This is a genomic window from Flavihumibacter solisilvae, from assembly GCF_000814475.1.
In the GTDB taxonomy this organism is placed as follows: Bacteria; Bacteroidota; Bacteroidia; order Chitinophagales; family Chitinophagaceae; genus Flavihumibacter; species Flavihumibacter solisilvae.
This window is the reverse complement of record NZ_JSVC01000016.1, coordinates 115,343-173,013: the sequence shown is the minus strand read 5'-3', so window position 1 is coordinate 173,013 and position 57,671 is coordinate 115,343. Positions and strand designations below refer to the sequence as shown.

Below are 57,671 nucleotides of genomic sequence, written 5' to 3'. Positions count from 1 at the left end.
AGTGGCAGGTGATTGACGACCTGGCCACAAAATATGGTATGCCAACTCTGAAGCTCACGACCCGCCAGGCCTTTGAGCTGCACAATATCTATAAACACAACCTGAAGCAGACGATCAAGGAGATAAATGCTTCCCTGTTGAACTCCATTGCGGCCTGTGGCGACGTTAACCGGAACGTGATGAATACGGTGAACCCGCACACATCTGCCGTTCATGACGCTGTCCAGGAAGTGACGCGAAGAGTAAGCGATCACCTGACACCGAAAACTACGGCGTACTATAAAATATGGGTGAATGAAGACCAGGTGGTTGGCCCGGATGAAGAAGCACCGGTGGAAGAGCCGATTTACGGCAAAACCTATCTTCCCCGCAAATTCAAGATCACTTTTGCCATTCCTCCCTACAACGATACGGACGTTTATGCTCACGATGTCGGCCTCATCGCCATTGAAGATAATGGCCAGTTACTCGGTTTCAATGTTACCATTGGTGGTGGAATGGGAATGACTTTCGGTGACGAAAGCACGTATCCCCGCATTGGCAATGTGATCGGTTTTATCCCAACCGAAAATGTGCCCGATGTATGCGAAAAGCTGGTTACCATCCAGCGGGACTACGGTAACAGGGAAAACAGGAAGAACTCAAGATTCAAGTATACTATAGATCGTGTGGGACTGGACTTTGTGAAGGAAGAACTGCACCGCAGGCTTGGTTACGAACTTGAACCGGCAAAGCCATTTGTCTTTACAACGAATGGTGACAGCTATGGCTGGATCCAGGGTGTGAATGGCAGGTGGTACAATACGCTATACATCGAGGGCGGACGCGTGAAAGATACAGAACGCTTCCAGTTACGTAAAGGCTTGAGGGCAATCGCAGACATGCTCGAAGGTGGAGATTTCCGCCTCACGGGGAACCAGAATGTGGTGATCGGGAATGTTTCAGAGGAGCAGAAGCCGCTGGTACAGCAGTTACTGGATGAATACGGACTTACTGCCCACCAGGAAGTGAGCAGCCTGCACCAGCATTCCATTGCCTGCGTGGCATTGAATCTTTGTCCACTTGCAAACAGCGAAGCAGAACGTTATCTTCCTTCCCTGATTGATAAAATCCATGTATTAATGGATAACCATGGTATCGGAGAGCAACCTATCACCATCCGGATGACCGGATGCCCGAACGGTTGCGGTCGCCCTTACCTTGGCGAAATAGGTTTTGTAGGCAGGGCTCCCGGTAAATATAATCTTTACCTTGGCGCATCCTTTAATGGCGACAGGATGAATGTACTATACAGGGAAGCACTAAATGAAGAAGAGATCCTGGAAACGCTTGATCCTATTCTTGGTCAATATGCGAAAGAACGCAATCCCGACGAACATTTCGGGGATTACCTGGTGAGAAAGGAACTGATCAGGCATAATTATTCATCATCTGACTTTCATCATAACTGAGTATGATAGCAGTTGCAGGCATAAGTTATTACAGCGCAGGCTTCGACATGCTGGCAAAATATGCCGGTCTTGCAGAAGAGGCTGCGTCAGGCAATTCGATCTCAGGCGCCTTTACCGGTATAGTTTGGGTGAGTACCTGCAATCGTGTTGAAATATATGCAGATATACCCGTGCATTGCAGGAAGAGGGCGGAAAGGCTGATGCTCCAACAGTTCGGGCTGACCGAAAAGACAGAAGGGTTTTATATATATACTGAAGATGAAGCAATCCTGCACCTGCTGAAAGTAGCTGCCGGTTTGGATTCGGCTGTCACAGGTGAAGACCAGGTTCTTGGTCAGTTGAAACTGGCTTATAAAAATGCGGTAACGGCAAACCTTACCTCACCATGGCTGAACAGGATTTTCCATAAAGCATTTGAAACAGGTAAGAGTATCCGGAACCTGACAGATATAAATAAAGGCCACCAGTCCATTGCATCCATCGCAGTTGCACTTGCCGGATCTTTTGTGACTGAGTATCCTGCTGAAAGCAGCAATGGCGTGCTGATACTGGGCGCCGGGGAAACCGGAGCCTTGGTTGCGGAGATCCTGGTGAACAAAGGTTTCAGTAACATCAGCATCTGGAACAGGAGTACGATAAAAGCAAGGAAGCTGGCCGTGAAACTGGGATTAAACGTAGTTACTACCGACCAGCTTGAACACAGTTACCGGACATCTTCGGTTGTTATGGTGGCAATCCGCAATAAGGAACCGCTTTTGAATTATGGGGCAGAAAGAACTGCACCTTCAGCAAAGCGCCTGGTTGTAGACCTGTCCATGCCTTTCCAGGTTGCAGACACTGCCGAGAATGCAAATAACTATGTGTATAACCTGAGTCATATTGCAGCCATCCGCAAAGAGACACTGGAGAAAAGAAAAGAAGCGATCGATGATGCGATGCAACTGATCTGGTCAGCAATGTCTGAACTTGCCACATGGAAGGAAGACCAGTGGATCGGAAAGACGTTGCAGCAATGGAAATTGCTGATGCAACAACTTAAGGAAAGACAGGTCAGGGATTATGCGGAGAAGCATCCCGAAGTTGACAGTGCGACTCTTTCCCGTTTCGGCGAGGAGTTGTCTGCCAACATTCTGCGCCAGCTTGCCTGGTCCATCCGCCAGCAGCAAAAGGACGGTGCCGATTGGAATAAATGGTCGAAGCTGCTCGCAAATGTTGAACCATACGAACAATTGAACTGAATATATCACAACGCCGGATTAACATGAATGCAGTAAACGGACAATATGGAAAAGTGTATATCACGGGAGCCGGACCGGGTGACGTCAATCTTGTAACCCTCCGGGCAAAAGCCGTTGTGGAACTGGCAGACGTGATCCTTTACGACAATCTCGTGAATCCCGAGATCCTGTCCTGGGCACGCCCCGATGCACTCAGGATCTCTGTGGGAAAAATGCCTTATTGTTCGGTTGTTACCCAGGAAACGATTAACGAGACTATGGTTGAACATGCAAAGCTGGGAAAACAGGTAGTCAGGCTGAAAGGCGGCGATCCACTGATCTTCGGAAGGGGAGCAGAGGAAGCATCTTTCCTTAAAGAAAACGGTATTTCCTTTGAGATCATACCCGGCGTTACCAGCAGCCTTGCAGCAGGTGCATACTCAGGCATTCCGCTTACACATCGGGATGCATCGCAGATGGTCCTGTTTGTAACCGGCCATACCAAAAAGGGTAGCACAAAAGGCTTGAATTTCGACTGGAAAATGCTGGCAGCTTTTGAAGGCACGATTGTGTTTTATATGGGTGTGAAAAACCTTCAGCTGATAACCGAAAACCTCGTTGCAGCAGGCAAATCACCACATACTCCTGTCGCCGTTGTGGAGAACGGCACGCTATTGCATCAACGCGTTATTTCAGGTATTTTGTCTGAAATAAATGACCAGGTCGCAGCTGCCGCCGTCGGTACCCCTGCGTTGATCATAGTTGGAGACGTAGTACGGTATCACCAGGAGCTTGACTGGTTTGCTGATATTCAAAAACAATTCAAACAGCAGATCGCGTGAAAACATTGGATATGACATTGATACACGGCTATATACTGAGTTCTTCGGTTCCGAAGAAAAAGCAGGTGATCGATTTCGCGCAGGACCTGGTCGATTACCTGTTCCCGGTAGTGGAGAATGAAAGGACCTATGAAGCACGTCACAGGAAAAAACTCGACAACCTGAAGAACCAGTTGCTGGAAATTTTGTTTGCATTCAACCAGACATACAAACTGGATAAGGAAAGTGTGAATGACCTGTTTTTTTCTTCGCTCGAGGGCATTAAAGAACACCTGATGGAAGATGCCCGTGCGCTTCAGCAATTCGACCCTGCTGCAAAATCTTTAGAAGAAGTTGTACTGACATACCCGGGGTTTATGGCTGTTACCGCTTATCGCGTAGCACACGTGCTTTACCGGCTTCAGGTACCTCTGGTACCCCGGATCATTTCAGAGTGGGCGCATTCCATAACCGGGATAGACATTCATCCCGGAGCTACCATAGGCGTACCTTTTATGATTGACCATGGAACCGGAGTGGTTATCGGGGAAACTTCCGTACTGGGCAGGAATGTGAAGATCTACCAGGGTGTAACAATAGGGGCGCTGGCGGTAAAGAAAGAAGAAGCGGAAGTGAAAAGACATCCGACAATTGAAGATAACGTTATCGTATACGCGAACAGTACGATTCTTGGTGGCAAGACAGTAATCGGGCGCGACAGCATTATAGGCGGTAACTGCTTTATAGTTGAAAGCGTACCACCACAAAGTGTAGTATATCACCAGCCGATAATCACAGTTAAAAACAAAAAGGATTTTGCTGAACCATTGAACTGGGTCATTTAATTAACCTGAAACCCCTCACCTCAAACAAAACATATGGTTGCTTCAAACATTCTCGAAACAATTGGAAACACACCCCACGTACGGGTGAACCGCATTTTTGGCAATTCCCACAATGTTTATGTAAAACTGGAAAGGAACAATCCGGGTGCCAGTATCAAGGACAGGATCGCCCTGGCCATGATTGAAGACGCTGAACAGAAAGGGATTCTCCATAAAGACAGTGTCATCATCGAGCCCACTTCCGGCAACACCGGTATCGGTCTCGCAATGGTAGCCGCGGTTAAAGGATATAAGCTCATCCTGGTTATGCCTGAAAGCATGAGCATAGAAAGAAGAAGGCTGATGAGCCTCTATGGTGCCAGCTTTGAACTTACTCCCCGCGAGAAAGGCATGAAAGGCGCGATCGAAAAAGCAAAAGAACTTGTTGCCGCTACTCCCCACGGATGGATGCCCCAGCAGTTCGATAACCCTGCTAACACTGAAGTGCATCGCCGCACTACAGCCCAGGAGATCCTGAACGATTTTCCTAACGGTATCGATTACCTGATTACAGGCGTCGGAACCGGCGGTCACATCACAGGTTGCGCTGAAATACTAAAAGAGAAATTCCCTAACCTGAAAGTATTTGCGGTTGAACCGGAACTGTCACCCGTACTCAGTGGCGGCTCTCCCTCACCCCATCCAATCCAGGGAATCGGTGCCGGCTTCGTACCTGGTATTTATAACAAGGATGTAATTGATGGCATCATCGCTGTCGGAAAGGATGAATCTTTCAATTTCGCACAGCGGGCTGCAAAAGAAGAAGGCATCTTCATGGGGATTTCAAGCGGTGCTGCTCTCGCAGCAGTTTCCAAGAAACTGGCTGAAATTCCGGAAGGCAGTACTGTTCTTACTTTCAACTATGATACAGGTGAGAGATACCTGTCCATCGATGGATTGTATTAATCAATATTAAAGCAAAGCGTTTTGGATCTTTTTGAATTGAATACCGCCCTTGCACAGATGACTGCTGCTGAAAGGCTGGCGCACATCAGCAGCCTGTTTCCTGAAGGTGTTGTGTTTTCCAGCTCACTGGGCCAGGAAGACCAGGTGATCACTCACCTGGTCGCGCGACAGCAGCTGCCGGTAAACATTTTTACGCTGGATACCGGTCGGCTTTTCCAGGAATCATATGACCTGCTCGATCGCACTTCGGCCAGGTATAAGGTAGGCATCAGGGTTTTCTTTCCGGATGCGGCCAGGGTTGAAGCAATGGTGGCTGAAAAAGGTGCCAATAGTTTTTACGAGTCTGTTGAAAACAGGAAAGAATGCTGTTTTATCCGCAAGGTTGAACCTCTTAACCGGGCATTGAAGGGCGCAAAAGTGTGGGTGACCGGGCTCAGGGCAGAACAGAGTGAAAACAGGCACAACCTGCCGTTCGCTGAATGGGATGAAGCCCACCAGCTGATCAAGGTTAACCCGTTGCTTGACTGGACCCTGGAACAGATGCTGGCCTTTATAGAAGAACAGAATATACCCTACAATGCGCTGCATGATAAAGGATTTCCGAGTATCGGTTGCGCGCCATGTACCAGGGCGATTGAGCCGGGCGAAGATATCAGGGCCGGAAGGTGGTGGTGGGAAGCATCCCAGAAAGAATGCGGCCTCCACCACGAATCCGCCAAATAAATTTTTATAACAAAGAAGAAAAGTTGAAGTAGTATGTCGATAACAACAACAATACCCGCATTTCCGAGAATGTTAGAAGATGAGAGCATCTATATCATGCGGGAAGTTGCTGCGCAGTTTGAAAAGCCTGCATTATTATTCAGCGGTGGAAAAGACTCTATTACACTGGTCAGACTCGCACAAAAAGCTTTCTGGCCAGGCAAGATCCCGTTCCCTCTGCTGCACGTGGATACAGGTCATAACTTTCCTGAAACAATCGAGTTCCGTGACTGGCTCGTAAGGGAAACAGGAGCAGAACTGATCGTACGCTATGTGCAGGATAGTATTGATGCTGGAAAAGTGAAAGAGGAAACCGGCAAATACGCCAGCAGGAACGTGTTACAGACCGTTACCCTGCTCGATGCTATCGAGGAATTCAAATTCGACGCCTGTATCGGCGGAGCCAGGAGAGATGAAGAGAAGGCCCGCGCCAAGGAAAGGATCTTTTCCGTACGGGATGATTTCGGGCAGTGGAATCCGAAAAAACAAAGGCCCGAACTGTTCGACGTGCTCAATGGAAAGATCAACCTGGGAGAGAATGTCCGCGTTTTCCCGATAAGCAACTGGACCGAACTTGATGTTTGGACCTACATCAAGGAAGAAGGAATAGCCATACCCTCAATTTATTATACGCATAAAAGAAATGTAATTGAAAGGGACGGAATGATCTGGCCTCACAGTGAATTCCTCAACACTACAGAAGAAGAAGTACCGTTTGAAGAAATTGTTCGCTTCCGCACGGTTGGTGATATGACCTGTACTGCTGCTGTTGCTTCCACTGCAAATAATATCGATGATATTATCCGCGAAATCCTTTCAGCAAAGATCTCTGAAAGAGGAGCAAGGATAGACGACAAACGAAGCGAAGCTGCCATGGAACAAAGGAAAAAAGAGGGATACTTCTGATAGTGGGAGTATCCCGGTTCTGATTTTTTTTAATGAAATATTCTAGTAAAAAACTAGAGTAGTAGTGCGATTGAAAAAAAGGAATCATCGAAAAACAAAAAAATGAGGATCAGGCAAATCAAATATGGGTGTCTCCTGGCTATCCTGGTAACAATATCAAAAATTCAGGCAGTTGCCCAGCTCAACGGCTCTTTTGTGATCTCCGGTAAAGTAACGGATGACCAGGGTAACCCCCTGGAAAGGGTTTCCGTCCTGATCCTGGACAGCAAGTTCGGGTCAATGACTGACAGCACCGGCGTATTTAAGATCGTTGGCAACAAGCCATTCCCATTTACCCTCCAGTTCAGCGCCATCGGCTTTGCACCAAAGGAAGTAACACTGCGTTCGATCAACGATAAAGTTTCCATACAACTCTTCAGCCAGAGTATGATTGCCAACGAAGTGGTTGTTACGGCAAGCAGGCAGAACGAACGACTGCTCAGGTCGCCGGTAACCATCGAGAAACTCGATATCCGCGCACTCAAAGAAACTCCGGCGCCTTCTTTTTACGATGCGCTGGGGAACCTGAAGGGAATTCAGCTTACTACGTCGTCACTGACTTTTAAAATCCCGAATGCACGTGGCTTCAATATCCCTAACAACTTCCGTTTCATGCAAATGGTTGATGGGGTCGACATGCAGGCCGCAACGCTTGGCGTTCCGCTTGGCAATGCTATTGGTCCCACCGAGCTCGACATCGCCAGCGTGGAAGTTACACCCGGCGCTGCCTCTGCATTATATGGTATGAACGCCATCAATGGCATGGCAAACCTGATTACAAAAAGTCCTTTTCAGCACCAGGGTTTAAGCTTATACCAGAAAACCGGCGTGAACCATGTTGGTGGTACCGGGCGTGATGCCGGCATACTAACGGAATCGGCTATCCGCTTTGCAAAAGCCTTCAACCAGAAATTCGCGTTCAAAGTGAACTTCAGTTACATGCGCGGAACCGACTGGCTCTCCAGTAGTACGACTGACCAGAACCCGAATGATAAGAACACTGCCAATCCCGCATACCCGGAACTGAATGGCGAAAACAATGCAGCCTATGACGCCTGGAACAGGTATGGTGATGAAAATAATAATGCTGTCACCGTCAGCGGTGTCCGGTACAAAGGCGCACCCGCTACTTTTCTCGTGCGCAGAACGGGTTATTGGGAAAAAGACCTGGTAAATCCCATAGTTGAAAATATCAAGGCCGACGCGGCTTTCCATTACCGCGTAAATCCTTCTCTTGAACTCGCTTATGGATACAGGGTGGGAAAAATGGATGGGGTATTCCAACGGGGGAATAAGATCCAGCTCAACGATGTGATAGTACAGAATCATCATCTTGATATCAAGGGAAAAAATTTCCAGGTTAAATCGTATGTGTCAGTTGAGAATACGGGAGACTCATATAACCTGAAGCCATTGTCTGACAACCTTGACCTGACCAACCTGTCCAACAATGCCTGGCGCGATAAATTCAAATTGAACCTGCAAGAGTCCCTTAATAACGGGGTTGATCTTGCCACGGCAATGAAACTGGCGCGCCAGTTTGCCGACCAGGGTAGGGTGGAAGCCGGAACACCGGAATTCGAACAGTTAAAGAATACCATTATCGGCATCAACAACTGGGATCATAAAAACGCCGGCATCGCCGGAGCGCCTGCCACAGGTGGTGCATGGCTGCTTCAGAAAAGCCGGATGTATCATACAGATGCGCAATGGGATCTGAGCAATAAGGTAAAATGGTTCAACGTGCTGGTAGGTGGTGACGTGCGCATTTATGAAGTGATTCCTGACGGGAATAATTTTGTTGATTTCAGCAGGCCAATTGAAGATCGGAATAAGCCCGTTGAAGTAAACGGTAAAGTGCCCGATTCAAGCGACTTCGGATCAAACGTTTATTATAAGAAATATGGATTCTTCACACAAGTGACAAAATCCTTCTTCAATGATAAACTCAAAATATTTGCATCGCTGAGATTTGATCACAACCTTGAATTCAAGCCAAAATTCAATCCACGTGCGGCTGTGGTGTATAGTCCTAAAGACGAACACAATTTCCGGTTCGCCGTACAAAACGGGTTCCGGTTTCCGGCCCTGTTTGAAGCATTGTCCTTTGTTAATAATGGAAACGTAAGAAGGGTAGGAGGTTTATCTTATATCAACGAAGGACTCGGCTATCTCGACAATTCCTATACTCTCGCTTCGGTGAATACATTTAATGCGGCAGTTAATAAGGATGTCAATAGTGGAATGAATTCCAATGACGCCGCGTTAAAGAACAGGGACCTGCTTGAAGTTACAGCCCTGGATCCGACCCAGCCGGAAAGGATCGTGTCATTTGAGACCGGCTATAAGGGCGTTTACCTGGATGGCAGGATCTTCGTAGACCTGGATTTCTATCACAATACCTATACAGGTTTCCTGGGCCAGGTAGAAGTTTCAGTTCCAAATTCCGGAACTGTTGGTTCGGATGCTGCCGTCCTGGATATGTTGGCCGCCAACCGTTCAAAGCAGACCAGGTACAGGGTATTTACCAATGCAAAAAATACCTACCGTAATTACGGGTCAGCACTGGCGGTTACCTACCGGTTCTACAAAAAGTTTTCTGTTTCAGGGAACGTCAGCTATAATGATATCAAGACCAATAAGGAATCAGATGTATTTGTTACAGCTTTCAATACGCCAAAATGGTCTTTTAATATGGCACTGGGCAACAGGGAAGTCATTAAGAACCTGGGCTTCAATATTGTCTGGAAATGGCAGTCCTCTTTCCTCTGGGAAAGTCCACTTGCAAATGGAACAGTGCCCAGTTTCCATACAACAGACGCACAGATCACTTACCGTATTCCGGCGCTGAAAGCCACGGTTAAAGTAGGCGGAGCAAATGTTTTCAATAAAAAATATATCCAGTATGCTGCTGGTCCGACAATCGGCGGATTATATTACACCACAGTTGTACTTGACGGATTGTTCAGTAAAAACCAACAGGTCGCAAAATAATTTATCACTGTATCTAAATAAACCAGGAACATGTCAACCAAGGCCACAAATAATCTTTATCCTGTTTTCCTGAAGCTGGACCAGCTTCGGGTGCTGGTAGTCGGGGGCGGCTATGTTGGTGAGGAAAAACTGAACTCCTTGCTACGCTCGGCTCCAGGAGCAAAGATTACGCTTGTTGCTATTGAGATCAGCGATGCCATTACTGCAATGGCTACACACCATGAGGGGTTGCTGCTGGTACAGAAAGCCTTTGAGCCTTCAGACCTTGCAGAAAAAGATATGGTGATTGCGGCAACCAATGACAAAGCACTTAATGCCGATGTGAAAGCCGCTGCCGAAGCTTCCGGGGTACTGGCCAATATTGCTGATACACCGGAGCTCTGCGACTTCTACCTCGGTAGTATAGTGAATAAAGGTGACCTCAAGATTGCTATCAGCACCAATGGTAAATCACCTACCGTTGCGAAACGCCTGAAAGAATTACTGAATGAATCAATTCCCCCTGAAATGGACCAGGTGCTCGACAACATGCAGGAACTTCGGTTACGCATGAACGGAAACCTGGCCGACAAAGTCAAAAAACTGAATGAAATAACCGGCGTCCTCGTTGCTAATAACCATCCCCGTGTCGTTAATGCTGAAAAGAAGTGGAAGAAGATCGCTACACGACTTATCTGGCTGTTTACAGCAATGATTGTCGGCCATATCATCTTCTCTTCTGTTCCTTTGCCACCACTTGGCGAACTCTGGGCAACCGGGAAAGAATATATCAACACCCAGTTCCTGTTGTTTATGCTTGCAGGTTTTCTTGCGCAGCTGGTAGACGGACTGCTTGGAATGGGCTACGGAGTTACCTCGGCTACCTGTCTCATTTCCGCAGGTGTGAACCCGGTTTCGGTAAGCGCGGCCATTCATACCTCCGAGATCTTCTCTGCCGGTGTATCAGGTTATAGTCACTATCGTTTTGGCAACGTTAACCGCAAGTTGTTCAGGCACCTGGTGATCCCCGGAATTCTCGGCGCCATATTAGGAGCGGCCCTACTGGTACTTCTTGGTGAACACGCCGGAAACTGGCTCATGCCTATCATTGCATTGTATGCCATGTTCCTGGGGTTCAAGATCTTCAGCCGGGCATTCCAGTTATCAGCCATGAACAACAAGAAGATCAAAAATGTGGGCTGGCTGGCATGGGCAGGTGGATTCCTGGATTCATTCGGCGGCGGAGGCTGGGGGCCGATTGTTACCAGTACACTGATTTCAAAAGGCCGCAGTCCGCGATACACTATCGGTACTGTAAGCCTTACCGAATTTTTTATTACCATGGCAAGTGCTGCAACCTTCTTTTTCACCGCCGGTATTGGCCACTGGCCCGTAGTTATAGGATTACTGATAGGTGGAAGCGCTGCAGCGCCGATTTCGGCTAAGCTCGCCGGTAAGCTGCCCGCCAAAACAATGATGATAGGAGTGGGCATCATTGTAATGATCTGGAGCATCCGCCTCATCGTAAAATCAATTGCTTAAATAATTAATTAATATTGTAAAATGGATATTGTAAGAATTGCAACAGCAGGAAGTGTGGACGATGGAAAAAGTACCCTGATTGGAAGACTGCTTTATGAAACCAACAGTATTACACAGGACAAACTGGAAGCCATTGAAAGGGCCAGTAAACGCAGGGGGGTAGATTATACCGATCTTTCCCTGCTTACCGATGGATTGATTGCAGAAAGGGAACAGGGCATCACTATCGATGTGGCGCACATCTATTTTTCAACTCCTAAAAGGAAATACATCATTGCTGACACGCCGGGTCACTTCGAGTATACCCGCAACATGATCACAGGTGCAAGCAATGCGCAGGTAGCCATTATCCTTATCGATGCACGTAACGGCATTGTTGAACAGACACACCGCCATTTTTATATTACGCAGCTGCTGCGGATCCCTTATGTGATAGTTTGTATCAATAAGATGGACCTGGTAAATTACACGGAACAACAGTTCGAGGTCGTTAAGGAGCAGTTCCAGGAACTTTTCAGCAAAGCGAATTACAAGGATCAGCATATCCAGTTTATCCCTGCATCATCACTATATGGCGACAATATCGCGGTAAGGTCAAAGCAGATGCCCTGGTTCGAAGGACCATCCATTCTCGAGTTCCTTGAAAACATCGAATGGCATTCGCAGGAGAATCAACTGCCAGCACGCTTCCCGGTACAGTATGTGATCCGGCCTAGATCAGAACAGTGGCACGACTTCCGTGGATTTGCCGGCAAACTTTCGAGCGGCGTTTTCAGGAAAGGTGATGTGGTGGTGGCTATGCCTTCATTGCAGGAATCTACCATAGCCGGCATTCATCGCTTCGAAGAAGAAATAGAAGAGGCCGAGTCCGGTGATAGTGTCGTGGTAACACTTTCCAGTGAAATAGACCTGAGCCGGGGCGACATGCTCGTGAAGAAAGAGCAGCAGCCTGAACCGCTGAAAGAAATTTCCGCGCAGGTCTGCTGGCTTGACCATACACCGCTAAAGGCCGGCAAAAATTATCTTCTGCAACACGGCAGCAACAGGGTCAAGGCGAAAGTCACCAACCTTTTCAGCAGCATCAACGTTCTTGACTACCAGACAATAGACGGCGTTGAAGAGATAGGTCTTAATGAGATCGGCTATATTTCAGTGAAGACGGCGCGTCCGGTTATTGCTGATTCATATGCTTCAAACAGGAACAACGGAACTTTTATCCTGATAGACGAAGGTAGCAACAGCACGGTGGGTGTTGGTTTTATAAGTTAACATGAAAAAATTTAAAATTGAAAATATGGCGCCCTCCGAACACGGGGGCGCTTTTTTCGTTTATGCCTGATAGTTATTATGTCTTTACCTTGCTAATCCTCTGCTTCATCATTCAGGTCAAATTGTGGTCCCAGGACTTTAACATGTTTAAGCAGGGCATTAAGATACTTTGGGTTATAAGGCATAGGATTTTCCGGGTCAGATAAAAGGGTGATATTTTCGCCGGTAATGAGGTCGATATTATCAACAGAAACGGCATAGCAACGGTGAACCTGCACAAATCGTCTTTCCTTTAAATCCTCCAGCGCTTGTTTAAAAGTTATACGCACAGAAACGTAGCCATTTGAAGTATACACTTTCGTGTAGTTGTCTGCTGTTTCCAAATAATGAATGTCGTCGTAGTTTATTCTTTTCAGGAATCCTCCGGTCCTGGCTAAAAAGTAGTTTTGGCTCATATAAGTGGGGTTTTAAATTAGTCATTACTGAACCTTGCATTAACCATGTATTAACCATGCTTTATCCATGTATCAAATAGCCTGCTACAGAAGGGATGATACATGATTGATACATGGTTAATACATGGTTTACGGATGTGCCGTCGACTGTTCCTATCCATTTTAGGTCCCCTGCAAACTACATTCACCCCAGACTTATCATACCATCGCCCCAGGGTTACCATGCCGTCGCCACAAGCTTAAAAATCGTGAGATATTGCTGATTAATTTTGGTTTTTAATCGCTTAAGAAGAGTCACACAGGCTGAAGCGGGAAGTGTGACCCCGCCGGGGCTTTCCTTCTGAAGCGATTGGAAAAAGTAATAAAATTTTTAATCATTTTAAAAAAGAATCCAATGTCGAGAATTACCGAAAACCTTCTCGTAAAGGAAGCGAGAGGTAAAATGGGTAACCAATTCGTCTACAAGAAAAGAGGCGAGGATACCTATATAGCAAAATTGCCAAAAGTTGATAAAGATGCAGAACCCACGGAGGGACAGGTAAGAGTCCGTGAGCGGTTTGGAGAAGCCTCAGAATATGCCCAGGGCGCAATTGCTGACCCTGAACTAAGGGCAGAGTATGAAAGGAATCTCCCTTCAGGTAAAACGGCCTATAACGCAGCATTCCGCGATTACCTGAAAGCCCCGGTGGTGAAAAGCATCGATGCCGGTAAATACACCGGTGTTGCCGGAACTCAGATTGTAGTTAAAACCAAAGATGATTTCAGAGTGGCTGAAGTCTTCGTAAGTATTCATACTGCAACAGGGGAACTGGTGGAAGAAGGCTATGCTATTCTTAACCCGATCAACCGGAATAAATGGACCTATACCACAGTAGCGTCCAATCTGGCCCTCGCTGGCAGCAGTATCAGCGTAACGGCTAAGGATATCCCCGGTAATGAAGGGAGGATGATGCACAGCCTTTAATTTGGAAATCCCCCGGACTGCAGCCGGGGGATATTTTCTCTATTGCATTATGACGAGAAGGGTCGGATAATACAGAGTATTACGGAAAATCTTACAGGTGGGTTGGATATTACAACTACGCAATATAGTTGGAGTGGGCAACCGCTTATAACAGTACTCAGGCAGCAACATAAAGGAAGTGCGACACAGGAGACAGTGATCGTGACTAAAATGACCTACGATAATCTCTGGCGGCTGGAAGCCGTTGACAAGAAAGTTCAACACTCCTATGTAAATGGCGGGGCGATGCCTGCATTTAAAAATGTTAGTCGCCATACTTATGATGCCCTCGGACGATTAAAAGGGAAAAAGCTGGGTACTGATCCAAATTCCACCCAAAATGAGTTAGCGAAGTTGGACAATGAATATAATGTCCGGAATTGGCTGCTTTCGATTAACAAAGGGTTTTTAGGAAGTACAAATAACCGGCAGTATTTCGGCATGGAGCTTACTTATGATAAAAGTAGCCAGGGGGCGGCAAATAGCAACTTCAATGGAAATATCAGTGAAGCAACATGGCAAAGCGAAGGTGACCGCCAGTTGCGGCGGTACACTTTTTCCTATGACAATGTAAACAGGCTTACGGGAGCAGTGTTTGGGCAGCAAACAGGCGGTTCATACAATTTGACGGCTGGTATTGACTACAGCGTAGACAACCTGACTTACGACGCCAATGGCAACATTGAAACCATGAGGCAGAAAGGGTTTAAAATTGGCGGCTCGACTATTATTGATAACCTGGTTTATGATTACAAATTGGTTAACAAGAGTAACAGGCTGGATAAAGTGGTTGATCAAAACTCCGATCCAAACACTAAACTTGGTGATTTTAATGATGGGGCAAATGGGGGAAATATCGACTATGATTATGACGCCAATGGAAACCTAAAATATGATCTTAATAAGGGACTTGGCACCATAGGTTACAATCACCTGAACTTACCCAATGCTATTACAGTTACCGGAAAAGGTTCCATAAGTTATACATACGACGCGACCGGAAATAAATTGCGTAAGGTCACAATTGATAATACTGTATCCGGTAAAACCATTACCGTTACAACAACCTACTATGGCGGAGTTATATATGAGACGAAGACAATTTCCATCGCTGACCCTTCGATCCGTACTTACCAGGACGAGCTGCAATTGATTACTCATGAAGAGGGAAGGTTCAGGTATACCCCGCTGACAGCCTCAACAGGAAAACTTGACTTCGATTATTTTCTTAAGGACCACCTTGGAAACGTTCGTGCGGTATTAACTGAGGAGTTGAGTACCGTTCCATATACGGATCTGACGTTTGAAGGAACAGCAGGTACGCAGCAGGTGAATGACCAAAATGCTATCTGGGAAAACAAATCCGGCCAATCCCTAAACGTAACTGCTGTGAGGCAAACCCGGCCTGGCGCATTCGGTACCAGTGGAACAAATGGCTCATATGCAGGCCTTGCCCGGAAAAGTACCGGTTCGATCGGAGCCGCCAAACTCCTAAAAGTTATGTCGGGAGACAAGATACACACACAGGTGGACTATTTCTATACAGTCGTAAATGCGAATAACTCCGGCGCAAATGGCATTGCGAGCCTCGTTGCCCAATTCGGATCTGCCCTGTCGGCCAGTTCAGCGGTATCAGGCATAATTAAAGAAGGTGTTAGTACAGTTACGTCAAACCTTCAAAATACGGGCACTTTAATATCAATTTTAAATACACCAAACAACACCAGCGGATCGAACAATGCTCCCAAAGCGTACCTGAATATTTTATTCTTTGATGACCAGTTTAAATACGATGACACCAATAGTACGGTTGTGCCTGTTGGGTATTCACCAAACGTAAAATCAACTTTAAGTAAAATTGGAGCCAGTGCCATAACGGCAGGTAAAAATGGATATGTTTATATTTACTTTAGCAACGAAAGTGATGAATTGGTTTATTTTGATAACTTTAAACTTACGCATGAAAAGGGGAGGTTACTGGAAGAGACGCATTACTATCCATTCGGGTTGACGATGGCAGGAATCAGTTCTAAGGCGATGGGGAAGCTTGATAATAAGTTTGAATTTGGAGGGAAAGAGAAACAAGAAAAGGAGTTCTCTGATGGCTCTGGGCTTGAGATGTATGACTTCGGAGCACGAAACTACGACCCCCAAATAGGTAGGTGGCATGCAATTGACCCCAAAGCTGATGAAGACAGAAGATGGTCTCCCTACAGATATGCTTATAATAATCCCCTACGGTTCATTGATCCCGATGGAATGATTGAAAGAGATGCCGATGGCAATATTATTTATACCAAGAATAAGGACGCCGAGAATAAAACTTATACATCAACCTTTGAAAGCGGAGGAAAAACGTATACTGTTACGACAACAGCAGAATCCGGCACAATTAAAACAGATAAAGGAAATGCAGTTTCGGTTGAAAAAGTTGTAGGTGCTACCTTATCAATTGATGGGGGGGATGCAATCAACATCATAGATCCGAAAGTGGCAAAGGAATATGGATTCGACCCAATAAGTAATTGTAATGGCTTAACATTTGGCGATGGACAATTTGTAATTAATGGAGAAAATGCGGGATTGATTTTGAATGATGAATATGACAAAGTTGGTTCTGATACTGGTAATGACCCTAAGCAGCAAGAAAAGCATGATGTAGTAACTGTTGGTCCTGCAGAGGGGATTGACAAAGAACCGTATCATTCTGCAACAAACCAGCCTGGCACAGATAAATACACCCATAAAGACGATGTTCTAAGGACGAAAAAGAATCAAAGCATTGATCAAGTAACTAATTACAATGGTACTGGTTCCGTGCATAAAGTAGTAAGCTTGTTCCGCAACGAAAGAAGAAAGGCCGAATAAGCCTCCCCTTCGAGTATAAGTTCATAGAGCTGTTGATGGAAAGCCTGCTAGTTCAATGACAAGAAATTATTACAAGAAAAAAGCCAAATAAGCAATATGAAAATATTTGCAAACATACTATGCCTTTTATATACTTGTTTTATGCTAAGCTGTAACCGAAGCATCTCCCAGACAAAGCAACAACAATCCAATCATTTTTTATACAAAACAGAATTAGATACTTCTAAGGGGAATTATGGAATGCACATTGAAGTAAAACAAGTTCTTCCAGACACTAATGAACTTATACCAATGTCTATCGATGATCGCGATATTATTGGCCGATCTAAATACGTAAGGGAGGAACAAATAAAACTTCTTGGTGAGTATTTAACCTATCGTGGCGATACAAATACAAGCAATAAGCGATACAGATTTAAAGCAGGTTCACATATGGTTTCCCCGGAAGGCATAAAAGGGTTCACAGTTGAGGTGGAGGCTTTATATTCTTTTACGAGAATGCTTACACAGGGGTTGCCGCCAATTAAGCCGGCATTGATAAGCCGGGTTACTGGTGAACAATTAAATACAAATCCGAAAGTAGTGAGTGAGGTGTATGATATTTACACAAGGTGGTATAAGGAGAATGCCAAAACAGATTTTAAAAATATCATTCTTCCTTTGACCGGTTCTTCGTACTGCTGGCTCGGAGAAGACAAGGGTATGGAGCTATTTTTAAAAAAATCATTCTAGGTAGCAACATGTGTTTTGGAGAACAAGAATCATTATCCGTTCGGGTTGACGATGGCAGGAATCAGTTCTAAGGCGATGGGGAAGCTAGAGAATAAGTTCAAGTATAATGGGAAAGAACTTAACATTAAAGAGTTTAGTGATGGCGGCGGGTTAGAGTTATATGACTTCGGTGCAAGAAATTACGATCCCCAAATAGGTAGATGGCATACAATAGATCCCAAAGCGGATCAAATGCGCAGGTTCTCTCCTTACAATTATGCTTTTGATAATCCACTTCGTTTTATTGATCCGGATGGAATGGCACCCACCGATTGGGTGAGGTATACAGATGCGAATGGCGATAAGCATGTTGATTTTGATAAAAGCGTAACCGATCAGAAATCTGCTGAGGCCTATGCGGAGAAAAAAGGTGGTTCCAATGCTTCTTATGCGGGAAAAGAGGGATATCAGGAAAATGGCTACATCAATGAAGGCGACAAGCGGACGACATACAAATTAAATTCCGATGGAACGGCTACGCCTGTTTCGGATTTAAAACCTGCGATCACTAAAGCGGATCCTGCAAATACAGAACCATCTCAAACCTCTTCTGGTGGAGGTATAGATGTGAGTAAAGCAGCTAATCCAGATTTGTTAAACAATATTAATGATATTGCTGGCGCTGTTAGTTTGCAAGCGGGATTAGTGGAAGCAGCTGCTACAAAAGGTGTAAACGCTGTAGATGATTTAGGTAAATTGGCGAATCCGGTAGGAAATGTTTTAAAGGGTGTAGGTGTCGCAGGTGCAGTTGTTGGAGTTGGGACAGCTGGCGTTAAGCTAATTAATGAGCCGACCGCAGGAAATGCTACAAGGCTATTGGTTCAAGGAGCTGCGATTGGGTCCGCCTGGATTCCTGTATTTGGGTGGGGTGTTTCACTAGGAATTGGTGTTGCAGACATGATATGGGGTGATGACTTATATAATTGGATTGATAAGAAATGGTAAAAAAGATCTAAGTAAAATGTTTGATTATTTGTATTACAAGTTGTATCAGGCGACATTAAAGTCCTCTTTAAACGCGATTCCACACTTTATGGCACCTGTTTATTTAGGGGGGCTAATAAGTGTCAACGTTTTAGTGCTGAATGCTTTTTTGGCTAAGATGGATGTTTTTCCTTTTTTGTTTTCAAGTACTGTGACAGGTGGAGTATTTGCTATATTATTGATTATTGCTGCAATGAGTTATTACCGAAAGGATAAACGCGAGCATATACTTGATAAGTATTCTCAAGAAAGCAAAAATGAAAGAATTAAGGGGAATGTGATTGTTGCCATTTATGTTTCGATATCTTTCTTATTAATTTTTGCAGTAGCATTTTTCAAGCCTGGGAAGTTGTAAAAGGGGTGTAGTTATCTGACTGGCTTCTGATAAGTATTAAACACTCGCAGAATTATAATCTGTGTATCCGCGATGGTATAGTGAATCGTGAATGGAAAAGTATCGACCGGCTTCACGCGCACCGGTCGTATCGGATAGCTGAAGCAGAGGGTAGTTGCTGGATCTTGATAAAATAGCGGTCGATGGTATCGGCAAACTCAAAGCCCAGCCCATCGGATAATCTGTTATAATATTCTACGCCCTGATCGATGTCGTTAATAGCATCGACAGAAAGCAACAGTTGAAACGCGCTCATCAGGGCCGATAATTTGCTGGCCTGTTCTTCTTCGCGCTTCGGTATTGATCTCCCCAAATCAGGTAAAAAGGCGTGCCGTTAAGGGCGCTTTGCGCAAGTGCTGCTGTAGGCTTCCCCACTTTCCGGCCACGGGGTTTAGAGTTATCAATTGTTTCCAAAAACAGAAGTCCAGCTCTACGTTGTCCACCTGGTAAGAAACGCACAGAAATACCTTTCTTGGAAAGATGTCAAGCAATTCCTGAAGGATCTGCAAGCTATCTACCGGGCCACTACCAAAGAACAGGCAGAACGTAACCTGGATCTGTTGGAAAAGAATTGGGGCGACCGATATCCCAAAGTGATCGAATCCTGGCGAAGAAACTGGCTGATTTTATCCAACTATTTCCAGTACAACCGGGATATTCGTCGGATCAAGTATACCACCAATATCATTGAAGGATTCCATCGACAACTGCGAACGATTACCAAATCAAAAGGAGCATTCCAGCCTGAAGAGGGTCTCATGAAAACTGTTCCTGGTTCAGGAACATATACTAGAACAAACCTGTATTAACTGGAATAAGACCTTGGCTAAGCTGATGATTATTTTCGGCGACCGGTTAAAATTGAACCTATCGAATTTTGATTACAGACACAATTTATCAAACACATCCGACGTAAATCCGCGAACTTTTTTACTTTTGGCCTTTTTAGTTTAGTTTCATTATTACTTTTCATTTTTGACCTTGAAGTATGTCTGAAAAAATCATAGAGCTCTCCAACGCCAATATATATCAGGGTAACAACCTGATCCTGCAGGATGTAAACATCACCGTTAACAGGGGCGAATTTGTTTACCTGGTGGGTAAGACCGGAACAGGGAAGTCCAGCCTTTTGAAGACCTTGTATGGCGACCTTGACCTGAAGGAAGGCGAAGGCACGGTCGTAGGGTTTAACCTGAAGGAAATGGACTGGAAAAAAGTGCCGTTTCTCCGTCGAAACCTGGGTGTTGTTTTCCAGGATTTCCAGCTGCTGACCGACAGGAATGTGAGCGATAACCTCAAATTTGTTCTTAAAGCCACCGGCTGGAAGGATGAGAAGCTGATGGACGAAAAAATCTCAGACGTGTTGGAAAAGGTGGGACTCAAATCGAAGGGCTTTAAAATGCCGTTTGAAATGAGTGGAGGTGAGCAGCAGAGGGTTGATATCGCCCGTGCACTGCTGAATTCACCAAAACTTATCCTCGCAGACGAACCTACAGGTAACCTTGACCCGGAAACCTCGGATGAGATCATGCAGCTTCTTTTCCATATCAGCCGCGATTTCGGCGCTGCTGTGGTAATGGCTACACATGACTACATCGTCATCAATAAATACCCGGCAAGAACACTAAGGACCGAAAGGGGAAAAGTAGAAGACAACGCTAGTATAAGTATGAGATAAGCGTTTGTGCATTACGCTTATTATCGAAGTGTTCGTGTAAAATCTTTTTTCTTAACCGGATCTCTTCTTCTCCAAACGGAAGGTGATATAACTGTTGAACCACCCGCTGTATGGCATGTGGTGATTCAGCAATATGGCAAAGCGGTGAAAGCGGGGTGCCATCAACGGCCTGGTCATTGACTATGCAATGCCTCCCGTTGAACAACGCGTTCAGCAACTTGAGTTTTACACCCGTTTCATTGAATGATGGTAAAATATTGATCTGTGCTTTGGATATAAGATCGTTCAGTTCCCTGTCTTCAGGATTTGATACCAGGCAGGTATGGCAACCTAGACCCGTAATCCTTTCCAGCCGTGAAGAAGGATTCCTTCCTGCGATCACAAACGGAATCTTCAGCTTTAAAAAAATCTCCTGCAGCAACCAGATAGCTGCCTTTTCATTTTCCGCTACTTCAAGGTTGCCGTGATAAAGACAAAATGAGCCAATGCCTTCATTCGATCTTACCTCTTCGTAAGGCAGGAATGCCTGCACAGTATGAACTGATTTCGCATTAAACTTCTCGCGGTAAATATTGCGATCACGATCTGAAAGGGTCAGTACCGGGATAGTGCCCGCAATACGGGATTCATAATCCTTAAGTAAACGGCTTTCGTTCAGGTAATATGCTTTCTTGATGAGCGATCGTTCGTGCCGGTACAAATGCTGGTAATAACAGCTTTCCACATTAAAGAGACGAAGGGCCATCTTCCGCTTCCTGAACCGCTCATCGTTTAGAAGATATGTACAATGGATTCCTTCAATTAGTATCGGAAAATCATCCTGTAGCAGTCTTTCCAGTAATGCACAGTTTGCACGGGAAGAGACGATATAGGGAAGCTTGAATGAAAAGCCTTTGTGTCCTTCCTGCCGGGTGTAATAGTGTACCTCACTGCAGTACCTGTTGAGTTCTGCCTGTTCACCACGGCCATAATCAAAACAGTGAAGGATCACACTGATCCCGGATTCATGAAGCGCCCTGATTGTGCAAAAGATATCGATAACTCCGCCGTAATCGAGCGGGTATGGAACGTCATGTGAAATGATATGTAATGTCCGGGTCAAGTTTAATTCAATTTCTTATAGATCTGGATCAGTTGCTCCCTTTCCTGCTCCCAGCAATAGTCAGCCGCAGCGGCCGTGCAACCGGAGGTCAGATATCCATATAGAACAGAATCTTTCAGTAAAAGGTTTATGGCGTCTGCAATTGACTGGATTTCCGGCCGGTCGATCAATACAGCAACGGGGTGTCGGGCATTGATGGCTGCATATTCAGGGAAATTCATGGTCACCTGTGGGATTCCGCCCTGGATGTAGTCGAAAAATTTGTTTGCTAATGAGTAATACTGGTTGAGCCCCTCCGCTTCAACAAGATTAATCCCGATAAAGCAGGAAGGGGTAATTTCTTTCAACCGGTCAGGTGACATCATGCCAAAGAACCTGATCCTGGCTGTGAGACCCAGTTCGCGGGTAAGTGCCACACATTGCTCATAATAATTTCCCTTGCCGTAGATGTGCAGTTCCGCGTCAACCTGTTTCATCGCCGGGATCAGGTATTCCAGTCCCCTTGCTTCATTAATGGCGCCCTGGTATAGAATCACTCTTTTTCTTTCATTAATGGGCAAACGAAAGTCACTGCGGAAAGGGAGGTTCCGGATCACTTCATAGCGTACACCAAATTTTTCCTCAAACAACCTGGCCAGTTCATGTCCCACCGTGTAACCTACCGGGAACCTGGGCATCGTAAAGGCCTCAATTCTTTTCCAGACTTTATGGATAACCGGCCTGGTAATTACTTCCTTAAGCTCACTGAAATACTCATGCGCATCCAGGGTGCGTGGTTTTTGCCTGATCACACTTGCCAGGTATACAGGTAGGGCCGTATCAATATCCACCGCGCCGTAAACATCAGTCTTGGCAAAAAGCAGCCGGAAAAACATGCGGATGCTCAGCTCAACATATTGCATGGGACCTTTCCGGAACCAAAATCGCATCCGCTTGACCTTATAGTTGGTTGTCAGCCCCGATGCCTCCTGCATTATCCGTCCAACCAGTGTTACCTGGTAACCGGCTACTGACAGGGTTGAACAGATCCGTTGCATCCGTTGGTCATAGTCCGGGTCGTTGTTTATTACGAATGTTATTTTCTTCATCCCTGATTTACCTGGCGTTTTGAGCAGGAATAAATTTTTTCAATGAGCGATACGGATTGTAATGCTTCGCTTATACCTGGCATACTGTTCTCCTTGTCGTCGAGTGCCCGTTCCAGGTCGAGGTAAACCTGGTCGTGGTGGCTCCTGGGCTGTTCATCAATCAGATCTGCGGACCTGACAAAGTTTTCAGGTGCCTGTGGCTGTTCCAGTGACTCAAACTGTAATTCGTCCATGTATGTGCCGCCAATCTTCACAGAGCCCTTTTCGCCGATCAGTACAAGGCTGATTTCCATGTTTCTGGAAGTGCTGTTAACAGTCCAGTGCAAACTACCTATTGCACCGCCCGAAGATTCCAACAGGGCGGTACCGGTGTCTTCGCCTTCGATGGTAGCTGAATGAATGAAATTTCGTGTATTCACGGCCACCGGGTCAATGTCGCCCAGGCACCAGGTCAATGCATCTATATAATGGCTGAACTGGGTAAACAGGATACCGCCGTCCTTTCCTGCCTGTCCTTTCCAGCTGCTTAAGCGGTAATAATCCGCATTCCGGTTCCAGCTGGCATTGAGCTGGAAACTGAGAACCCGGCCCAGAAGGCCTGCATTAAGCTGGCTTTTGAGTCGCCGGATAACGGGATGGTAGCGGGCCGACAGAACTACAAAAAGCTGTGGTCCACCCGGATTTACCAGTTTCGCAAGACGGTGCCCGTCTGTTTTTGTAAGACAGAGGGGTTTTTCGCAAAGGACGTGCATCCCTTTTTGTAGGGCATGGGCGGAATGTTCGGTATGCAGGTAATTTGGGCTGCAAACCACTGCAACAGATGCAGTAGTCGCGGAAAAAAGGGATTGGACATCAGGGAAGCCCGGAACCTTATATTTTTGTGTAAATAATCGAAGTTTTTCGGGGTCGGGGTCGCAAACCGCAGTAATTTCGCCTCTCTTTAGTATCTGCTCAGCATGCCTGTACGCAATTCTTCCACATCCGATGATCACGAATCGTCGTCTGTTCATTAACGGGTTTTAGGTTGGCAAAATCCAAAAAAAATAGCACTTTGCAAGCTATTTCATGATATTTCCCTTAACTTTGCCGCCAATTTAAGCAGATTTAACCATTGGATGTTTCTTAAAAAAAGAAAAGATGTCTTATTTAACTAAAGAAAAAAAAGCTACCATTTTTGCAGAATTTGGGGGCAATGCTACCAATACAGGTTCCATTGAAGGCCAGATTGCATTGCTTACGGAGCGCATCAGTTCCATTTCAAAGCACCTGCAAGCCAACAAAAAAGATTTCTCTACACACCGTGGCCTGATGCAAATGGTAGGTAAGCGCAAACGCCTGCTGACCTACATGAGCAAACATGATCTTACTGGTTATCGCCAGCTGATCGAGAAACTAGGCATCAGAAAATAAATGAATCGATGATTTTGTAAACTATTCCCAACTATGTACGGTTGGGAATAGTTTTTTTGCGTTGAAATTATTACAGATAAAAACCATAGGAATCTCTATGTTATCACAACCTATTAATGTAACCTTCGAAGTAGGTAGCGGCCGCCAGGTCACTATTGAAACAGGTAAACTTGCCCGCCAGGCTGATGGTTCCGTTACCGTTCGCCAGGGCAATTGTATCATTCTTGCCACAGCTGTTGCCAATAAAGAACCTAAAGAAGGTCAGAGCTTTTTCCCTTTGACTGTTGACTACCAGGAAAAATTTGCTTCTGCGGGACGGATTCCCGGATCGTTCTTCAAGCGCGAAAGCAAGCTTAATGATTACGAAGTATTGACCAGCCGCCTGATCGACCGTGCACTGCGACCGCTTTTCCCCGAAGACTACTTCTGCGATGTTCAGATCCTGGTTACACTCATGTCCAGCGATCCGGAAGTTATGCCTGATGCGCTCGCATGTCTCGCTGCTTCTGCCGCACTCGCAGTTTCTGATATTCCCATTCAAGAATATATTTCTGAAGTAAGGGTTGCCCGTATTGACGGACAATTCGTTGTTAACCCCTACCGTTCTGAACTTGCAAAAGCTGATATGGATTTTATTATCGGCGCTACGCAAAAGAATATCATGATGGTTGAGGGTGAATCTAAAGAGTGTCTTGAAGAAGACCTCATCAAAGCCATCGAAATTGCTCATGAGGCTGTAAAGATCCAGGTTGAAGCCCAGGAAAAACTCCGCCAGCTTAAAGGTGTAACCGGCAAGCGTGAGTATGCTAAACCCGACGTTGATGAAGCCCTTAAAGCGAAAGTTGAGGGGTTTGCAAAAGATAAGGTTTATGCAGTTGCGAAAGGCGCCCTCGCCAAGCACGACCGCAGCGATAAGTTTGACGAGATCGGTACTGAACTGATGGAATGGCTTAAGCAGGAATATAATGTTGCAGAAGGGGAGAGCCTCGATGAAAAGGTAAAAAAACAAGCTAAAGGTTTTTACAGCGATCTGCAGTATTATGTTGTTCGCGACATGATCCTCAATGACCGGGTTCGTCTTGATGGCCGTGGCCTCGAAGATGTTCGTCCGCTTGCAATGGAAATCGACGTTCTTCCTTCACCGCACGGTGCAGCACTGTTTACCCGTGGCGAAACCCAGTCAATCACTACTGTTACGCTCGGTACTCCGCTCGACGAACTGCTCGTGGAAAGTGCAGCTAATTCTGAGTATACCAAGTTCATCCTCCACTATAATTTCCCGCCGTTCTCAACTGGTGAAGTGAAAATGATGCGTGGCCCCGGCCGTCGCGAAGTTGGTCACGGTAACCTGGCCATGCGCTCCCTGAAGCAGATGATGCCCGGCGATGATTTCCCATATACAGTTCGCGTAGTTAGCGATATCCTCGAATCAAACGGATCATCTTCCATGGCAACAGTCTGCGCTGGTTCACTCGCGCTTATGGATGCCGGTATCCCGATGCCAAAGCACGTATCCGGTGTGGCAATGGGACTTATTACAAAAGATGGCAAATTCGCTGTACTTACCGATATCCTGGGTGATGAAGATCACCTTGGCGATATGGACTTTAAAGTAACAGGAACACGCGAAGGTATTTGCGGCGTTCAGATGGATATCAAAGTGGATGGCCTTAGCATGGATATCATGCGCCAGGCGTTGCAGCAAGCCAACCGCGGTCGTCTGCATATCCTCGATGCCATGTACAACACGATTGATGCTGCCCGCAGTGATGTGAAACCACATGCACCAAGAATGGTGAAACTCTTCATCGATAAGGAATTCATCGGTGCTGTTATCGGACCTGGTGGTAAAGTGATCCAGGAGATGCAGCGTGAAACCGGTACAACCATTAACATCGAAGAAAAGAATAACCAGGGTGAAGTAAGCATCTTCGGTACGAAGAAAGAAAGCGTTGACAAAGCTGTTTCATGGATTAAAGGCATTACAGCTCAGCCTACAGTAGGAGATACATACGAAGCTACCGTTAAGTCTATCCAGCCTTATGGTGCATTCGTTGAGTTCCTTCCTGGCAAGCAGGGCTTGTTGCATATCTCTGAAGTAAGCTGGAAACGCCTGGAAACACTTGAAGGTGTCCTGAAGGAAGGTGATGTGGTGAAAGTAAAACTTACCGGTACAGATCCAAAGTCCGGAAAGTTCAAGCTGAGCCGCAAAATATTACTTCCAAAGCCGGAAGGCCAGCAGACTTCACGTCCGCAGGAATAAAAGAGCTTCTGAATATAATTCAATCCAACCCCGATCCATGGTCGGGGTTTTTATTTACTATGTCGAAACAATCTTATAAACAGGTATCCATCACCGTTAGCAGTGATGAGCAGCGTGAAATCCTGGTGGCGTTACTGGCTGATGCCGGTTATGAAGGCTTTGTCGAAGAGCGTAATGTGCTGAAAGCGTATGTTCCTGCTGACGCTTACTCTGACGAGGCATTAAATGACATTACCGGACCGATGCAACTGGCTTATGAACTTGAAGAGATCGAACAGCAAAACTGGAACGCACAATGGGAGGCAGGATTCGAGCCGGTTGTTGTGGGTGATTTCTGTTCCATCAGGGCTGATTTTCACCAACCGGTTGTGGGTACACGATATGAAATCATCATAACACCGAAAATGAGTTTTGGAACCGGGCATCATGCCACTACGTTCATGATGGTTGACTCCATGCAGGAGATCAGGTTTGAAAACAGACGTGTACTCGACTTCGGAACCGGCACTGGAGTACTGGCTATTCTCGCAGAAAAAATGGGTGCCAAAGAAATTTTGGCTATTGATAACGATCCGTGGAGTATAGATAATGCGGGGGAAAATATTTCCCGCAATGCCACAGGAAAAATTATATTGCAGCTGGCTGAGAGTATTCCGCAGGTAGGCAAATTTGATGTTATCCTTGCGAATATCAATAAGCATGTGATCCTTCAGCAACTTGCAACTATGAAAGATCACCTGGCACCACTTGGTGAAATACTGATCAGCGGACTGTTACAATCGGATGCGGAAGATCTTTCCCGCGCAATAGCGGAGCACGGTCTAACGTTATCCGGCCATAAAGAAAAGCAAAGTTGGCTGTGCTGGCGGGTGAGTGTTAAAGAAAAAAGCTAATGTGATTTTGATTGATGCTTTTCATTATTTTTGAAATCCAACTTAACCAGTGAAATGAAAGAGGCTCTGCTGATATTACTTGCTTATTGTATCGGCTCTATCCCTACGGCAGTCTGGGTAAGCCGCCATTATTTCGGAATAGATATCCGGGATTATGGCAGTGGTAATGCCGGTGCCACCAATACCTTCCGGGTACTGGGTTCCCGGTGGGGAACCTTTGTAATGGTAATTGATGTGCTCAAAGGACTTGCAGCTGTTAAGTTATCTCTTCTGCTTCCACAATATTTTGATAGTGAAATTGCTTTTACCAATCTCCAGCTCGGCCTGGGCATGGCCGCAGTTCTCGGTCATATCTTCCCGATATGGGCGGACTTTAAAGGCGGTAAAGGTGTTGCAACATTATTCGGGCTTGTAATTGGAATCTCACCATGGACAGCTCTTTGCTGCTCAGGGGTTTTCCTGCTTGTCCTGTACCTGACCAGGTTCGTTTCCCTGAGTTCCATCCTGGCCAGTATTGCTTTCCCCATTTTTATCCTGGTGATTTTTAATGTCGATAACCATGCCTACCGGGTATTTGCCATTGTCGTAGCCCTCCTGGTTATCCTTACCCACCAAAAGAATATCAGCCGGCTTTTACGGGGAAGTGAGGGTAAAGTGCCTATCCTGAAGTACCGCGACCGGCGCCGGAAACGCCATCTTTAACGCCTTCTTGCCCTTTTATACCCGGGTTGGTATAACTATTGAATTATTTATCGCAGAAAAGTTTCAGATTATGAAAAAAATACTGATGGTGGCACTGGTTGCCGCCGGACTGGTTTCCTGTAGCAAAAATCCGATCACAGGAAGAAACCAGCTTACCCTGTTTTCTGAATCAGAGATCCAGACTATGGCATCCCAGGAGTACCAGCAATTCCTGGCACAGAATAAAGTAGTCAACACTTCTGCAAACAAAGACGCTGAAATGGTAAGGCGGATCGGTCAACGGATTGCATCGGCCGTTACGAGCTTCTACAATTCGAAGGGCCTCTCCAATGAGCTGGCTGGTTATCAATGGGAATATAACCTGGTTGATTCCAAGGAAGCCAACGCATGGTGTATGCCTGGTGGTAAGATCGTGGTGTATACAGGGCTTCTGCCAATTACCCAGAACGAAGCTGCTTTGGCAGTGGTAATGGGACACGAAGTCGCTCACGCACTTGCGAAGCACGGTAATGAGCGGATGAGCCAGGGCATGGTTCAGCAACTTGGTGGTGCTGCTTTGTCTGTCGCGCTGGCAAACAAACCCTCAGAAACCCAGAGCATCTTCCAGTCAGCATATGGACTTGGAACCACTTACGGCGCAATGCTTCCTTTCTCCCGCAGCAACGAGCTGGAGGCAGATAAGTATGGACTGTACTTCTGTGCAATGGCAGGGTACAATCCACAGGAAGCAATTCCCTTGTGGGAGCGTATGGCTGCTGCAAGCGGTGGTAACCGTCCACCCGAATTCGCAAGCACCCACCCGGCAGAAGAAACTCGGATTAAGAAGCTGAAGGAAATGATGCCTGAAGCCCTTAAATACTATAAACCCGTCGGTTCAAAATAACGTTTGGCGGGTAGGTTTTAGAACCTGAATGAGCAGTGTTTTCCGGGGCAATTTTGTTGATCCCGCTGCATTGTATTAAATTTGCATCCCGTTATAATTATCCATTTCAGTAAAATTATACCAGGTATGTCGCAGAATTTATTCGAGAAATTGCAATACAATGAAGAAAAAAATCTGCTCATTCAGGGACTGCCATCTTCCATCGAAAAGCAGTTCAGTAAACTGACTTTTGCAAAGAATGTCACGCCATTGCTGAAAACAAGGCGCATTGATTTTGCGCTTGTGTTTGCAATTAATGAAAATCAATTGAATGGCATCCTGCAGGATGTACTGCCTGCATTGCATGAAGATTCAAAACTCTGGATCGCCTATCCGAAATCAAGTTCAAAGATCGCTACAAACCTCAACCGTGACTGCAGTTGGGATATGGTGGTAAATGCCGGTTATGAAGGCGTTCGCCAGGTGGCACTGGATTCGGTATGGAGTGCACTCCGGTTCAAAAGGGCCGAACAGATCAAGAATATGGCCCGGGCGGCTGCGAATGGTGGCACCCCAGCTGAAGTTGAAGGGGTAAATTTCGAGGAAAGAACCGTTGAGGCCCCGGAAGACCTGCAAAAATTATTTCAGCTTAAGAAAAACAAAAAGGCACTTGATTTTTTTACCATGCTGTCTTTTACCAATAAGAAGGAATACGTACAATGGATCACTTCTGCGAAAAGGGAAGAAACCCGTCAAAGCAGGGTAGCTGCCACCCTCGAGAAGCTTCTCGCCGGTAAAAAGAATCCTTCAGAAAAGTAATCGGTTATTTTACAATCACAGTACCGAGGTTTTGCAACAGTTCACGTTCCATCTGCTTCAAAGCCTGGTGAGTCTGCAACAAAGTCATCTGCTCCTCAATAGTGTGAGGGCGTGACAAGTCTTGCTGATTTTCGTCTATCAGCCTTTTGATCTTACGGAGTTTGAGGTAACCGAGCGTGGAAATCACTTCTTCACGGTAAGTGTCGTCTCTTTGTGAGACCGCCATCTGGAATTTATCCTTCCATTTTTCACTCAGTTCATAGGGAAACTCCATCAATGAAACCACAACGGCACTCAGTTCCTGGTTTTCATGGTAATAAAAGTTCTTGGCGGTAGGTTCAATGCCGGCCTCATACCAGGCCTTATATGTTTTAATAACATCCAGCAGTTGCTGGTTGTCAAAGAGGTCTTCATCAACCAGTTCTTCAAAAATGTGGTCCGCTACTTTCTGCGAATCGTTCCAGGCTTTCAGCCCGAATTCAACCAATGCCCTTACAACGGCCCTTTCCTGCAGCTCGTCTTTCAGCAGCAGCTGGAACCCGTCGTCGGAACCGGCATCAAAATCGGGCAGGGGAGGCATACCATCGTCGGGGGACGACTGGTCCACGGGCCATTTGCTTTCCAGCTTATTGACCTTTTCCCTGATAAACTTGTTTACAAGATTGTTGAATCCGCTCTCCTCAATTTTTAATAACTGGGCGCATTGACGGATATAATCCTGCTGTTTCGTAAAATCTTCCGCCTTATTGATCCGCGATAAAGTTTCCGCAATCTGGTTCACCACAGCGGCTTTTTTCTGGCTGTCGTTCCCAGCATCCTTCAATGCTACTTCAACCTGGAAAATGATGAAATCCTTCTTGTTCGAAGCGACAAATTCCCTGAAGGCATCAGGACCGACCTTATTTACATAACTGTCAGGGTCTTCCTTATCCGGGATCAGCACAAGTTTCACGTTAAGCCCTTCCTCAAGGGCCATATCAAGCCCTCTCAGGGCAGCTTTCACGCCAGCAGCATCGCCATCATACACGATTGTCAGGTTTTGCGTGTATTTGCGTACAAGCCTGATCTGTTCCGTGGTAAGGGAAGTTCCCCCGCTGGCAACAACGTTCTCTATGCCTGCCTGGTGTAAAGAGATCACATCTGTGTAACCTTCTACGAGCAGGCACTCATCAAATTTGTCGATGACCTGCCGCGCGAAATACATGCCGTATAGGATCCGGCTTTTGATATAGATTTCGTTCTCCGGCGTGTTGATATATTTCGGAGCCCTGTCATTCTTCTTGATTATCCTGGCCCCAAACCCGATCACCTTTCCGGTGGTATTGTGGACCGGGAAAATGATCCTGCCCCGGTAGTTGTCAACCAGTTCATCGTTTCTCATCGCAGCGAGACCGGACTTCACCAGCAATTCACTGTTATATTGTTTGGCAATAGCTTCAGTAACAAATGCGTTCCTCGCTTCCTTGCAAAAACCAAGCTGGAACTTTCGGATGACGGTATCCGTGAACCCCCGTTCCTTAAGGTAACTCAGGCCAATGTCCTGCCCCTCTTCCTCTTCGAGGAGAACTTTTGAAAAGTATTGTTGAGCAAAGCCGTTTACGATATATAAACTGTCTGCCAGTTGCTGCTGTGCCCTTACTTCAGCGCTTACTTCCGTTTCTTCAACTTCAACGTTGTACCGGTTAGCCAGCCATTTCAGGGCTTCGACATACGAATACTTCTCATGTTCCATGATGAAGCTGATCGTATTGCCACTTTTTCCGCAGCCGAAACATTTATAGATTTCCTTGTTCGGGGAAACAGTAAAGCTGGGAGTTTTTTCATTGTGGAAGGGGCAGAGTCCGAGATAGTTGGTGCCTCTTTTTTTCAGCTTTACAAAGCTGCCAACCACATCGATGATATCGATGCGGTTCTGTATCTGCTGTATGGTTGCCTGGGTAATCAAAATAAGGGGAGGGCAAATTAAGTCAATTTTATTTACGGGTCGGACCCACGATGTCAGCCAGGACAGCCTGAAATTCTTCAAGGCTTACCAGTCCTTGTTTCTCCCAGACTTTTTTACCATTACGGTACATGAAGAAGTGCGGCAGTGAGGATACATTCATCGACTTCATCAGGTTCACATGTATACCACCGTCGATTTTGACAAGCCTGACTGTGCTGGCGGATTGCTGCAGGAATTTGTCCAGCACGGGTTCCATCTTACGGCAGGGTGGGCACCATTCCGCGCCGAAATCGACAAGTACCACCTCGTTGCTTTTTATCATTGCCTGGAATTCCGCATCAGTAAGCTGTTTGATATCTGCGGCACCTTTTACCGGATGGCCTTCTTTTTTCCATCGGTTGAGGCCTCCCGCAAGTTCAACCACCTGGAATCCCGCAGTTCGCAAGGCAGCAGCTGCTTCTGAGCTCCGGCCTCCGCTTGCGCAGTATACCATTACTGGTTTTGACTTGTCCAGGTACGCAGTTCTTTCCCCGAACTCTTTTGCATTCAGCCAGTCGGCCTGTAATGCATGTTGAATATATCCTGACCGGAATTCTTTAGCGGTACGGACGTCCAGCAACTGGCTGCCCGATGGCTCAAGCTTCGATGCAAATACAGCTGGTTCCAGTTTATCCGCATTCTGTATTTCCTGCGCAGCGACAGGCAAGCCACAGAGCACGTAAAAAGAAAAGAGACAATGGGTAATCAGTCGGCTTAACATATTTATGGTACGGAGGTTAATGTGAACTGTGTGGCTGTTTTCAGGCGTTCGATCACGTTATAAATGATGGGGCAACTGCCATAATGCATCAGGAGAAAAGGCAGCCTCCTGGAAAAGCCTTCCTTATGAAGATATGGGAAATCCCGGCATGTCTGAAACCGGTCTTCGTAAATCGTGCAACTGTTCCCGGTTAGAAAATGACAAGGGATCCGGCTTATGATGATGGTGCCACCTGCACTTTCTTCAAAATATTTTTCCTTGATGGCAGCCTCGCTGCACCCTTCACGCGCTGCAATCACCGATACTTCTTCCGGTTCGACAGTGACCATGAGGCTCCGGCAGCAGTTGCCGCAATGCGTACAATCTACTTCCGATTCAACCTCAGTGCTTATTTCCCACACCAGGGAATCAATATCAGGATGCTGTGCACTGATAAATGAGCGGAACCTGTCGTTTTCCTCTGCCTTCTCCTGGTCCCTGGCGGAAATTAAGGCAAGGTCTGTTTCAACTGACACCTGCTTATTCTTCTTCATCTTCCCACTCTTCTTCTTCTTCTTCCTCCTCTTCATAGAGCGAAAGGATGGCAGCAGCACTGTCGTAATCCATTTCTTCAATCACGGAATGGATCGTATCCGTCCGTAATTTCCAGAAATCATCCTCCACCTGTCCAAAGCTGCGCAACAGGATACATTTTTCAGTCATCGCCAGTACCGAGATCATTTCAATGTCGCTTGTGGCTTCTCCTTTCAGGAGGTAAAAATTGCCCGGTTGCAGATCAGCATAGGTGACCATAGAAAGAAATTTAATGGTTAATAATTTTGTTCTTTTCCGGCCGCTTTGCTTTTATTCTTCGCCGTCCTCATAAAACGCATCCTCATTACTGTAATACGAGGTCTGCCATTCTTTGATCTTGTCGTCAGATAAAAGCTCAAGGATCTCATTAATGGGATCCTGTTTCTTGCGCCATTCTGTGATTTCTGTTTCACCAAATCTCGTAATAAACAGACAGTAATCAGTATCCATATTCACTTTTATCAGTGAAACCGGACCGTCTGCTTTCTCCTGGATCAGGTAATAACAACTCGTTTCCAATAAGGAATAGCTATACATACTCTACAATTTTTCAACAATTAAACTAAATAACGGGTTGTAAATCAGCACTTAATGGGTTAGTCGAATCCGGGGGTATGGGCTGTGGTGGGGGTTAGCATTACTTGGTACCACTGCCATCAAACTCCTGCGGGAGATCAAAAATAAGATTATTCCGGAAGCTGCAAAAGTGGTTGGCCTTTCGTTCCCAAATTTAAATATTACTTAATCGATAGTTGCTGAAAATCAGTATTGTATATATTGGAACTAATTGTCCACAGACGTGAAAAATCACCCGCTTCACTATGGCTCTCCTTTCTTTATATTTGCCCGCTTTAATGTCTTTATCCTATCCCGAACAATACTAGATTTACCTATGGCAGAATTAAATAAGACAGGTGTAGAATATACGGAAGACTCGATACGAAGTCTCGACTGGCGGGAGCACATCCGGCTCCGCCCGGGTATGTATATCGGTAAACTCGGCGATGGCAGCAGTGCCGATGATGGCATTTACGTGCTCCTCAAGGAAGTGATCGATAACTGTATCGATGAACATATGATGGGTTACGGACGCCAGATCGAGATCGCCATCAAGGAACGGACCGTGACCATTCGCGATTATGGCCGTGGAATTCCACTCGGAAAGGTAGTTGATGTGGTCAGTAAGATCAATACCGGCGCGAAATACGACAGCAAGGCTTTCCAGAAGAGTGTCGGACTTAACGGTGTGGGTACCAAAGCCGTTAACGCCCTCAGCCACTATTTCAAGGTGACCGCTTTCCGTGAAGGCAGGGAAAAAACCGCTGAATTTGAGCGGGGAGTGCTGATCAAGGAATACAAGGAAGCGTCAAGCAAGGAAAACAATGGAACCCTCGTACACTTTATCCCTGACGATTCGGTTTTCCGCAACTTCCATTTCCAGGAAGAATATATCGAGAACCTGCTCTGGAACTACTGTTACCTGAACGCGGGACTAGTCATTTCATTCAACGGGAAGAAATACGTCAGCAAGAACGGCCTGCTCGACCTCCTGCAACGCAAGACCAACCAGGATGAACTCCGTTACCCGATCATTCACCTGAAAGGAAATGATATTGAAGTAGCCATCACCCATAACAACGATTATGGTGAAGAGCTGTTCAGTTTTGTGAACGGCCAGTTCACGACACAGGGAGGTACGCACCAGCAGGCATTCCGCGAGGCATTTGTGAAAGTAGTGCGCGATTTCTTTAAAAAAGATTACGACGCTTCCGATATCCGGGCAAGTATAGCCGCCGCAGTTGCTGTGCGCGTCGTTGAACCGGTGTTTGAATCGCAGACGAAGACCAAACTCGGCTCATTGACAGTAGAAGAGGGCGGGCAAAGCATGAAGGCATTCGTCTATGAATTCCTGGCAAAAGAACTGGACAACTACCTGCATAAGAACCCCACTACCGCAGATTCCCTGAAGAAGCGGATTGAACAGAGCGAAAGGGAGCGGAAGGAACTGGCAGGCATCAAGAAACTGGCCAACGAACGTGCCAAGAAGGCAAACCTTCACAATAAAAAACTTCGCGACTGCCGCTTTCATTATAACGAAGAGCCGACTGGCAAGGATAAGGAAGCTGTGGTGCTGAAGCAAAACAACAGTACCATCTTCATTACCGAGGGTGACTCTGCAAGTGGTTCCATTACCAAGGCCCGCAACGTGGAAACCCAGGCGGTATTCAGTCTGCGTGGTAAGCCGCTGAACTGCTATGGACTCACCAAAAAGATTGTGTATGAGAACGAGGAATTCAACCTGCTACAGCATGCCCTGAACGTTGAGGAGGGAATTGAAAACCTCAGGTATAATAACGTCGTGATCGCCACAGATGCTGACGTTGACGGTATGCACATCCGCCTGTTGCTGATGACGTTCTTCCTGCAGTTCTTCCCTGAACTGGTGAGGAACGGGCACGTGTTTATTCTTGAAACACCGCTCTTCCGTGTCCGCAATAAACAGGAAACGATCTATTGTTATGATGAAGCTGAAAAGCAGAAAGCCATTAAAAAGCTGGGCGGCAAACCGGAAATTACCAGGTTTAAAGGTCTGGGTGAAATCTCCCCCGATGAATTCTCCCGCTTCATTGGCGAAGACATGCGCAAACAGCCGGTCCTTGTAATGCCGGAGACACATGTTCAGCAACTGCTGGAATATTACATGGGCAAGAACACACCGCAACGCCAGGATTTCATCATCGATAACCTTCGGGTAGAAGTGGATATCTCTGATAGCCTGCCTTCCTGATGTGCACAAATTTGATTTTTGAATTTTGAATTTTTAACATGATTCACATAGTCTTTAACGAAGCAGATATCTCCGTTCTGCAGCAGGCGATCGCACTCGACGAATCGTTGCAGGGAGAAGTGATCCAGATCAAGGATGATTATGCTGTCGGTCCGCTCGAAAACATCTATAAAGGTGAAGGACGCGAACAACGGCTTCAATGGTGGCGCGATGTACTTAGTGGTGGCGATTATGACGGCAAAGTAGATAACGGGGAGGTAGATGATTATAAAACTATTGCAGAAATAGTCGGAACAATGAGGCGGGATTCCGGGGAAGTCCTCTGGATCTGGGCCGCACAGAACAAACACGATGTGTCCGGCTACTATTGGATGCTGCATTTCATTAAAGAATTCCAGGGAAGGGTATTCATCCTTTACCTGAACAACCTTCCTTTCCTGAATGAAAAAGGCCAGCTCTTTTATCCTTCGTGGCTGTCAACCATTCCTCCAAAGGAATTTTTAAAAGCGAAGAAGCTGGCAAGACCCATAACACTGAGCGAATTTGAAGTTGACCCCGATGAGTGGTTGAAGCTTTGCGGTGAAAATAAGGGAGTAAGGATCCTGGAAGGCGGAAAGAAATTGGTGCAGGGTGATTACGACTTCTATGATGCAGATCTGAAAAAATTCATAACCGGTGACTGGCAGAAAGCAAGCAGGATCATTCACCAGTTCAATGCGAAAAACAAGCACACTACCGGTGATGCCTACCTGTTATGGAGATTGAAGAAACTGATCGGTGAGGGTGGACTTGACGTACAGGGAGAAGTCCGCAATATGAAGGACTTCGAAGTGAAAATGAAAACGGATCAGCCGGTTGAAACTGAATAAAGCCTGATGAAAGCTGTTCACCATATTGCCATCATAGCGGGAGATTACGAACGCAGCAAGAAGTTTTATACCGAAGTGCTGGGGATGGAGATCGTTCGCGAAGTGTACCGGCAGGAGAGGGATTCCTACAAGCTGGATCTTGCCCTGGATGGTCATTACATTATTGAACTTTTTTCATTTCCCGGCGCACCGCAAAGACCATCACGACCTGAAGCGCAGGGACTGCGCCATCTTGCTTTTGCCGTGGACGACCTTGACAGGGAAGTCTACCGGTTGAAACAGAAAGCGGTTGAATTGGAGGAAATCAGGATTGATCCATATACCGGCAAACGGTTTACTTTTTTTGCAGACCCGGATGGATTGCCATTAGAATTATACGAAATATAAACCAGCAAGGATAATGTCGAAAGGGAAGACTAACGAATTTTTACAACACAGCGACTCGGGGGTACAGGGTCAATACAAATCCTGGTTCCTGGATTATGCGTCCTATGTTATTCTCGAAAGGGCGGTGCCTGCCATCGAGGACGGACTAAAACCCGTTCAGCGCAGGATCCTGCATGCCATGAAGGAAATGGACGATGGTCGCTTTAACAAGGTGGCCAATATCATCGGCCAGAGTATGCAGTATCACCCCCATGGTGATGCGAGCATCGGTGAGGCACTCGTGAATATGGGTCAGAAGGACCTGCTGATCGAGACCCAGGGAAACTGGGGTGATGTGCGTACGGGTGACGATGCCGCCGCACCGCGTTATATCGAAGCGAGACTCAGCAAATTTGCGCTCGAAGTAGCTTTCAATTCCAAGACAACTGAATGGCAGTTGAGCTACGACGGCAGGAAAAATGAGCCGGTCACGCTGCCGATGAAATTCCCGTTGTTGCTGGCACAGGGCGCCGAAGGGATTGCCGTAGGTCTTTCTACCAAGATCCTTCCCCACAATTTCTGCGAGCTGATCGAGGCTTCCATCAAATACCTGAAAGGAAAGAAATTTGAGATCTACCCTGACTTCCAGACCGGTGGAATGATCGATGTGGCTGGATATAATGAAGGTAAAAGAGGTGGAAAGGTCAGGGTAAGGGCCGTGATCGAAGAGGTCGATAAGAAGACACTCGTTATTAAAAATGTTCCTTATGGTGTCACTACCTCCGGACTGATCGACTCCATCATCAAAGCCAACGACCAGGGCAAGATCAAAATCAAAAAGGTTACGGACAATACTGCGGCGGATGTGGAAGTCCAGGTTGACCTGGCACCCGGTATTTCACCCGATATTACCATCGATGCCCTGTATGCGTTTACCGATTGTGAGATCAGTATTTCACCAAACGCATGCGTGATCGTGGACCAGAAGCCGCGCTTCATGAGTGTTCACGAACTGCTGAGCATCGCAGCCGACAATACCAAGGATCTCCTCAGGAAGGAACTTGAGATAAAACTCAGCGAACTGCAGGATAAATGGCATTATACCTCACTTGAGAAAATCTTCTTTGAAGAAAAGATCTATAAGGAACTCGAGAAGAAACATGATACCTGGGAGAAAGTGCTCGAGGCTATTGAAAAGGCGTTTACACCATTCCGTAAACAGTTGAAACGCGACGTTACGCGTGAGGATGTGATCAAACTAACGGAAAAGCCTGTGCGAAGGATCTATAAGCTCGACATCGATGAGCTTAACGCACAGATCAAAGGCCTGGAAGCTGAGATCAAACAGGTAAAGCACGATCTTGAGCACCTTGTTGAGTTTGCTGTTGCCTATTTCGAGAACCTGTTGAAAAAGTTTGGAAAGGGCCGGGAGCGCAAGACGGAAATCCGTCCCTTCGAAGCTATCCAGGCTAAGCATGTTGCCATCGCCAACACCAAGTTGTACGTTAACTATGCCGACGGCTTTATCGGTACTTCACTCAAAAAAGACGAACTGGCTTTTGAATGTTCTGATCTTGACGATATCATAGCTTTTACCCGCCGCGGATTGATGAAAATTGTGCGTGTCGGGGAAAAAGTATATATCGGGAAGGACATCATTCACGTTGCTATTTTCCAGAAGAGCGACGAACGTACCACCTATAACATGATCTATGTAGACGGCGCAACCGGCACCAGCTACGCGAAACGATTCAATGTTACCGGTATCACCCGCGACAAAGAATATGATCTGACCCGGGGACATGACAAAAGTAAAGTGCATTACTTCACCGCCAATCCGAATGGTGAAGCTGAAGTTGTGAGCGTAGCGTTGAGTCCGAACTGTCCTGCACGCAATAAACACTTTGACTTTTACTTTGAAGAACTCGAAATTAAGGGGCGTTCTGCAATGGGTAACCAGCTCTCCAAGTACCCGATCAAAGGTGTGAAGTTTAAAGAGGCGGGTAAATCCACCCTCAGCGCCATCAAGCTGTGGTTCGATGATAAGTTCGGCAGGTTGAATACCGAACAGAAAGGTATTTACCTTGGTAACTTCGATGGCAGCGAAAAACTGGTCGTTCTGTATGAAGATGGTAATTATGAACTGACGGATCTTGAAATGACCCAACGCTTTGACGCAGAAAAGATCCTGCTGATTGAGAAGTTCAATCCCGATAAAGTCATCACTGCGGTTTACCTCGACAACGAGAAAATGCAGTATAACGTAAAACGGTTCCGCATTGAAACGACCACATTGCAAAGCAAATTCCTGTTTATTAAGGAAGGAACCGGCAACCGCCTTGAGGTTGTGACAACCGACCCTAAACCGGTGTTGCTGCTGCATACTGGAAAAGGAACGCAATCGAAAACGCAGAAGCTTAAATTGCACGAGTTCGTGGAACCAATGGGCTGGAAGGCGATCGGTAATAAGCTTGCCGATTATACCAAGAGCACCGAAATGGAATGGGAACCTAAGGAAAAGGATGAAGGTCCGCAGGTATCTCTCTTTGAATAACTAAAAAGCCCCGGATTAACCGGGGCTTTTTTATTACTTCTTCTTTTCTCGTTTTCGAATCCTGACTGAACCGTTTTGCTGGAAGTTACTGGAAAGGAAAACTTCCTGTGGAGTATCTCCATCATACACAACCATCAATGCCGTGTTCGGTGGAATCCTGCCCAGGTTTTCTGCAAACATGGCAATATCATGGAATTCCTTTGTAGAATCGAGCTTGATATATAGGGTAGTAGCTTTTGCGGAGATTATCTGTTTCTCGAGAATGGGTGAGCCATTCAGGAAAACGGAGATGCTATCGCCGTCAATATCACCATTGTCATAAAAGCTTACACGGATAGAATCAGACTGAACCGCCAGTTCATTGGTCACGATCGTCTGGCGCTGCTTGAAAAGGTTGGTAAGTGAGTTTACATTGAGTACAGGTGACTTAACGGTTGACCTGTTGAGTGTGCTATTAGTAACCGCTGTTTTGATCTCGGGACCATCCTGGTCATCAACCACGATCATATCTTCAACTGATGGTTGCCAGAGTTTTTTTGCAAGGCCTTCGTTGATAACCTCATCTTCCTCAACCAATGAATCCAGTGAGAAAAGAACACGCAGTTCAGGGCAGGTATATTTGTAACTTCCGTCCGACATGAACGAGCCTCTGACAAAACTACCGACCTTGGATACCCGAAGAGTTCCCTCGAAGCTCATGTTGCAGGTAACTCCGTCAATTGAGTTGGCTTTGTAAAAAGTAACAGGGATGTTTGGGATACTTACCTGCCTGGTTTTAGGATCATATGTCCCTTTTACGAAGAAGCTCTGGTAACCATTACGGAAATAATATCCGAAGATACCTTCCACCTTGTTCCCCTTTTGCTTAATCACCAGTTCAGTAAGATAGTTGTTGAATGTGCCATCGAGCACAACGTCGGCCTTTCCGTACCAGCTGCCGGCCGCAGTCTGGGCGTTGGATTTAAGGGAAAGGATCAATAAGGATATTAGAATTATACGATGCATGTCGGAAAATTAAGTAAAAAAAAGTTTGTTTTTCGTGATTTTACGATGCTATCCGGCCGACACAATAATTTATTTTAAATACCGTTTTATGTCCCGCTCAACCTCCCTGGTCTTGATGGTTTCCCGTTTATCGTGTACTTTTTTCCCTTTTCCAAGCCCGATCTCGATTTTAGCGATATTTTTCTCATTGAAAAATATCCTCAGCGGTACAATTGTATAACCTTTCTCTTTAATCTTTGATTCGAGCTTTTTCAATTCCTTTTTATGCAGCAATAATTTCCTTTCCTGGGTAGGTTCATGCCTGTGGGTCGTACCGTAAGCATACTCGGAAATATGCATGCTCTTTACGTACAATTCCCCCTTGTTGAAAGTACAATAACTGTCGTTAAAACTCACTTTGCCGTTGCGAATAGCCTTCACCTCCGTACCTACCAGAACCATGCCGGCGATGTAGGTCGTTTCAATATGATACTCATGAAAAGCTGCTCTGTTCCTTAATTCCACTGTATAAAAAAATAAGGAGGCAAATGTACCTCCTTATTGATTTAAATGATCCAAAGATTTAATTTTTGAATAATAACAGCAGTGTTCCCAGCCGCTCCTTCAGGTTTTTCCTGTTCACGATAAAGTCAAGGAAACCGTGTTCCAGCAGGAATTCGCTACGCTGGAATCCTTCGGGAAGATCCTTTTTAATGGTCTCCTTGATTACCCTTGGCCCGGCAAAACCGATCAGGGCGCCCGGCTCGGCAATGTTCAGGTCGCCCAGCATTCCGAAGGAGGCTGAGATCCCGCCGAACGACGGATCAGTAAGGAAGGAGATGTAAGGGATCCTGGCATCGGTCAGCTGCGATAATTTGCCGGAAACTTTTGCAAGTTGCATCAGCGAAAAGGCACTTTCCATCATCCTGGCACCGCCCGACTTACATACAATCATGAACGGCGTTCCATGTTCAATACAATAGTCAACCGCCCTCGATATCCTTTCTCCCATAACGCTTCCCAGCGAACCGCCAATGAATTCAAAGTCCATACAGGCGATCACCATCTCATGATCGTTAATCCTGCCTGCCGCCACCCGGATGGAATCGGAAATATCTGTCTTGCTCCAGATCTCATTCAGTCTTTTCTCATATGACTTGAGATCAGTAAAATGCAGGAAGTCCTTCGACCGGATATTCTCGAACATCAGTTCGGCTGAACCATTGTCGAACAGTATGTCAAAATATTCAGCACTGCCAATCCGGTGATGGTAGTTGCATTTGGGGCATACAAACAGCTGCTCCCTCAGTTCGTTCATTGTACAGATATAATTGCACTCCGGACATTTCGTCCACAGGCCTTCTGGTGTTTCCTTTTTTTCTGCGGTACTAGTCAGAATGCCCTTTTTGATACGCTTGAACCAGCTCGACTTTGTCTCCTCTGTCTGTCCCTCTTCTCCGGCCAGGTTAGCATCAAAATCTTCTTCGTGTTGTGCCATGCTCCGTTAGGTTTTGGCGGCTAAGATAAGAAACCTGAGTGAATCAGTTTACCTGCGGAATTGCTTATATGCGTTGATCAGGCCATTGGTTGAACTGTCGTGTGAACTTACCGGTTCATCACTTTCAAGTTCCGGCAGGATCCGGTTCGCAAGTTGTTTACCTAATTCCACACCCCATTGATCAAAACTGAAAATATTCCATATGATTCCCTGTACAAAGATCTTATGTTCATAGGCAGCTATCAGCTGCCCGAGTGTGAAAGGCGTGATCTCCTTTACCAGGATGGAGTTGGTGGGCCTGTTTCCGCTAAACATTTTGAACGGCACGAGTTTATCTGCCTTTTCACGGTCCATTCCGGCATCAAGCAATTCCTTCCTGGCTTCCTCCTCGCTTTTTCCGTTCATGAGTGCCTCGGTTTGCGCGAAGAAGTTGGACAACAGTTTGCGATGGTGGTCGCCGGTAGGATTATGACTTACCGCCGGTGCAATAAAGTCGCATGGAATGACTGGCGTTCCCTGGTGGATAAGCTGGTAAAATGCATGCTGGCCATTTGTTCCGGGTTCTCCCCAGATGATCGGACCCGTTGCATAATTTACGTTCTCACCATTCCTGTCAACCGACTTACCGTTACTTTCCATATTACCCTGCTGGAAATAGGCGGCAAAACGATGCATGTACTGGTCATAGGGGAGAATCGCTTCACTCTGTGTTCCGAAGAAATTAGTGTACCAGATACCGGTAATTGCCATTAAAACCGGGATATTCTGATCCGGCGCCGAACGCTGGAAATGATTGTCCATATCATGGGCTCCTTTCAGCAGCGACTCAAAATTGTCGTAACCTATAGTGAGCACAATTGACATACCTATGGCGCTCCAGAGCGAATAGCGTCCGCCAACCCAATCCCAGAAACCGAACATATTGTTTTTGTCGATCCCGAATTTCACAACTTCCTTTTCGTTTGTGGAAAGGGCAACGAAGTGTTTGGCCACATGCGATTCTTCTACCGCCGCCCCCAGGAACCAGGTTCGTGCGGTCAGGGCATTGGTCATGGTTTCCTGCGTGGTGAAGGTCTTGGAAGCTATGAGGAAGAGTGTCTGTTCCGGATCCACATGCTTCAAGGTTTCTGTTATATGTGTTCCGTCAACATTTGAAACGAAAAATGCCTGTATGCCTTCAATCCAATATGGCTTCAGTGCTTCCGTCACCATCAGCGGGCCAAGATCACTTCCGCCAATGCCAATATTTACTATATAACGGATAGGCTTACCTGTATATCCTTTCCAGTCGCCGCTGTGGATTTTTTCGGCAAATGATTTCATCCGGGCAAGGACCGCCCTTACCTCCGGCATTACATCCTTACCTTCTGTAATGACCGGTTGTGTACCGAAGTTGCGCAACGCGGTATGGAGTACCGCCCTGCCTTCGGTCCGGTTAATCAGTTCGCCACTGAACATGGCCTTAATGGCTTCCGGAAGCTCACATTGTGCGGCAAGGTCCAGCAGGAGCTGCCAGGTCTTTTCGGTAATGATGTTCTTTGAAAAATCGAATAGAATTTCGCCGTACGATCGGGAGAACTTTTCAAATCTTTTCGGATCTGCGGCAAATAATGCACGCATGTGCTGTTGCTTCACCTCGGTATCATAATGATGCTGAAGTGCCTGCCACGCCTTTGTCTGCGTGGGGTTAACGGTTGGTAACATGTATTTCAGTTTGCTTGCTTCCTGTAAAAATAACAATTACAGGTCATCTATAACCGAAACAAGATGAGACACCATCACTGCATGAACATCAATATGGGTCACCATCCGGATCTGGGTGGGAGAGATGGCAATGCAGTGAATATTATAATGTTTTAAAGTATCTGCCAGTGTGGTCGCAGTATACCTGCCAGTAACCTCGAAAATGAGGATATTCGTTTCCACGGGCATAATTGTACCAACAAAGTCTTTCTTACTTAAGGCTGTTGCTATTTGTTTGGCATGATCATGATCAGTCTGTAACCTGCAGATATGATGTTCCAAAGCATACAGACCCGCTGCAGCCATAAAGCCGGCCTGCCGCATCCCGCCCCCGAATACCTTTCTTACCCTGCGTGCCTTGCGGATAAAGTCGCCGGAACCGATCAGGATACTGCCGATCGGACATCCCATTCCTTTATTGAAGCAAACAGAAATGCTGTCGAAGGTTTCACCATACTGGCGGGGCGATTGCCCGGTCGCAACCAGCGCATTGAACAACCGTGCACCGTCGAGGTGGAGTTGCAATCCGTTCATTTTACAAACCTGGCTAATGCCCTGGATAGCTTCCCAGTTATAGCAGCTGCCACCACCCCGGTTACTGGTATTCTCCAGGCAAACCAGCGAGGTCCGGGCCTTATGTACATCGTCGGGGTTTATGGCGTCCGCCACCTGTTCTGCCATAATCCGGCCACGGTCGCCCCGCAAGGCCCGCACCTGCGCCCCGGAATTGAATGCTATTCCCCCGCCTTCATATATGTATACATGGGCCTGCTGTTCGCAGATTACCTCATCGCCAGGCTGGGTATGGACTTTAATGGCTATCTGGTTACTCATGGTACCCGTCGGACAAAATAAAGCCGCCTCTTTACCGAACATGGCAGCGGCTTCACCTTCCAGCCGGTTGACGGTCGGATCTTCCCCAAAAACATCATCGCCCACTTCTGCATGGGCGATGGCCTCCAGCATTTCCGGAGTTGGTTTCGTAAATGTGTCTGAACGGAGTTCTATTCGCATCTGGCAAAAGTAATCGCGAAAACGGAAAACCGGGTTAATTAACTCCCGGTGTCTCCGTCGAGGTCAATTGCATTGATCTCACATTTATTCAACAGGCGATTATAAATCCGGATTTCATCGATCTTCCCACTGAATGGAAACAGTGATGACTGCCACCAGCCACCAATGATAAGACTCGGATTTCCGCAGTCACGGACAGCTTTGTATGGCTGGGTTTTTTGTCCAACCAGCTGGCCATCTATATAAAACCGCTGATCCCCGTTTGCAAATGTTGCCAGCAGGTGATACCATTTGCTGGTAGTTACTTTCTGGGTAGATATTATCGAAATTGACGGGTTATAGTGCTGAAGACCTGTGCAGGGATAGGCCGGGTCGCCTATTGAGAATGCAAGTTCCTGCGTTCCGCCGAAAGGTTGTACCAGGTTGTAATGGAATGAAGACCCGTCAGTGAAATCGTGTAATGCCAGGATTGAGCGCTCAAGATCCCAGCTGTCTGAATAGATATGCACTGACAGGGTCATGGTGTCGCTCCGCAGTGGTTTACCGTTCTGAACGATCAGGTAGTCATTCAAACCATCAAATCCCGCCGAACGGTTTGCTTCATCCTTATAATCTGTGGTCAGAAATATTCCGTTCCGGCCAACCGCATCATTACCATGGCCGCTCTCATCTTTGAAATTCCCGTTGAAGGGGTAATAGGCAAGGAGTCCGCATGCCAGGTCCAGCACCGTATCCCGTACTGTTATGGTATCCCGTACAGTAAGGGTATCCCTCACGACAAGGGTATCGGTTACAACAACTTCTTTGACTACTTCTTTAACGCAGGAGGGGCTGATGAAACTGAGGATGACCAGTATCAGCAGTACGGCTAATTTTCTCATTAGTAAGGTTTAAGGGAGTTTGCGGGCAAAGATAACAGGCAAAACCAGAATTCAAAATTCAAAACGAAAAGCTCTACTATGCAAAAACTAAACATTTTTACTGAAAACATTTACCTGTTGTTTCTAAAACAGGTAAATGTTTATATATCATTGAAACATAAGCTATATAGACCAATTAACCTGATATAAAGACTAGCCTATTGTAAAAAATACATTTATAGGCTATTTATTTCCGAATCTTAATGTTAGTTGTCTCATTATCAGTCAAATCGAATATTTTTAATTTTAAACTTTCCATTTTGAAGGTCGTCCTGTTAATAATTCGTGTGCAATTATGCCGGCCTATTTCACCAGACCTATTAACTTATAAACGCCAATCCTATATATTTGCTTCCCCTCTAAAATCTGATCATTGTGCGTTTAAAGAGCTTAGAAATAAAAGGTTTCAAAAGTTTTGCCGATAAAACTGTCGTGCATTTCGACCAGAATATCACCGGTATTGTTGGTCCCAATGGCTGCGGTAAGAGCAATATCATCGACAGTATCCGTTGGGTTATCGGCGAACAGAAGATCAGCCAGCTTCGTTCAGAAAACCTGGAGAGCCTGGTTTTTAACGGCTCGCGCACAAGATCCGCATCGGGACTTGCAGAAGTGAGCCTGACGTTTGAGAATACGAAAAACCTGCTGCCTACCGAGTTCAATACCGTTACCATTACCCGCAAATTCTACAAGAGCGGGGAAAGCGAATACCGCCTGAACGATGTGAGCTGCCGCCTGAAAGACATCCAGAACCTGTTCATGGACACGGGTGTCAGCACAGACAGTTACAGTATCATTGAGCTGGGAATGGTCGATGACCTGATCAAAGACAAGGAAAACAGCCGCCGGCGGATGCTTGAGCAGGCCGCAGGGATCTCCATCTATAAAACCCGTAAGAAGGAAGCCAAGCAAAAACTGGATGCGACCGAACAGGACCTTGCGAGGATCGAAGACCTGCTGTTTGAGATCAACAACCAGTTGAAAGCCCTGGAAAACCAGGCAAAAAAGGCTGAAAAGTTTTACGAGATCAAAAAGGATTACCGTGAATTGTCCATAGAACTGGCAAAAGCCGCACTGGAAGGATTTAATGTCACTTACCGGGACCTGAATGAACAGACAACTACGGAAACGAACAAGAAAGTCGCGCTCGAAGCTTCCATTGCGCAGGAAGAAGCCGTGATCGAACAGGAAAAAGTAGGCTTCATCGAGAAAGAAAGGATGCTCCAGAGCATGCAGCACCAGTTCAATGACCTGTTGCAGGTACTGAGGTCAAAGGAAAACGATAAAAACCTCGCTTCCCAGAGACTTAACTTCCTGCAGGAAAAGGAAACCAGTCTGCAGGAATTCCTGAATAAGAGCGAAGGCCAGATGAAGGGACTGGAAGAAAGTATTGAGTTCACGTCCCGCCAGGTTACGGAAGAGGAAGGCAAACTCGAAACATTTGAACAACAGCTTGACGATTATAAAGCCGCGGTAGAAGAAAAGAGAAGCATTTTCGATGAACAGCGGCAGTCGATAGATGCGATCCGGAGTGAAAACCTCCAGATCCAGCGCAGCCAGTTCGAAGCGGAAAAAAAGGTGGCTGTAGCCGATACATCCATTCTCAACCTCCAGCGTACAATTGGCCAGATAGAAGAGGAGCGGGAGGCAAGAGGCAGCCAGCTCCGTCAGCTGGAAGAAGAAAAAACATTTAAGGAGCAGGAACTTGATTCGCGCCAGCGTGACCTGCAGCAATTACAGGAACACCATGAGCGTACAAAGGAGCAGATCCTTCAGACGCAGGGTGAACTGGAAGTGCTTCGTCAACAGCTGGCAGAAGAAGGCCGCCGGCTCGATGCACGTAAGAACGAATATGACCTGCTGAAGAGCCTTATCGACTCCATGGAGGGCTATCCGGAAAGCATCAAATTCCTGCACAACAATCCCAACTGGAATCACACTGCACCGATCCTGTCTGATATTATTTATGTAAAGGAGGAGTATCGTGCCGCTGTTGAAAACGTGCTGGAACCATATCTGAACTATTACGTGGTGAATAACCTGCGGGAAGGTCTGCAGGCTGTACACCTGCTTGATGATAACAAAAAGGGGAAGGCCAATTTCTTCCTCCTCGACAAGTTCGATGAATCGAATAGTTCGATCCATCAGCCAGAAGGCACCATTCCTGCCATGTCCGTAATAGAAGTTGAAGGACAGTTTCGCAGTCTTGCCGAACACCTGCTGGGCAATGTGTTCATAGCAGAAGATGAATCCGCACTGGACAACAGCAATGGCTCGGTGATCCTGGAAAAGTCCGGGAAATATGTAAAGGGGAAGTACTCACTTTCCGGCGGCAGTGTTGGCCTGTTTGAAGGGAAGAAGATCGGCCGGGCCAAGAACCTGGAAAAGCTGCACGAAGAAATTATTGCCCAGGAGGCCGTGGTGAATGAGCTGAAAGATAATATCCAGAATAAGCACAATGAAGTTATCGGTTTCAACGAGCAGTTAAAGGAGCAGGCGATCAAACAAGGCCAGCAGGATATCAATAACATCACGAACCAGCTGTTTGCCCTCCAGAACAAGATCGAGAACCTGCATGCACAGCAATCGACTAGCCGCAACAGGCTGGAGGATCTGCAACAACAGCTGGAATCTACTACAGCGGCAATCTCAGGAACCCGCAGCGACCTTAACGAATTGCTTAAGCTGATTGAAGAAACAAATGCAAAAATGCTGGAGGTGGAAGCCTCATACAAACAGGCAGAACAGGAATACAACAGCGCCAACGCCGTATATAACGAATTCAACCTGTCACTCACCCGCCAGCAAAGCCGGATCAACTCACTCAGGCAGGAACTTGTTTTCAAGAACAACCAGCTTGCGGACCTGAAAGTGCAGATTGAAACCAACCAGAGCCAGCTTAAGCAAACGATCGAAAGCATCAGTGAAAGTGCCGGACTGCTGGCCGAAGCTGAGAACGGGCTGGTTGACCTTCTCCGGAAAAAAGAAGAGGATGAAAAAGTCCTGAATGAAGCTGACCAGGCATATTATAACCTTCGTAACAAGCTTAATGAAAAGGAAAGTGAACTGCGTCATAAGGTGAAGGAGAAAGACCAGCTTGAACACCTGCTCACTGCCATCAAAGATCGCCTCAACGAACTGAAGCTGCAGCTTGCCGGAATGAAGGAAAGACTACAGGTCGAGTTCAGGATAAACCTCGATGATATCCTTGATCAGCCACGCACAACCGAAACGCCGGTTGAAGAGTTGCAGGAGAGGGCGGAGAGAATGAAGAAGCGGCTGGAGAACCTTGGCGAAGTGAACCCCACTGCGATCGAGGCCTTCACAGAAATGAAGAAACGTTACGAATTCATCCTCGAACAAAAGAATGACCTGGTAACGGCGAAGGACAGCCTGTTGCAGACAATTGCTGAAGTTGAAAGTACTGCCAACCAGAAATTCCTGGACACTTTCAACCAGGTGAAAGAAAACTTCATCCGCGTGTTCAAGGCGCTGTTTACGGAAGAAGATCAATGTGATCTCATTCTTGAGAACCCGGAGAATCTTGCTGAAACAGGAATCGATATCGTTGCCAAGCCGAAAGGGAAAAGACCTTCTTCCATCACGCAGCTGAGCGGAGGAGAAAAAACATTGACAGCAACTGCATTACTATTTGCCATATATTTGATCAAGCCGGCGCCATTCTGTATTTTGGATGAGGTTGATGCGCCGCTCGATGATGCAAACGTTGGTAAGTTCACCAACATGATCCGCAGGTTCAGTGAAGAAAGCCAGTTTATTATTGTCACACACAACAAAATGACAATGGGATCCGTTGATGCAATCTACGGTGTTACCATGCAGGAACCCGGTGTAAGTAAACTCGTTCCGGTAGATTTCAGGAATCTCAACTAATAGCGTAACCGTCCATTTTTATATTTGAAGCACTGCTGTCCGGCAGTGCTTTTTTTTGGTACAATTACCTGATACAAATACTATTGTATGAATAAGCCCGGCGGTTTATCTTGCTGCCAGAGGTTGCAATTCAGTTGTACAACTTAAAGAAACCGGTCGTCTGGGCGATCGGTTTTCTTTATTTTGTGCTGCCTTAATATTCTTTCCATGCGCACCATTTTCCTGTTACTGGTTTCCAATATTTTCATGACGATAGCCTGGTACGGCCATCTTAAACATAAGGGACTTTCTCTCTGGAAAGCGATCCTCATTGCGTGGGGGATTGCATTTTTTGAATATTGCCTGATGGTTCCTGCAAACAGGATCGGTTATACGAGCGGGTTTTCCGGGTTCCAGCTGAAGATGACCCAGGAAGTGATCACCCTTGTGGTATTTGCCGTTTTTGCAGTCGTTTACCTGAAAGAACCTCTCCGGTGGAACTATCTTGTGAGCTTTGCATTCCTGATGGGCGCAGTTTACTTTATGTTCCGCAAATGATCAGAGGTGCAGATAGAATGGTTTAAGCAACTGTACAAAATCCGGGCTGTAAACGCCATGTTCTTTAATGGTGATCTCCTGCATGTTTACCTGGTTTGAATTTACATCACCGGTACTGAAAATCATCATTACCCGGAAAGCGGAATGCCGCTCTGACTGCCGCACGTTGGTGAAATCACGGAGATGCATACCTGAAGCTGCACAAACTTCGATCGCCTGTTTCCCGCGGTGAGCGGGAAGAAGCAGGGCAAAGTAACCACCCGGCTTCAGCCAGCCGGCTGCCAGTCCAGCCAGGGTCTGCAGGTCGAGCGTGGTTTCATGTTTCGCTTTATTTTTCTGATCATCTGCCGACCTCAGGTCATTTTCATAGAAAGGCGGATTCGCAATTATGAGGTCGTAGCTGTGGTCCGGCTTGTATTGCCTGATGTCGGCATGATATGCTGACACGTTCTGTGCCCATGGACTGTTAATGAAATTGTCTGTTGCCTGGGCATACGCATCGGCGTCAATCTCTATTGCATCCACTGAAGACCGGAGCTCCTGCATAAGCATGAGACTTAACAGGCCGGTTCCTGTTCCGATATCAAGAAATTGTGCATGGAGTGGCAGGGCCGCCTTTAACTTGTCCGCTACCCAGGCACCGAACAGGCAGGCATCCGTACATACTTTTAGGCTTCCCTTTTCCTGGTGGACTATAAAATTTTTAAACTGGAAGTAGGTGTTCGGCACGTCGCAAAATTAATCCAACAGGCACTATAACCTGCTGATCCTTTCTTTCTTTTCAATCAGGTCATAATGGAGCGTGGCCTTGTTTGCCTGTTCAAATTTCACAATAGCCCTTTCCCAGAGTTGTTTGAGTGATGGCACCCCGGGTTCCTGCTGTAGTGCTGTAAGCATGGTTTTAAGATATAACAGGTCCAGCTGCACCTTTACCAGTGTTTCATCCGGTTGTTCATCATGACCGTCGGCATAGGCATGCAGCAGGGCAATGTCAAGATGTTCATCAATCACCGCCAGGGCTTCCTGCTCCTGCCTGTTGGTGATCTTCACCATTATTACCGCAAGTGCATTGATCAGGTCATTGATCCTTCCCATTAGGTTGTCTCTCCGGTACACGATTGAAGATTTGAAATTAAAAATTCAAAAACCGACATTCAGAGACCTTGGGTTTATTTCACCAGTCCGATTTTGCGGTCGGTGTCGTTTCCAGCGTAGCAAAATCACCCTGGAGATATTTATAGTATGCGGTTATGGCAATCATCGCCGCATTATCGGTGCAATATTCCATTGCAGGATAGTGTGTATTCCACCCGAACTTTTTCCCGTTTTCTGCAAGTGCATTCCTCAGGCCGGAATTTGCAGACACACCCCCGGCAAGACAAACTTCCGTGATCCCGGTTTCCTGTGCCGCCTTAACGAGCTTATTCATCAGGATGGTGACGATCCTGTTCTGGATAGAGGCACAAATGTCAGGCAGGTTCTTTTCAACAAAGTCGGGATCCTGTTGCTTTTTTTCCTGCAGGAAATACAGGATGGCCGTCTTTAAACCACTAAAGCTGAAATCGAGCCCGGGAATCTGCGGTTCGGGAAAACGGTATGCCGCGGGGTTGCCGGTAGCTGCATAACGATCGATCAGTGGTCCGCCCGGATATGGCAGCCCAAGTAACTTAGCTGTTTTATCAAAAGCTTCACCTGCCGCATCATCTATCGTTTCGCCAATGACTTTCATACTGTACGGTGACTCACAACGAACGATCTGCGTATGTCCGCCACTAACGGTCAGGCATAGAAAAGGAAAGGAGGGGACAGGTGATTCGATCAGGTTGGCCAGCACATGTGCCTGCATGTGGTGAACGGCAATAACCGGTTTATCTAATGCAAGGGCCATCGACCTCGCGAATTGTGCTCCTACAAGCAATGCACCTATCAGTCCGGGTGCCTGGGTAAAAGCGATCGCATCAATGTCCGAAGACTGGATTTTGGCATCAGCCATTGCCTGGTCAACGACCGGTACGATATTCTGAAGGTGCGCCCTGCTTGCCAGCTCAGGTACCACGCCTCCATACTGCTCGTGAACTTTCTGCGTAGCTATTACATTGGAAAGAATCTTTCCGTCCCGGCAGACCGAAGCTGCGGTTTCATCGCAAGAGCTTTCTACAGCAAGTACAACAGTTGTCAACGGGGTAGATTTAAGGTAAAAAATTATAACAGCGGAACTCCATTAATGTTCATTCCTGGAATCTACGGGAATTCTATTTGCTCCTGATCGCTGTAACCGGATCCATTTTAGCGGCTATACTGGCAGGAATGATACCAGCCAGCACACCCACTACGATACAGATGGATATAGCCAGGATCATGATGTTAAACGAAATGAAAATTGGGAATCCCATCAGCTTACTGATGATCAGCGTAAGAACGAATACCAGTAATAAGCCGATCAATCCACCCATAATGCATAAAAATGCCGACTCCATCAGGAACTCCATCAGGATCGTACTTCTTTTTGCTCCCAGTGCTTTCTTCAGACCGATCTGGCTGGTGCGTTCTCTTACAGTAACAAACATGATATTGGCCACCCCAAACATTCCCACTACGAGCGATAGCAGTGCAATAAAAAAACCACCCATATTGATACCCGCGAATATACCTGCTGCAAACTCCCCGAATGCATCAATATCGTTTAGTGAAAAATTGTCTTGTTGTGTTGGTTTCAGTTTACGGATTGATCGCATCGCACCCGTAGTTTCATCCCGCAACGCCGCCATCGGAACAGCTTCTTTTCCCTGCAGCATGATAACCGGATCGGAATAGTCGTCGCGAACCACTGTCTTCATAAAAGCATAGGGTAGTAATACGCAGTTATCGAATTCCCACCCACCGATCATGCTCGTTCCCTGTTTCTTGATCAGCCCGATTACGTTAACATATTTGTTGTAAATAACGATCTGTTTGCCGACAGCCCTTTCCGGCTTGCCGAACAGTTCTTCCGCAACCTTGTAACCTACAACCACATTATTGGTGGCGAAGTCAAAATCTGACTGTTGCAGGTAACGGCCATCAACCATTTCAATGGTCTGGATATTGGAAAAATCTTCGGTAATGCCGTACATCCGTACATTGTCGAGTTTCTCATCTTCAAATTCCACCTTGTCCATCCGTTGCAGCGCGAATGCAATATTTTGTGCCTCATGCACACTTTTCCGGAGCAGGGCAATTTCTTCAAATTTCGGACTTGGCCTGTTGATGAGTTTCCACCAGGGGATCTGTCCGCTGTAATCCCATTTGTCTATAAATATGGTGTTACTGCCAAGGGCTTTAATATCTTTCTGCACGTTTGCTTCCAGGCTGTTGACAGTCGCCATCACCCCGATAATGCAAAAAATACCAAACGTAACACCCAGCAGGGAAAGGAAGGTTCTCAGCTTGTTCGATCTGAATTCACCAAGGGCCATTTTTAATCCGGTCAGTAGAATTTCCAGGGTTCTGCGCATGTACCAAAAATACTATTTACTAATTCAATTTTTTACCAAAAAAAGGACTTAAATTGAGATTACACAATCCTACCCCACGAACCTGCGGAACCAATTTTATCATTTAAATTAATTTCCCATGGTTACAACAGAGATCACACAGTTAACCGGAGAGTGTTCAAACTGGAGAAACACCCTCCGTGATCAGAGGAGCAACCTCACTTCCCTCAAAGAAAAACTCCAGCAACTTTCGTCCAACCTCCAGGACAAAAACGCACTTCAGGACCTGGAACATCTTCAAAACCAGTTTTACATTCAACTCATCAACATCCACGATCTCAAGCATGCCATCAAAGAGCATGAACAGATAGCTGCATGGGAACTGGCTAAGAACGGACAGGTTACAGATGCTACCTGGTCAGCCCACGAAGAATTGCATGACAATCACGAACAGTTACAATCCACACTCCATCACGTGCAGCAGGAATTCCGGCAATTCGTAGCTAAGCTTCAGTAAGCTTCTTCCCGGCCAGGTTACCATATGGTGACAAGTAACAAGTTTGTACATCATTAAACGATTCAACGATGGCTGCCGAATTTGATACCAATCACGTAAAAAATATTGTCTTGCTGGGCCATGCAGGCTCTGGCAAGACCTCGTTAGCGGAAAGCATGCTCTATGAAGCAGGCGTCATCAACCGCAGGGGAACAATCCCATTAAAAAATACTGTTGGCGATTACCACGAACTTGAACAGGAACGTGGTAATTCCATTTTTTCAAAGCTGATGCATTCCCGATGGCGGGGGTATAAGATCAACATCATTGATACGCCCGGGTATGACGACTTTGTTGGCGAAGTAATATCTGCACTTCGTGTCGCAGACACGGGAGTGATGTTGCTGAATGCTTCCATGGGAGTGGAAGTGGGTACCGACATTACCTGGCAATACACCGAGCAGTTCAAAACGCCCATGATCTTTGCTGTGAACCAACTTGATCATGACAAATCCGATTTTGATAAAACTGTTCAGCAGGCACGCGATCACTTCGGTACAAAAGTGGTCATGGTTCAATACCCGCTGCAGCAGGGTGCAGGTTTCCATGAAATCGTGGACCTGTTACGCATGACTGTTTACAAGTTTCGTGATGCCGGTGGAAAGCCTGAAAAATTACCCATCCCTGATTCCGAAAGGGAGAAGGCGGACAGGCTTCACAAGGAACTCGTGGAAGCAGTTGCCAGTAATGACGAAACCCTCATGGAACATTACTTCGACAAAGGTGAACTGGATGAAGATGAAATGAAGGACGGACTTAAGAAGGCAATGATCAACCATGACCTGTTCCCGCTTTTCTGTTTATCAGCAGAACGGAATATGGGTAGTGGCAGGCTGATGGGCTTCATCGATAATGTTTGTCCCGCTGCCAATGAAATGCCACCCCAGGTGACGAGGAGAGGCAAGCCTTTGCCTTGTGATGCAAACGGACCTGTGTGCCTTTTTGTTTATAAAACAGTGTCTGAACCGCATGTGGGTGAGTTGTCTTTTTTTAAGGTTTATTCCGGGACTGTAAGGTCTGGCATGGAACTCGTTAATGAGACCACCAATGTGTCCGAAAAGATCAGCCAGTTATTTATCCTGGAAGGTAACCGCCGCACCAATGTAAATGAACTTACAGCAGGCGATATCGGCGCTACCCTTAAGTTGAGGAATACTCATGTGAACAACACGCTTCACGAAAAGGGACGCGATATTGAGCTGGAATCGATTGCATTTCCGCCGCCGAATATGAGTATGGCGATTGAGCCTGTCAATAAAGGCGAAGAAGAAAAACTGGCACAGGCCCTCCACCAGCTCGTGGAAGAGGACGCGACCGTGATCGTGGAAATTTCCCCGGAACTGAAACAGACTATTATTCATTGCCAGGGCGACATGCACCTGGCTGTGATCCGCTGGAAGATCGAACACTATTCAAAGATAGAAGTGAAATTCCTCAAGCCCCGCATTGCCTACCGGGAAACCATCCGCAAAGGTGCGGACGCACAATACCGGCATAAAAAACAATCCGGGGGCGCAGGTCAGTTTGGCGAAGTTCATATGCGGATTGAACCCTGGTTTGAAGGCATGCCTGAACCGGCCGGACTCAACGTTCGTGGCCGCGAAACACATGAACTTCCCTGGGGCGGAAAACTCATTTACTACAATTGCATAGTCGGTGGTGCCATCGATACCCGCTTCCTTCCCTCAATCCTCAAAGGAGTGATGGAAAAAATGCAGGAGGGACCGTTGACGGGAAGTTTTGTCAGGGATATCCGCGTGAGTGTATTCGATGGAAAAATGCACCCGGTGGACTCCAACGACATCTCGTTCAAACTGGCCGGACTGCAAGCCTTCCGCCAGGCCTTCCGCCAGGCAGATCCGCAACTCCTGGAGCCGATTTATAACCTGTCGGTGATGTGCCCGGATGAATTGACTGGCTCGGTAATGGGCGACCTTCAGACAAGACGCGCGATCGTTGAAGGAATGGAATCCGAAGGACACTTCACCCGCATTATCGCAAAAGTGCCATTTGCCGAAATGCATGAATATTCATCAGCGCTCCGCTCGTTGACCCAGGGCAGGGCGAAATTCCGGTTGACCTTCGACAATTATTCCCCGGTTCCTTACGAGCTACAGAAAAAACTAACGGAAGATTACAGCAGGCAGGCGGTTGCTGAAGAAGTCTAATACTCCAGTGTGTCTGCAGGCTTACTGTGTACATTCACCTGCACCTTGTATTCACCAAGAAGGGTGATAAGTTCAACTTCTATTTTTACGTTCCGGAACGCGGGGTTGCCCACCGGGAGGTAAAAATAGGAGGTGACGAAGCGTTTGTCTTCTACCGCCTCTTCAATATCATGCTTAAAGAAGATCTCAGAACCATCTACCAGCACCACCCGCGCATTCTTTAGCCTGTTACAAACGGACTTGTACGCCCGCTTCCCATCGGAAAACTCATCCGTGATCAGCATAATGGCCTGCCAGCTGGCAGTGGTATCTATAATAGAATGAAACCTGGTGATGACGCATTCCTGCGCACCAGGTAAACTGACTACCGAAGCATACTTCTCGTATTCCGCCTCATCCGCCACCAGGTCACCCTGGATACTGCGAAAATCATTTTCAAAATCGAAATAAATAGTCTGGATCGCCCGGCTGAACAGCAAATCGGTGCTGTCAGTTCTTTTAAAGCGCTGGGCTGAGGTCGTTAATGAGCATAAAATGGCCAATAAAGGGATCAGGGTCTTTTTCATGGTTGGGATTCAGGCCGCAATGTTAATCAAAATTGTAACATTTGGTTAAGAATATCCTGCCCCATGTTTCGACGAACGGACACAATTTTGGCGAAATTTGCCCGTTTTAAAATGGATCCGTTTTTAATCCCATAAAAAGCCCAATTGAAAACCCCCGAGCCTATGAACGAACAGTTGTATTTCAACGACCAGGCCCACATTGCTGAAAAATTCCTGATGATCCAGGATCACCTGACCGACACCAGCAGGATGGCGGTATTGAAGATCCGGAACTGGAAACTGGTGGAACACCTGCCGGAAACCAGTCAGCGCTACAGAAAACACATGCAGCAGACCTTATTCAATGTTGTTCCGAATGAATTCGTCCTCTGTGAGGTCGGATATCATTTCTCTCCGATCAA

The 57,671-nt window shown here is 46.4% G+C and carries 52 protein-coding genes and 1 pseudogene (2 of these 53 running past the window's edge); 32 read left to right on the top strand and 21 right to left on the bottom strand.

The genetic code is table 11. The features are described from left to right. The 10 genes from cysI to OI18_RS15215 all read left to right on the top strand — a co-directional run. Positions 1-1,451 carry the 3' portion of an assimilatory sulfite reductase (NADPH) hemoprotein subunit gene (cysI, locus tag OI18_RS15260; RefSeq protein ID WP_039141282.1) on the top strand. 268 nt of this gene lie to the left of the window's left edge, so 1,451 of the gene's 1,719 nt are visible here — the last part of the coding sequence; its start codon lies off the left edge, out of view; the stop codon is at positions 1,449-1,451. 2 nt (positions 1,452-1,453) lie between these two features. Then, positions 1,454-2,689: a glutamyl-tRNA reductase gene (gene hemA, locus OI18_RS15255; protein WP_039141280.1), complete on the top strand. Its 1,236-nt coding sequence runs from the start codon at positions 1,454-1,456 to the stop codon at positions 2,687-2,689. Between the two features lie 23 nt (positions 2,690-2,712). Next, positions 2,713-3,510, top strand: coding sequence for a uroporphyrinogen-III C-methyltransferase (cobA, locus tag OI18_RS15250; protein WP_039141279.1), 798 nt, complete (start codon positions 2,713-2,715; stop codon positions 3,508-3,510). A gap of 11 nt (positions 3,511-3,521) precedes the next feature. Next, entirely contained in the window at positions 3,522-4,334 is an 813-nt protein-coding gene (gene epsC, locus OI18_RS15245; protein ID WP_039141276.1) for a serine O-acetyltransferase EpsC, read from the top strand. Positions 4,335-4,367: 33 nt separating this feature from the next. Beyond that, complete coding sequence (cysK, locus tag OI18_RS15240; RefSeq protein ID WP_039141274.1) at positions 4,368-5,279, top strand: cysteine synthase A; 912 nt, start codon at positions 4,368-4,370, stop codon at positions 5,277-5,279. 21 nt (positions 5,280-5,300) lie between these two features. Beyond that, positions 5,301-6,002, top strand: coding sequence for a phosphoadenylyl-sulfate reductase (locus OI18_RS15235; RefSeq protein WP_240312780.1), 702 nt, complete (start codon positions 5,301-5,303; stop codon positions 6,000-6,002). A gap of 33 nt (positions 6,003-6,035) precedes the next feature. Then, a complete protein-coding gene (gene cysD, locus OI18_RS15230) occupies positions 6,036-6,947 on the top strand; it encodes a sulfate adenylyltransferase subunit CysD (RefSeq protein ID WP_205410057.1) in 912 nt (303 codons plus the stop codon). A gap of 102 nt (positions 6,948-7,049) precedes the next feature. Further along, positions 7,050-9,980 (top strand): TonB-dependent receptor, encoded by a 2,931-nt coding sequence (locus OI18_RS15225; RefSeq protein WP_039141270.1) that lies wholly within the window; start codon positions 7,050-7,052, stop codon positions 9,978-9,980. A 30-nt stretch (positions 9,981-10,010) separates the two neighbouring features. Continuing rightward, positions 10,011-11,501, top strand: coding sequence for a TSUP family transporter (locus OI18_RS15220; RefSeq protein WP_039141267.1), 1,491 nt, complete (start codon positions 10,011-10,013; stop codon positions 11,499-11,501). A 21-nt stretch (positions 11,502-11,522) separates the two neighbouring features. Beyond that, entirely contained in the window at positions 11,523-12,770 is a 1,248-nt protein-coding gene (locus OI18_RS15215; RefSeq protein ID WP_039141265.1) for a sulfate adenylyltransferase subunit 1, read from the top strand. Positions 12,771-12,862: 92 nt separating this feature from the next. Here OI18_RS15215 and OI18_RS23875 read toward each other — a convergent pair whose 3' ends face one another. Further along, positions 12,863-13,225, bottom strand: a complete 363-nt coding sequence (locus OI18_RS23875; RefSeq protein ID WP_052273270.1) for a LytR/AlgR family response regulator transcription factor — start codon at positions 13,223-13,225, stop codon at positions 12,863-12,865. Positions 13,226-13,619: 394 nt separating this feature from the next. Between OI18_RS23875 and OI18_RS15205 the strand changes: the two genes are divergently transcribed. The 5 genes from OI18_RS15205 to OI18_RS15185 all read left to right on the top strand — a co-directional run bounded on the left by OI18_RS15205 (position 13,620) and on the right by OI18_RS15185 (position 19,206). Continuing rightward, the gene (locus OI18_RS15205) at positions 13,620-14,189 is read left to right on the top strand and encodes a hypothetical protein (protein ID WP_052273269.1); all 570 of its coding nucleotides are present in this window, start codon (positions 13,620-13,622) and stop codon (positions 14,187-14,189) included. A gap of 102 nt (positions 14,190-14,291) precedes the next feature. Continuing rightward, complete coding sequence (locus tag OI18_RS15200; protein WP_205410056.1) at positions 14,292-17,096, top strand: RHS repeat-associated core domain-containing protein; 2,805 nt, start codon at positions 14,292-14,294, stop codon at positions 17,094-17,096. A gap of 96 nt (positions 17,097-17,192) precedes the next feature. Further along, positions 17,193-17,828, top strand: a complete 636-nt coding sequence (locus OI18_RS15195) for a hypothetical protein (RefSeq protein ID WP_152616844.1) — start codon at positions 17,193-17,195, stop codon at positions 17,826-17,828. Positions 17,829-17,843: 15 nt separating this feature from the next. After that, positions 17,844-18,812 carry an RHS repeat domain-containing protein gene (locus OI18_RS15190; RefSeq protein WP_039141257.1) on the top strand — a complete coding sequence of 323 codons (969 nt, stop codon included), beginning with the start codon at positions 17,844-17,846 and terminating at the stop codon, positions 18,810-18,812. A gap of 88 nt (positions 18,813-18,900) precedes the next feature. After that, on the top strand, positions 18,901-19,206 hold the full coding sequence (locus tag OI18_RS15185) for a hypothetical protein (RefSeq protein ID WP_152616842.1): 306 nt from the start codon (positions 18,901-18,903) through the stop codon (positions 19,204-19,206). Positions 19,207-19,318: 112 nt separating this feature from the next. On the opposite strand, the gene OI18_RS15180 is transcribed toward OI18_RS15185, so the two are convergent. After that, positions 19,319-19,501 carry a hypothetical protein gene (locus OI18_RS15180; protein WP_152616841.1) on the bottom strand — a complete coding sequence of 61 codons (183 nt, stop codon included), beginning with the start codon at positions 19,499-19,501 and terminating at the stop codon, positions 19,319-19,321. A gap of 148 nt (positions 19,502-19,649) precedes the next feature. On the opposite strand from OI18_RS15180, the pseudogene OI18_RS15175 reads away from it, so the two are divergent. Together OI18_RS15175 and OI18_RS15170 are read left to right on the top strand one after the other, a co-directional pair. Continuing rightward, positions 19,650-20,115 (top strand): annotated as a pseudogene (locus tag OI18_RS15175) (transposase); the annotation flags it as partial. A gap of 118 nt (positions 20,116-20,233) precedes the next feature. Further along, positions 20,234-20,923 carry a cell division ATP-binding protein FtsE gene (locus tag OI18_RS15170; RefSeq protein WP_039141250.1) on the top strand — a complete coding sequence of 230 codons (690 nt, stop codon included), beginning with the start codon at positions 20,234-20,236 and terminating at the stop codon, positions 20,921-20,923. Here OI18_RS15170 and OI18_RS15165 read toward each other — a convergent pair. Genes OI18_RS15165 through OI18_RS15155 form a run of 3 tightly spaced genes read right to left on the bottom strand, consistent with a single transcriptional unit; the run spans position 20,904 to position 24,123 of the window. Beyond that, positions 20,904-22,025, bottom strand: coding sequence for a glycosyltransferase family 4 protein (locus tag OI18_RS15165; protein ID WP_039141248.1), 1,122 nt, complete (start codon positions 22,023-22,025; stop codon positions 20,904-20,906). The genes OI18_RS15170 and OI18_RS15165 overlap by 20 nt on opposite strands. 2 nt (positions 22,026-22,027) lie before the next feature. Continuing rightward, the gene (locus OI18_RS15160; RefSeq protein WP_052273268.1) at positions 22,028-23,113 is read right to left on the bottom strand and encodes a glycosyltransferase; all 1,086 of its coding nucleotides are present in this window, start codon (positions 23,111-23,113) and stop codon (positions 22,028-22,030) included. Further along, positions 23,110-24,123 (bottom strand): Gfo/Idh/MocA family protein, encoded by a 1,014-nt coding sequence (locus tag OI18_RS15155; protein WP_039141247.1) that lies wholly within the window; start codon positions 24,121-24,123, stop codon positions 23,110-23,112. The genes OI18_RS15160 and OI18_RS15155 overlap by 4 nt, the downstream gene beginning before the upstream one ends. 127 nt (positions 24,124-24,250) lie before the next feature. Between OI18_RS15155 and rpsO the strand changes: the two genes are divergently transcribed. The 6 genes from rpsO to OI18_RS25025 all read left to right on the top strand — a co-directional run bounded on the left by rpsO (position 24,251) and on the right by OI18_RS25025 (position 30,062). Beyond that, positions 24,251-24,523 carry a 30S ribosomal protein S15 gene (gene rpsO, locus OI18_RS15150; RefSeq protein ID WP_039141245.1) on the top strand — a complete coding sequence of 91 codons (273 nt, stop codon included), beginning with the start codon at positions 24,251-24,253 and terminating at the stop codon, positions 24,521-24,523. A gap of 97 nt (positions 24,524-24,620) precedes the next feature. Beyond that, positions 24,621-26,786: a polyribonucleotide nucleotidyltransferase gene (pnp, locus tag OI18_RS15145; protein ID WP_039141244.1), complete on the top strand. Its 2,166-nt coding sequence runs from the start codon at positions 24,621-24,623 to the stop codon at positions 26,784-26,786. Positions 26,787-26,845: 59 nt separating this feature from the next. Continuing rightward, positions 26,846-27,679, top strand: a complete 834-nt coding sequence (gene prmA / locus OI18_RS15140) for a 50S ribosomal protein L11 methyltransferase (protein ID WP_039141241.1) — start codon at positions 26,846-26,848, stop codon at positions 27,677-27,679. Between the two features lie 54 nt (positions 27,680-27,733). Then, positions 27,734-28,381 carry a glycerol-3-phosphate 1-O-acyltransferase PlsY gene (gene plsY, locus OI18_RS15135; RefSeq protein ID WP_039141240.1) on the top strand — a complete coding sequence of 216 codons (648 nt, stop codon included), beginning with the start codon at positions 27,734-27,736 and terminating at the stop codon, positions 28,379-28,381. 70 nt (positions 28,382-28,451) lie between these two features. Continuing rightward, positions 28,452-29,264: a M48 family metallopeptidase gene (locus OI18_RS15130; RefSeq protein WP_039141318.1), complete on the top strand. Its 813-nt coding sequence runs from the start codon at positions 28,452-28,454 to the stop codon at positions 29,262-29,264. A gap of 126 nt (positions 29,265-29,390) precedes the next feature. Beyond that, positions 29,391-30,062, top strand: coding sequence for a YdeI/OmpD-associated family protein (locus OI18_RS25025; RefSeq protein WP_072039022.1), 672 nt, complete (start codon positions 29,391-29,393; stop codon positions 30,060-30,062). A gap of 4 nt (positions 30,063-30,066) precedes the next feature. Here OI18_RS25025 and dnaG read toward each other — a convergent pair whose 3' ends face one another. From dnaG to OI18_RS15100, 5 genes are read right to left on the bottom strand one after another with little or no spacing between them, the layout of a single operon-like run. After that, a complete protein-coding gene (gene dnaG, locus OI18_RS15120) occupies positions 30,067-32,007 on the bottom strand; it encodes a DNA primase (protein ID WP_039141238.1) in 1,941 nt (646 codons plus the stop codon). Between the two features lie 28 nt (positions 32,008-32,035). Beyond that, positions 32,036-32,767, bottom strand: coding sequence for a thioredoxin domain-containing protein (locus OI18_RS15115; protein ID WP_082037993.1), 732 nt, complete (start codon positions 32,765-32,767; stop codon positions 32,036-32,038). Positions 32,768-32,769: 2 nt separating this feature from the next. Further along, positions 32,770-33,336 carry a YkgJ family cysteine cluster protein gene (locus tag OI18_RS15110; protein ID WP_082037992.1) on the bottom strand — a complete coding sequence of 189 codons (567 nt, stop codon included), beginning with the start codon at positions 33,334-33,336 and terminating at the stop codon, positions 32,770-32,772. Further along, on the bottom strand, positions 33,287-33,559 hold the full coding sequence (locus OI18_RS15105; protein WP_039141234.1) for a hypothetical protein: 273 nt from the start codon (positions 33,557-33,559) through the stop codon (positions 33,287-33,289). Before OI18_RS15105 ends, OI18_RS15110 begins: the two co-directional genes overlap by 50 nt. Before the next feature lie 51 nt (positions 33,560-33,610). After that, entirely contained in the window at positions 33,611-33,877 is a 267-nt protein-coding gene (locus OI18_RS15100) for a hypothetical protein (RefSeq protein WP_039141232.1), read from the bottom strand. 355 nt (positions 33,878-34,232) lie between these two features. Between OI18_RS15100 and OI18_RS15095 the strand changes: the two genes are divergently transcribed. Genes OI18_RS15095 through OI18_RS15080 form a run of 4 tightly spaced genes read left to right on the top strand, consistent with a single transcriptional unit; the run spans position 34,233 to position 39,917 of the window. After that, positions 34,233-36,128 (top strand): DNA topoisomerase IV subunit B, encoded by a 1,896-nt coding sequence (locus OI18_RS15095; protein WP_039141229.1) that lies wholly within the window; start codon positions 34,233-34,235, stop codon positions 36,126-36,128. A gap of 38 nt (positions 36,129-36,166) precedes the next feature. Next, positions 36,167-36,997 (top strand): DUF1835 domain-containing protein, encoded by an 831-nt coding sequence (locus tag OI18_RS15090; RefSeq protein WP_039141227.1) that lies wholly within the window; start codon positions 36,167-36,169, stop codon positions 36,995-36,997. A 6-nt stretch (positions 36,998-37,003) separates the two neighbouring features. Further along, positions 37,004-37,384 carry an SMU1112c/YaeR family gloxylase I-like metalloprotein gene (gene gloA2, locus OI18_RS15085; protein ID WP_205410055.1) on the top strand — a complete coding sequence of 127 codons (381 nt, stop codon included), beginning with the start codon at positions 37,004-37,006 and terminating at the stop codon, positions 37,382-37,384. 13 nt (positions 37,385-37,397) lie between these two features. Then, the gene (locus OI18_RS15080) at positions 37,398-39,917 is read left to right on the top strand and encodes a DNA gyrase/topoisomerase IV subunit A (protein WP_039141223.1); all 2,520 of its coding nucleotides are present in this window, start codon (positions 37,398-37,400) and stop codon (positions 39,915-39,917) included. A gap of 33 nt (positions 39,918-39,950) precedes the next feature. On the opposite strand, the gene OI18_RS15075 is transcribed toward OI18_RS15080, so the two are convergent. From OI18_RS15075 to OI18_RS15050, 6 genes are all read right to left on the bottom strand, one after another. Continuing rightward, a complete protein-coding gene (locus OI18_RS15075; protein WP_152616840.1) occupies positions 39,951-40,922 on the bottom strand; it encodes a hypothetical protein in 972 nt (323 codons plus the stop codon). Positions 40,923-40,991: 69 nt separating this feature from the next. Further along, a complete protein-coding gene (gene smpB / locus OI18_RS15070) occupies positions 40,992-41,426 on the bottom strand; it encodes an SsrA-binding protein SmpB (protein ID WP_039141219.1) in 435 nt (144 codons plus the stop codon). Positions 41,427-41,484: 58 nt separating this feature from the next. Then, a complete protein-coding gene (gene accD / locus OI18_RS15065) occupies positions 41,485-42,399 on the bottom strand; it encodes an acetyl-CoA carboxylase, carboxyltransferase subunit beta (RefSeq protein WP_082037991.1) in 915 nt (304 codons plus the stop codon). A gap of 48 nt (positions 42,400-42,447) precedes the next feature. After that, on the bottom strand, positions 42,448-44,103 hold the full coding sequence (gene pgi, locus OI18_RS15060; RefSeq protein WP_039141314.1) for a glucose-6-phosphate isomerase: 1,656 nt from the start codon (positions 44,101-44,103) through the stop codon (positions 42,448-42,450). A 36-nt stretch (positions 44,104-44,139) separates the two neighbouring features. Continuing rightward, entirely contained in the window at positions 44,140-45,156 is a 1,017-nt protein-coding gene (locus tag OI18_RS15055) for a threonine aldolase family protein (protein WP_039141217.1), read from the bottom strand. Positions 45,157-45,194: 38 nt separating this feature from the next. Then, positions 45,195-46,037 carry a LamG domain-containing protein gene (locus OI18_RS15050; protein ID WP_039141215.1) on the bottom strand — a complete coding sequence of 281 codons (843 nt, stop codon included), beginning with the start codon at positions 46,035-46,037 and terminating at the stop codon, positions 45,195-45,197. A 414-nt stretch (positions 46,038-46,451) separates the two neighbouring features. Here OI18_RS15050 and smc point away from each other — a divergent pair, with 414 nt between their 5' ends. Both smc and OI18_RS15040 read left to right on the top strand, forming a co-directional pair. Beyond that, positions 46,452-49,970 (top strand): chromosome segregation protein SMC, encoded by a 3,519-nt coding sequence (smc, locus tag OI18_RS15045; protein WP_039141211.1) that lies wholly within the window; start codon positions 46,452-46,454, stop codon positions 49,968-49,970. Positions 49,971-50,177: 207 nt separating this feature from the next. Beyond that, positions 50,178-50,507: a DMT family protein gene (locus tag OI18_RS15040; RefSeq protein WP_039141208.1), complete on the top strand. Its 330-nt coding sequence runs from the start codon at positions 50,178-50,180 to the stop codon at positions 50,505-50,507. Here OI18_RS15040 and OI18_RS15035 read toward each other — a convergent pair whose 3' ends face one another. From OI18_RS15035 to OI18_RS15020, 4 genes are all read right to left on the bottom strand, one after another. Further along, entirely contained in the window at positions 50,508-51,236 is a 729-nt protein-coding gene (locus OI18_RS15035; RefSeq protein ID WP_039141206.1) for a tRNA1(Val) (adenine(37)-N6)-methyltransferase, read from the bottom strand. A 24-nt stretch (positions 51,237-51,260) separates the two neighbouring features. Further along, complete coding sequence (locus OI18_RS15030) at positions 51,261-51,623, bottom strand: hypothetical protein (RefSeq protein ID WP_152616839.1); 363 nt, start codon at positions 51,621-51,623, stop codon at positions 51,261-51,263. A gap of 58 nt (positions 51,624-51,681) precedes the next feature. Beyond that, complete coding sequence (tsaD, locus tag OI18_RS15025; RefSeq protein WP_039141202.1) at positions 51,682-52,686, bottom strand: tRNA (adenosine(37)-N6)-threonylcarbamoyltransferase complex transferase subunit TsaD; 1,005 nt, start codon at positions 52,684-52,686, stop codon at positions 51,682-51,684. 73 nt (positions 52,687-52,759) lie between these two features. Beyond that, positions 52,760-54,001, bottom strand: a complete 1,242-nt coding sequence (locus OI18_RS15020) for an ABC transporter permease (RefSeq protein ID WP_039141201.1) — start codon at positions 53,999-54,001, stop codon at positions 52,760-52,762. A 118-nt stretch (positions 54,002-54,119) separates the two neighbouring features. Here OI18_RS15020 and OI18_RS15015 point away from each other — a divergent pair, with 118 nt between their 5' ends. Then, complete coding sequence (locus tag OI18_RS15015; protein WP_039141199.1) at positions 54,120-54,497, top strand: hypothetical protein; 378 nt, start codon at positions 54,120-54,122, stop codon at positions 54,495-54,497. A gap of 68 nt (positions 54,498-54,565) precedes the next feature. Further along, on the top strand, positions 54,566-56,704 hold the full coding sequence (locus OI18_RS15010) for an elongation factor G (RefSeq protein WP_039141198.1): 2,139 nt from the start codon (positions 54,566-54,568) through the stop codon (positions 56,702-56,704). On the opposite strand, the gene OI18_RS15005 is transcribed toward OI18_RS15010, so the two are convergent. After that, positions 56,701-57,270, bottom strand: coding sequence for a hypothetical protein (locus OI18_RS15005; protein ID WP_039141196.1), 570 nt, complete (start codon positions 57,268-57,270; stop codon positions 56,701-56,703). The two genes, OI18_RS15010 and OI18_RS15005, sit on opposite strands and share 4 nt — an antisense overlap. 162 nt (positions 57,271-57,432) lie before the next feature. Here OI18_RS15005 and OI18_RS15000 point away from each other — a divergent pair, with 162 nt between their 5' ends. Continuing rightward, a protein-coding gene (locus OI18_RS15000) for a hypothetical protein (RefSeq protein ID WP_039141192.1) crosses the window boundary here: on the top strand, positions 57,433-57,671 show its 5' portion. Its footprint extends 7 nt past the window's final position; the window shows 239 of its 246 coding nt (coding positions 1-239); it begins with the start codon at positions 57,433-57,435; the stop codon falls past the right edge of the window.

Coding starts and splice junctions, on each gene's coding strand:
- OI18_RS15205 (WP_052273269.1), top strand. CDS start 13,620: ATGTCGAGAATTACCGAAAACCTTCTCGTAAAGGAAGCGAGAGGTAAA.
- OI18_RS15100 (WP_039141232.1), bottom strand. CDS start 33,877: ATGTATAGCTATTCCTTATTGGAAACGAGTTGTTATTACCTGATCCAG.
- OI18_RS15170 (WP_039141250.1), top strand. CDS start 20,234: ATGTCTGAAAAAATCATAGAGCTCTCCAACGCCAATATATATCAGGGT.
- OI18_RS15130 (WP_039141318.1), top strand. CDS start 28,452: ATGAAAAAAATACTGATGGTGGCACTGGTTGCCGCCGGACTGGTTTCC.
- epsC (WP_039141276.1), top strand. CDS start 3,522: ATGACATTGATACACGGCTATATACTGAGTTCTTCGGTTCCGAAGAAA.
- gloA2 (WP_205410055.1), top strand. CDS start 37,004: ATGAAAGCTGTTCACCATATTGCCATCATAGCGGGAGATTACGAACGC.
- OI18_RS15050 (WP_039141215.1), bottom strand. CDS start 46,037: ATGAGAAAATTAGCCGTACTGCTGATACTGGTCATCCTCAGTTTCATC.
- rpsO (WP_039141245.1), top strand. CDS start 24,251: ATGTCTTATTTAACTAAAGAAAAAAAAGCTACCATTTTTGCAGAATTT.
- pnp (WP_039141244.1), top strand. CDS start 24,621: ATGTTATCACAACCTATTAATGTAACCTTCGAAGTAGGTAGCGGCCGC.
- OI18_RS15180 (WP_152616841.1), bottom strand. CDS start 19,501: ATGAGCGCGTTTCAACTGTTGCTTTCTGTCGATGCTATTAACGACATC.
- OI18_RS15015 (WP_039141199.1), top strand. CDS start 54,120: ATGGTTACAACAGAGATCACACAGTTAACCGGAGAGTGTTCAAACTGG.
- OI18_RS15215 (WP_039141265.1), top strand. CDS start 11,523: ATGGATATTGTAAGAATTGCAACAGCAGGAAGTGTGGACGATGGAAAA.
- pgi (WP_039141314.1), bottom strand. CDS start 44,103: ATGTTACCAACCGTTAACCCCACGCAGACAAAGGCGTGGCAGGCACTT.
- OI18_RS15005 (WP_039141196.1), bottom strand. CDS start 57,270: ATGAAAAAGACCCTGATCCCTTTATTGGCCATTTTATGCTCATTAACG.
- cobA (WP_039141279.1), top strand. CDS start 2,713: ATGAATGCAGTAAACGGACAATATGGAAAAGTGTATATCACGGGAGCC.
- OI18_RS15040 (WP_039141208.1), top strand. CDS start 50,178: ATGCGCACCATTTTCCTGTTACTGGTTTCCAATATTTTCATGACGATA.
- OI18_RS15105 (WP_039141234.1), bottom strand. CDS start 33,559: ATGGTCACCTATGCTGATCTGCAACCGGGCAATTTTTACCTCCTGAAA.
- OI18_RS15160 (WP_052273268.1), bottom strand. CDS start 23,113: ATGAAGAAAATAACATTCGTAATAAACAACGACCCGGACTATGACCAA.
- cysK (WP_039141274.1), top strand. CDS start 4,368: ATGGTTGCTTCAAACATTCTCGAAACAATTGGAAACACACCCCACGTA.
- prmA (WP_039141241.1), top strand. CDS start 26,846: ATGTCGAAACAATCTTATAAACAGGTATCCATCACCGTTAGCAGTGAT.
- OI18_RS15055 (WP_039141217.1), bottom strand. CDS start 45,156: ATGCGAATAGAACTCCGTTCAGACACATTTACGAAACCAACTCCGGAA.
- OI18_RS15220 (WP_039141267.1), top strand. CDS start 10,011: ATGTCAACCAAGGCCACAAATAATCTTTATCCTGTTTTCCTGAAGCTG.
- OI18_RS15115 (WP_082037993.1), bottom strand. CDS start 32,767: ATGTTAAGCCGACTGATTACCCATTGTCTCTTTTCTTTTTACGTGCTC.
- OI18_RS15195 (WP_152616844.1), top strand. CDS start 17,193: ATGAAAATATTTGCAAACATACTATGCCTTTTATATACTTGTTTTATG.
- OI18_RS23875 (WP_052273270.1), bottom strand. CDS start 13,225: ATGAGCCAAAACTACTTTTTAGCCAGGACCGGAGGATTCCTGAAAAGA.
- OI18_RS15080 (WP_039141223.1), top strand. CDS start 37,398: ATGTCGAAAGGGAAGACTAACGAATTTTTACAACACAGCGACTCGGGG.
- OI18_RS15010 (WP_039141198.1), top strand. CDS start 54,566: ATGGCTGCCGAATTTGATACCAATCACGTAAAAAATATTGTCTTGCTG.
- hemA (WP_039141280.1), top strand. CDS start 1,454: ATGATAGCAGTTGCAGGCATAAGTTATTACAGCGCAGGCTTCGACATG.
- OI18_RS15090 (WP_039141227.1), top strand. CDS start 36,167: ATGATTCACATAGTCTTTAACGAAGCAGATATCTCCGTTCTGCAGCAG.
- plsY (WP_039141240.1), top strand. CDS start 27,734: ATGAAAGAGGCTCTGCTGATATTACTTGCTTATTGTATCGGCTCTATC.
- OI18_RS15075 (WP_152616840.1), bottom strand. CDS start 40,922: ATGCATCGTATAATTCTAATATCCTTATTGATCCTTTCCCTTAAATCC.
- OI18_RS15185 (WP_152616842.1), top strand. CDS start 18,901: ATGGCACCTGTTTATTTAGGGGGGCTAATAAGTGTCAACGTTTTAGTG.
- OI18_RS15155 (WP_039141247.1), bottom strand. CDS start 24,123: ATGAACAGACGACGATTCGTGATCATCGGATGTGGAAGAATTGCGTAC.
- OI18_RS25025 (WP_072039022.1), top strand. CDS start 29,391: ATGTCGCAGAATTTATTCGAGAAATTGCAATACAATGAAGAAAAAAAT.
- OI18_RS15225 (WP_039141270.1), top strand. CDS start 7,050: ATGAGGATCAGGCAAATCAAATATGGGTGTCTCCTGGCTATCCTGGTA.
- OI18_RS15110 (WP_082037992.1), bottom strand. CDS start 33,336: ATGAAGAGGAGGAAGAAGAAGAAGAAGAGTGGGAAGATGAAGAAGAAT.
- cysD (WP_205410057.1), top strand. CDS start 6,036: ATGTCGATAACAACAACAATACCCGCATTTCCGAGAATGTTAGAAGAT.
- OI18_RS15095 (WP_039141229.1), top strand. CDS start 34,233: ATGGCAGAATTAAATAAGACAGGTGTAGAATATACGGAAGACTCGATA.
- accD (WP_082037991.1), bottom strand. CDS start 42,399: ATGGCACAACACGAAGAAGATTTTGATGCTAACCTGGCCGGAGAAGAG.
- OI18_RS15020 (WP_039141201.1), bottom strand. CDS start 54,001: ATGCGCAGAACCCTGGAAATTCTACTGACCGGATTAAAAATGGCCCTT.